Source organism: Deinococcus marmoris, assembly GCF_001949125.1.
Classification (GTDB): Bacteria; Deinococcota; Deinococci; order Deinococcales; family Deinococcaceae; genus Deinococcus; species Deinococcus marmoris_A.
On sequence record NZ_MSTI01000158.1, the window covers coordinates 1 to 55,846 of the forward strand.

Below are 55,846 nucleotides of genomic sequence, written 5' to 3' on the forward strand. Positions count from 1 at the left end.
TTTCGAGCCTCCCAGACCGCCATTCACCCTGAAACTGAATTGGTTGCCGATGCTGGCTATCAGGGCGTTCAACACCAACACCCGCTGTGCCATACACCGCACAAAGCGAGCAAGAAACGCAAGCTCACTCCGGCACAGAAAGCAGAAAATCTTCGACTGGCACGCTTCAGAATCGCTGTTGAGCATGTTATTCGTCGGCTCAAGATTTTTCGAGTGTTGAAGGAAACGTATCGCCATCGGCGAAAGCGGTTCAGCCTCCGAGTCAACCTCATCGCCGCCATCTGCAACGCCACCGCTAAATGTGCCTGACTTTCGCAAGAGGTCTAAGCTTTGCTACGCCTGGCCCATGACGCCAGCCCTCAAGCCGCTGTTAGCTCTCTCATCAGCATTTTCGAAGTTGGGCTGGGGATTAAAGAAGACAGTTTCAACTGCACTGACGTCTTCTACAATCTGGAACATTTTATTCGGTCTTCTTCAGATGACAGGCGGCTTCCGCGCCTCCCACTTGATCACGGGCGTACGGAAGTGATCTTCAAATATTACGGGCTGAAGGGCGGTGATTGGGAAGCCATGCCCATCCGGCCAGCAGAGTCGTGTGGAGCCATCGTTGAACTTCTGCGGGCGTTGGAGATTGAAAGCCATCAGCCGTGAGTCAGGGTGCGTCACAATGTCCCCCATGAGGAACCCAAAATGGTAACGGCCATCGTGATGGTGCAGGCGGACCGCCAGCGCGTGCAGGAGACCGCCGAGGCGCTGGCCGCCATCCCCGCCGTGCGCGAGGTCTACAGCGTGACCGGCGAGTGGGACATCGTGGCGATCCTGAAACTGGCCGAGTATGACCAGCTCGACGACGTGGTGACCGGCCACCTGCGGAAGGTGGAAGGCATCGCCCGCACCCAGACCATGCTGGCCTTCCGCACCTACAACGATGCGCTACTCGATCAGGGCTTTGGGGTGGGGCTGGATGAGGGCCGGGCGAACGGAGGAGGCTAGGCGGCCTGTTCTCTGGTGTTCATCCGGTCAGTCTGAGCCGTCCCACATGAACGAATGGTTGCCGGGCGGGCTGACGGCGACGCTGCCTCCGCGCTAGGCTTGAGCCATGACAGCAACCCAGGAGAGGACGCCAGAACTGCGCGAGCAGCTCGTGGCTTGGCGGCGGCATCTGCACATGAACCCGGAGGTGGGCTTTCACGAGCATGAGACCTCGGCGTACATCGAGGCCGAGCTGAACAAGATGCCGGGCCTGACGGTCACGCGGCCCACCGAAACCAGCGTGCTGGCGGTGCTGAAGGGCGGCAAGCCGGGGCGCACGCTGCTGCTGCGGGCCGATATCGACGCGCTGCCGATCACCGAGGAAAATACCTTCGAGTTCGCCTCCAAGAACAAAGGGGTGATGCACGCCTGCGGTCACGACGGACACACCGCGATTCTGCTGGGCGTGGCCAAACTGCTGTCGGGCAATCCCGGCGAGGTCCCCGGCGAAGTCCGCATGATCTTCCAGCACGCCGAGGAAATCGGTCCTGGCGGTGCGGAAGAACTGGTCATGCAAACCGGGCTGATGGACGGCGTGGATCTGGTGACGGGCCTACACCTGAGCAGCCAGTTGCCCGCCGGAATGGTGGCGGTCAAGCCGGGGCCGTTCATGGCCTCGCCGGACATGCTGGAACTGACCATCCAGGGCCGGGGCGGGCACGGCGCGCACCCGGAAGAGGCCATCGATCCCATCGCAGTGGGCGCGCAGGTGGTCACCAACCTGCAACACATCGTCAGCCGGGGCGTGGCGGCGCTGGAACCGCTGGTGATCAGCATCACCTCGTTCCACAGCGGCACCACCCACAACGTCATCCCGGACCGCGCCACGATGCTGGGCACGGTTCGCACCTTCGATCCCGAATTGCGCAAGCGTGCCCCCGAGCTGATCGAGCGCGTGATCAAGGGCGTCTGCGAGGCCCACGGCGCAACCTATGAGCTGAAGTACGAATTTGGTTACCGCGCCCTGATCAACACCGACTGGGTGGCCGAGCAACTCAAGACAATCGCGCTGGAAACGGTGGGACCAGATCACTTCCGGGACGCCAAGCAGACGATGGGCGGCGAGGATTTCAGCGCCTATCTGGAAAAGGCCCCCGGCGCATACTTCAACGTCGGCTCTGGCAGCGACGGGGAGGACAGCCGCTGGCCGCACCACCACCCGCGTTTCACCATCGACGAGGACAGCCTGGAAACGGGTGTGAAGATGCTGCACGCCGCCGCGCTTCGGCTGACGCTGCCGGAGTAACGTAGTGCTGCCCGACGCCATCTCCCGGCAGATCATCGACGATCACGCGCGGCGGCCCCGGCACGTCGGGGAGTTGCCCGGTATCGTGGGCGTCTCGCGCGACAATCCGGGCTGCGGCGATCAGTTGACCGTCTGGGCCGATGTTCAGGAGGGGCGGATTGTTCAACTGACGTTTCAGGGGCGTGGCTGCGCGATCAGCCAGTCGGCGGCCAGCCTGATGACGGTGATCTTGACTGGCAAAACGCTGGCTGAGGCGCAGCAGGTGGCTGCCGTCTACCGGAGTATGGTCATGGGCGAGGCAGAACCCGGTGCGTCGCTGGGCGACCTGCAAGCCCTGGCTGGGGTCAGCAAGTTGCATGCCCGCCGCAAGTGCGCGCTGCTGGCCTGGGACGCGCTGGCGGAGGCGCTGGACGGGGTCTCCGCTCAGGCGGGCGCTGGTTCGCCGTCCTGAAACAGTTCGGGGGTCAGGAGGGTTTCTTCATTCCGTTCCGCCTTGACCTCCGACAGTTCCACCCGGTTGCGGCCTCTGGCCTTGGCCGCGTACAGCGCGTCGTCGGCGCGAGAAACGCAGGCTTGCAGGCGCTCGCCAGCAATGACGGGGGCCACGCCCACGCTGATGGTCACCTGTTGTTCGGGCGGCGCGTCACGGCTGCCGACAGCCCGGCGCAAGCGTTCGGCCACGGCCACGGCGTCATCCGCTGAAATGCCCACCAGGGCCACCAGAAACTCCTCGCCACCCCAGCGGCCCACGATGTCGTCTTCACGCAGATGCCGGGGTAGGGACCGGGCCACCTCCCGCAGCACCTCGTCCCCGACGTTGTGCCCCAGTCGGTCATTGATGCCCTTGAAATGATCGATATCGATCAGCAGCAACGCCGCCGGGTGGCCGCCCTCCACCCGCTCCAGCAGGGCATCCAGCAAAGGGTACAGCGCGTGGCGGTTATGCAGGCCGGTCAGGGCGTCGGTGTTGGCCATCCGGTGGGTCAACTCGAAGGCGCGGCGTTCCAGCACGAAATGCTCGCGGTACCACGACAGGCTACACAGCGTCGCCAGAGTAATGGCGCACAGCAGTTGCACCTGCCCCAGTCTCGCGGCCTGTGCAAAGGAAACCCCGCTCAGCGCCAGCATGGCCCAGGGCAGCAGCGCGCCCATGCCATAGAACGCGGCGGTCACCACGATGGCCCGGCGGTAATCCAGCATCAGGAAAGAGACGATGGAGACGATCACCAGCAACCAGTACAGGTCCTCCAGGGAAGTCAGCATGGCCGGGCCGCCGATCAGCGGCGTCACCACCGCCCGCGCCAGAATCACCAGTCCGCAGACCACCAGCGCCACCAGATAGACGACCTCAATGGGCCTGCGGGTATACAGCCAGTACAGATTCCACGACGACATGGCGAAAAAGAGCGGGTTGCTGAACAGGGTCACGGGGTCCGGGTGGGGCCTCAGCAGGTTCAGCGTCCAGATAGTTACCTGAACCAGCAGGCCCACGATGACAATGCCCATATAGATGCGGCGGCGCGTCTCGTCCCAGGTCTGGTGACGGCCCGGCAGGCCACCTGCCACAGGCAGGGCAGGCTTCATTCGGCGCTCGGCACGGGTCATGGGTTCGGTGAAGTCTGCCTGGAATGACACCGCAATGCTGGTAATTCTTCACATCAAGGATGGGGTTGAACGGCAGGTTGCCTCACTGGGGTGTTTCCTCAGTGGAGGAAGGCTGGGTGATGCAGCGATCTCTCTCATAAAAGCGATAATGCTGATAAAAACGGCGTTTTTAGCTTCTCTCCCCTTGCGGGGGACTGGTACAGCTCGCACCGCGAGAGGCTGGGAGGGGGGAACCGCAAACGCCGTCCCAGCGCGGCTAGAGAAAAATGACATTTGGCGAAAATCAGCGCAAAGCCAAACATGAGAGACTTGTCTGCATCACCCAGGTGGATGGAGGGGAGCGTCAGTCGTAGCCCTTGCCGCTGTGCTGCCACGCACCACCAGTCGGGTGGGCAGCCGGACATCCGGCGGGGTCTGGCCGCCCAGCAGTTCCAGCATGGCCTCGCCCACCCGTTGCCCCTTCTCGGACGTGGGCTGCCAGACGGTGGTCAGCTTCAGATCGGCGCTGCCCGGCAGATCGTCGTAGCCGATGACGCTCAGGCGGTGTGGCACGCTCAGGCCCAGGGTCTGGGCGGCCCGCAGTGCCCCCTGCGCCAGCACGTCGCTCATGCACAGCAGTGCGGTGATCTCCGGCTCGGATCGCAGCAATTCCAGCGTGCAGGTCTCGCCGTCGCTGGGGGTGTTGCGCTCGGCCTCGGTCAGAAACAGCCGGGTTTCGGATGGCCCGGCGGCCAGCGCTTCACGGTAGCCGCGCAGCCGCTCGGCGGTGGGGTGGTAGGCCACCTGCCGTTCCCGCTCCGGCGTCACCGGGCCGCCGCCCTGCCGGGGACCGAGTTCCAGGCACAGCACCCCGATGTGGGTGTGGCCCAGGTCCATCAGGTGTCGCGCCGCCAGCCTTGCCCCCCCGGCGTCATCGATCTGGACGCCGCTGGTCTGGGCGCGGTGGTCCTGTGCTGGCAGATCAGGCTGGTCCGCCAGTACAGGTTGATTGACAGACCCTGCTTGGTCCACAGGCACAGGCTGATCGACAAGCACCGTGGGCATACTGCGCGCCATCACCGCACGCAGCAGTTCGCTGTCCTGCGCCGCGCTGTAGACGATCAGGCCGTCCACGCTGGCCCCCTGGACCGGGGCCAGCGGATCGGTCTGCGGGTCGCCGGGACTGGCCAGCAGCAGCAGATTCAGGGACGCGGCCTGAAGCGACTGCGCCAGACTGCCCAGGAACAGGGCGGCGGCTGGGTCGGCAAAGGCGTATTCCAGTGGCGCGTCGTACACCACGCCGATCACCCCGGTGCGCCCTCGCCGCAGACTGCGGGCCAGCGGATCGGGACCGCCGTAGCCCAACGTGCGCGCCGTGTCCAGCACCCGCTCCCGCAGCGCCGCCGAGAGCTGATCGGGGCGGTTGTAGGCGTTGCTGACGGTGGCCACGCTGACGCCCAGGGCACGCGCCACCTCCCGCAGAGTGATGCGTCCACTGGACTGCGACGCCCTGGATGGTGACGCGCTGGATGGTGGCGCAGAACTGGAAGACATCGTGCGGATAGAATACCCTACTTTCAAGGGATCTGAATCGTTTCAGATTTCAGGCTTGAGGGGCTGTGTAGGATCGCCCAACCCATTTTTGAGGATATTTCGTTAATTTATTCACGTTCCCTCTCTTTTCCTGCTTCTGTCAAGGAGTCCGTATGACCGTCCTTTCTCTCCAAACTGGCCGCGCCGAATCCGCCCGGCGCGCCGTCAGCCTGATCTTTCTGGTCAACGGCGCATTCTTCGCCACCTGGGCCGTAAACATTCCAGGGGTCCGCGACGCCCTCAGCCTCAGCGAGGCGCAGATCGGCGGGGCCTTGCTGGCGATTGGCCTGGGCGCGCTGATCACCATGCCCCTGACCGGCGGCTGGACGGCGCGCTACGGCAGCGGCCCGGTCACGCGCGTGGCCGTGGTGGCCTGCATGCTGTCGCTGGCCCTGCCGTTTCTGGCCCCTGGTTATCTGGGCGTGGTGCTGGGCCTGACCGTCATGGGGGCCGCCAACGGCAGTTTGGACGTGGCCATGAACGCGCAGGGCGTGACGGTGGAGCAGGCCCTGAAACGCCCGGTCCTGAGCCGCCTGCACGCCTATTTCAGTCTGGGCGGCGTGCTGGGCGCGGCCCTGGGAACCCTGCTGGTGGGCCGCGTGCCGATGCTGACGCATGTGCTGCTGGTGGTGGGCGTGACGACTGTGGCCGGGGTGCTGGCGGGCCGCCTGATGCTGCCGGACCCGCCTGTCACGCAGACGCAGGAAGCGGGGCAGGCTGCTCAGCCTTCGCGCCGCCGCATGGGGATCAGTTCCGCCGCGCTGCTGCTGGGCCTGCTGTGCTTTCTGGGCATGCTCTCGGAGGGGGCCAATTACGACTGGGCCGCGCTGTATTTCCGCGATGTGCTGGGGCAGGCGGGCGGCAACGCGGGCATCGGGTACACCGCCTTTGCCGTCACCATGACGCTGGGCCGCTGGTTCGGTGACCTTGCGCGCACCCGGCTGGGCGACGAGGCCATCGTGCGGGTGGGCGCGGCGGTTGCGGGTCTGGGTCTGGGCATCGCGCTGCTGGCGCAGGGTCCGGTGGTTGCCACAATCGGCTTCGCGCTGTCGGGCCTGGGCCTGAGCAACGTGGTGCCCGTGCTGTACGGCGCGGCGGGGCACGCGCTGGCCGGACGCGGCATCGCGCAGGTGGCCACCCTCGGCTACGGCGGCTTTCTGCTGGGGCCGCCGCTGATCGGCTTCGTGGCGCAGGAGGTGGGGCTGCGTCCGGCGCTGGGCGTGGCGCTGGCCGGGGCCGTGCTGGTGGCCCTGCTGGGCGGCTCAGCCTTCGCGCTGGTGCGGCGGCGCATCGGCGCGGGACCGGGTCAGGTGGTGGGTCAGAACAGTTCTCCCTCATGAGCGCGCGTTAAAGGTGCGAGTCCAGCAAGGATGTCAGTCCCATCAATCCCGGACAGGACGGCCATTTCATTTTTCTTCTGCCAAAGGAAAAACATCGGCTGACAAGGCTACTCTGCGTTCAGAAGGGGCTGGATCGTCCGTGCGACTCCCGTGAGGCTTTACCCAATCTTAAGGCGCGCGTTCATGTTGATCCAACCGGCTCCCGCCCGCTTATAGCTGGCCAGAAGGACAACATGGCGAAGGGGTCAATTTCTGAATGACTGGGCAGATCCACCCTTTTGCGTCCTTACTTTGCCCGCTTGTCCCCTCGCCTCTCACCCTTTGGAGGAAGACCATGAGCAACGAAATCAATGAGAAGACACTGAACCGCCGTAAATTCCTGGGAGCTGCTGGCGCTGTCGGCGCAGGCACGCTGCTGGCAAGCTGCGCGCCCGGCATGACCGGCGGCGCGATGGCGGCGGACAAGAAGCCCAACCTGGACGGCACCATCTTCAACTTCGCGCTGAACCTGGAGTACCTGGAAGCGGCCTTCTATCTGGCCGCCGTGGGCCGTCTGGAAGAGCTGGACGCGGTGGGCGGCGACAGCAGCAAGGTCATCCTGCCCGCAGGCTTTACCGGCAAGGGCGGCAAGGGCATCAAGTTCGAGTCGGCAGACGTGGCAGCCTACGCCAACGAAACCGCCTCCGACGAGCTGAACCACGTCCGCATCATCCGCACGGTGCTGGGCAAGGGCGCTGTGGCCCAGCCGATGATCGATCTCGGCCCGGCCTTCCTGGCGGCGGGCAACGCAGCTTCGGGCGGCGCGATCACCGGCTTTAACCCCTTTGCCAACGATCTGTTCTTCCTGCACGGCGCGTTCATCTTTGAAGACGTGGGCGTCACCGCTTACAAGGGCGCAGCCCGCTTCCTGTCCGATACCTCGGCGGGCGGCAACCTGGAAAATGCCGCTGGCATCCTGGCCGTCGAGGCCTATCACGCCGGTATGATCCGCACCCTGCTCTACCAGCAGCGCAACACCCAGGTCACCCCGGCCCTCAAGGTCAGTGACGTGGTGGCCGCGATCAGCAACCTGCGCGACGCCGTGGACGGAGCCAGCGACGACGATCAGGGCATCCTGGACGCAGCGGGCGGCTCGAACATCGTGCTGGCCGACGCCAACTCCATTGCGTTTAGCCGCACCCCCCGTCAGGTGGGCAACATCGTCTTCCTGAAGGTGGACGCGGTCAAGGGCGGATTCTTCCCCGAAGGCCTGAACGGCGACTTCGCCGCGATTCTGGCCCTGTAAACCTGATTTCCGCGCTCCTGTTCGCTGTCATCCTCCCTTGACCGCGTCCGGGAGAAAAGAGTGCCCTGACCCTGTAATGGGGGCCGGGCGCTCTCTTTTGTCTGTCGGTTTTGCCGGGACAGACCTGCACGCCCCTTGACAGTTGCCAGACTCGCCAGTAAAGTAACTGAGCCTTCCGAAACGCCCCCACGGGCGCGGCTACCAAGCGGGAGGGCAGTATCAGACGAGTAGGTTTGCCGAGGTGGCGGAATTGGTAGACGCACTAGTTTCAGGGACTAGCGCCGCGAGGTGTGTGGGTTCAAATCCCATCTTCGGCACCACAGAGCAGGAAAGGAAAGCCCCCGATCGAGATGTCGGGGGCTTTTTCTATGTGCTGCTCCTATGTGCTGCGAAAGACAGTGCGTGTCAGCGCTTCAGTGCGGGGTCCAGAAAAGCCGCCACGGCGTCGCGCATGCCCTGGCTGGTGTAGTGGCCCACGCCTGCGAAGATTAGTTCCTGGAAGAGGTCCGGCTGCCCTGCCTGCCTGTATGCCGCTCTCAAAGCCCCGGCAGTGGGTTCATGGTTCGCGCCGGGTGGGAAAGTCGGGTCGTGGTCCCCGCTGGCCAGCAGCAGCGGTGTGGGCGCAAAGTCGTCCGCGTGGGTGTTGGGGCGATTGGCCTCCAGAAACGCCCTGATCTCCGGCTCTCCGACTTCTGGCTCGTTCCACACGCCCGAGGTGATCAGCGCCGCCACCTTCTCGATCCGTCTCTCGGTGCGCGCCAGCGTCAGCGCCACGTAGCCGCCCATGCTGGAGCCGACAGCGAAGGTGGGCAGCGGGCCGTGGAGTTCGGTCAGTGCGTCCAGCAGGGCCGGAGCCTCGGCCACCGAGCGGCGCACACTTTCCCAGACATATTCGCGGGCGTTCAGGCCGGGCGGGGTGTCGGCCAGGCGTTCGCCGTGCAGGGGCGCGTCGGGAATGACTACCGCCATGCCGCGCGTCGCCAGTTCGGAATACACGCCCAGCTTGCCCTCCTTGGCGGCCCAGGCCCCGTGGTAGACGAGGCAGACCGCACGTACCGCCTCGCCTTCCGGCGGAAGCTCCAGCAGGCAGGGAATCCCGGCCAGCACCCTACGCTCGACGCGGTAAGGCAGACCGTTCGCTGTGGGTGCGGCGTGTGGATCACTGGGGTTAAAGGGACGGCTCATAGTTTGCCTCCGGCCTGCGCGGACAGACTCATCTCATAGAGCAGAATGGACGTCGCCACCGCCACATTCAGACTCGACGCCGATCCCGCGATGTCGATCCGCAACGTCATGTCACACAGCTCGCGCAGTGCCGCGCTCATGCCGCTCGTCTCGTTCCCAGCCACCAGCACCGTGAATCCAGCAAAGTCGTAGGCCCGCGCCGTTTGCGAGCCGTGTTCATCAGTGCCCACCACGCGCACGCCCTCCACCGTCTGCCGCGCTGTATCTAGCCACTCCCGGACCTCTGACGGGCCGGGAAAATGCACCACGGGCACAGCCAGCAGGGAGCCGGTAGAGGCGCGGATGGCCTCGCGGCTATAGGGATCGACGCCGTGTCCCACCACGCCCACGCCGCCCACCCCGAAGGCGTCGCAGGAGCGCACGATGCTGCCCAGATTGCCCGGATTCCCCGGACGGTCCAGCAGCACCACGCGCCCGTCTGGCGGGATAGGCAGCCGGGCTGGGTCTGAATCGGGCAGGCGCAGCAGGGCCATGATCTCGCTGCCGTCGTTGCGGTCCGTCAGCAATCCGTAGCCCTGCGGGGCGATCAGGAAATGCCGGGCCGCGTCCGCCCGCTCCAGCACGTCATGCCCCCAGCGCGACAGGGAAGTGTCTTCGGGGATCAGCAGCGCGTCGAAGGTCCAGCCGTGTTGCAGGGCCAGATTGATCGGGCGCACCCCCTCCACCACGAACAGGCCGTGTTTGCGCCGTTTCTCGCGGTTGCGGCCCAGCGCCTCCAGAAGCTGGAAGTCGGCGTTCTCGGAACGGATGCGGATGATCTGCGGCGTCAAGGTTCCAGTCTGACGCGTTCGGCCAGCCCCTCCGCATTCCAGCGCCAGACATCCGGGTTTCGCAATTCCGCCCAGCCGCCGTAATCCAGCCCCAGCAGCAGCGCCAGCAGGTTGCCGTGGGTGAAGATGGCGGTCAGGCCCTGCGGGTCTTCGGCGTCCTTCAGAGCGGCGAGGGCGCGTGCTTTGGCTGTTGTGCCAGATTCGCCGCTGTCGATCACCCGTTCGGGATCGAGGAAACTGGCCCTCAGCGCCGTTTGCCAGTGGGGGAGATCATGCCCGCTCAGGACCCGTTCGGTCAGCCGCTCATCGGTTTCAATGCTCAGGCCCAACGCCGTCGCCAGTGGCTGCGCCGTGTCCACCGCCCGCAGCCACGGACTGCTGACCATGCGGGTGATGCCGTGCTGGGCAAGTTGCGAGGCCAGTCGGTGCGCCTGCTCCTGCCCCTCAGCCGTCAGCGGTGCGTCTGGGGCCTGCCCGCTGGCCTTTGCGTGCCGGATGAGCAGAAAGCCGCCGCTCACTCCTTCTTCTTCGGCGCGACGTGTTTCCGCAGAATTCGGATCTGGCCCCGGTGACTGACCTCGTCCTCCATGACGTGAAACCAGGCCCAGTGCTGGTTCATGTCGTCCCAGCCGGACGCGGGCAGACGGGAGGCCAGCCACTCGTCGTCCTTGGTGGCGAACACTTCCAATGTCGCGGCGCGGGAGGCTTCCAATTCGGCCAGCAACGTGTCCAGGCTCTGGCCGATGGGGGGTGGCGTGCCGTTTTTCCCCATCGACAGCCCGCCTCTGATCGCCTCGCTCGCTTCCTCGAAAGGGCGGCCTAGCAAGGCGACATGGTGATACATCCGGTCCACCGCCGCGATATGCGCCAGCAGCATTCCGATGGAGTTGCTAAAGCCTTCCGGCACGGCATCCAACTCCACTGTTGTCAGGTCTTTAACCGCTTGAAGCGTGGTCATGCGGGCGTAATTCATCATCTCCACCAGCGCGCCGATCTGTGGGCTGTACCGGGCGTCCGGCTCGATGCAGCTCCAATTTTTTTCAGACATGGAAAAGAGTGTAAACCTCAGCCGAGTTCTCGCTAGACATTCCCGCCCAGTCTTTTCAACTCAGTTTGCAGCGCATTGATCTCCACATCTCGCACCCTTCCGCCATGCTCCCGCGCGGCCCACGCGGCGGCGATTCCGGCGGCCTCGCCCATGCTGTGGCAGTTCTGCTGAACGCGAATGGCCGACTGTGCCTCAAAGGAACTGCTCGCCGCCCGCCCAGGCACCAGCAGATTTGAGATGCCGACAGGAACGATGGCCCGGAACGGAATCTCGTGATAGGCGTCCTTCGCAAAATACGGTGCGGTGCCGTCGCGCTCGTGCAGCAGCTTTGCGCCGCCCTTGACGCTGTGAATGTCCACCGGGTAATGGTTGCGGCAGATCGAATCGGGGAAGCGGGCGCAGTCCAGAATGTCCGCCAGCGTCAGCGTGTACTCGCCCACGATGCGCCGCGACTCTCGCACGCCCACCATCGGGGCCACCACGCCAATAAAGGCGGTCTCGCAACCGGGCAAATATGCGCGGCAGAAGGCGGTCAGGCGGTCTATCGCCTTCCGCCCGTCCACCTGCGCGGCGCTGAGTTGCCAGGGATCAGCGCCGTCGTGCAGCTCTGCGCGGATGCGCGGGCAGTTGAAGCTGATCTCGCCGGGCCTACCGGGAATGCTGAAGCCCTGGAAATAATCGCCGTCGCGTTCCAGCAGCACGCCCTCCGCCACCGCCCCCCGGAACAGCGGTTCCAACGTGCCGTTCTTGCCCCACACCATCCAGAAGTGCATGAAGTTCTTGCCGGTCTGTCCCTGTCCGTTGCTGTTCAGGAAGGCACACAGCCGCTCCGTGTCCACCCCCGCCAGCGTGAAGCGCAGGCTCATGGCCTGATGAATGCCGTCCTCGTCGCCTGCATGGAAGGGAACGCCCGCGCGGGTGGCGAGGTCTGCGTCCCCGGTGGCGTCAATGAAAACGTCGGCGCTCAGGGCTTGCAGGCCGCCCTTGTTGTGGATGACGAGTGACTCGATCTGCCGTGCCTTCTCGCCATCTGCCAGCAACGGCTGAACTATATGCGTGTGGTACAGCACCTCGCCGCCCGCTTCCAAAAGCATCCCCTCCAGCACAAACTTCATGCCTTCGGGGTTAAACCAGTTGTCGTTGCCGCCGGGGTCAACCGCGCCGTCGCCGCGTGCCAGCATTCGGGCCTTGAGTTCGTCCGTCAGGCCCCGGTTCAGGTTCTCGCCCGCCGAGACATTTCGCATCAGGGGCGTGACCCAGGCGTTGGTTCCGGTGCCGCCCAGACTGCCCAGCGCTTCGATGACCAGCACCCGCGCTCCGGCTCTGGCGGCGGCGATTCCGGCGATTGCGCCAGCGGTCCCGCCCCCGGCGACGATCACATCCCAGGTCTGTGTATGGGTGGAGTAGGAGAGGGTCATAGCAGACCTGTTTTTGAGGTGGCCGCGACGGTTTGACCCCTCAGTCTGCTACGCAGCCAGCTCCCCTTAAAAGGGAGCCAAGAAAAGCGGCTGGCTGGGCAATTCCGAGACTCTTGCCTCCCTTCTAAGGGGAGGTGCCCCGAAGGGCCGGACTCGCAGAGCTGCGAAGCAGAGGGGTTGACTGTGGCAGCCACCCCAGAAACCCGCGAAGCAACCAGCCGATTCACCCCTTCACCGCCCCTTCCAGCCCCTTCATAAAATACTTTTGCCCGAAAGCGAAGACGATCAGGATGGGAATAATCGTGATGACCGCGCCTGCCATCACCGCGCGGCTGTTGGTGGAGAAGGTGCCGCTGAGTTCCAGCAGGCCCGCCGAGAGGGGCAGCATGTTTTTGTCGGGCAGCATGATCCGCGCCCACAGAAAAGAATTCCAGTACGCCACGAATTCCAGAATGGCGAAGGCCGCGATGGTGGGCATCGCCAGCGGCAGCATGATCCGCCGCCAGATGGTCAACTCCGAGCCGCCGTCAATGCGCGCCGCCTCGATCAGTTCCAGCGGAATGGTCAGGTACGCCTGCCGCAGCAAGAACAGACCCACGATGCTTGCCAGCCCCGGCAGCACCACCGCCATGTACTGCCGGACGGCGTCAAGAATCGGATTGGTCTGTTGCAGCAGCCCCAGCTTGATGGTGGTGATGTAATTGACGATCAGCCCCGATTCGTTGGGCAGCACCATCAGGGCCAGAATCGCGTAGAAAATCAGATCGCGCCCCGGAAAGCGCATCTTTGCCAGCGGATAGGCGGCCAGCGTCGCCAGCGTCACGGTCAGCGAGACGCCCAGCGTGCAGATGATGACGCTGTTCAGAATCAGCCGCCAGAACGGCACGGTGGTGCCCTTCCACATCTCGGCGTAGTTGCGGATGCCTACCGCTTTGGGCAGAATCTTGGCCTCGTAGATGTTGCCCGTCGGCTCGATGCTGGTAATGAATGTCCAGTAAAACGGGTACAGCATGATCAGCGCAATCACGATCAGGACGGCGTAGGCCAGCAGATCGGTCAGGCGGCGGCGTTGCTTGCGCCGGGCTTTGAGTTGAGCGGCCAGCACCGCGTGTGGATCGTTCTGTATTGCGGGGTGAGAGGCTTTAAGCATCGACTTTGCCCCCCCGCGTCAGGCGGAAGTTGATCAGCCCGAAGATGATGGAGATGAGGGCGATGATGATGCCCCCCGCCGCCGCCAGCCCATATTTGTAGTCCTGAAAGGCCCGCGAGTACGTGTAAAACAGCGCCGTGTAGGTGCTGCCCGCTGGATAGCCCTGGGTCATCACGTAAATTTCCTCAAACACCTTGATGGCGCTGATGGTGGACAGCAGGCTGCACACCAGAATCGTGGGCCGCAGCCCCGGCAGCGTGATGTTCCAGAACACCTGCACGCGGCTCGCGCCGTCAATGGTGGCGGCTTCCTCCAGCTCCGGGCTGATGCTTTGCAGGCCCGCCAGATACAGCACCATGTAGTAGCCGATGCCCTTCCATAGCGTCACGAACATCACGGCGTACAGCGCGGTGGCGGGGTTATTCAGAAAACTGCCCTTCTGCGGGAGGCCGATAAAACCCAGCACCTTATTCACCGCGCCGTCCTGCTGGTACATCCAGTTCCACATCAGCCCCACCACGGCAAAACTGGTCACGACTGGTACGTAAAAGGCGGTGCGAAAAAAGCCAATGCCCTTCATGGGGCGGTTGACCAGCAGCGCCACCAGAATGGCGATCACCTGAATCACTGGCACGATCAGGATGTATTTGAGGCTGTTCTTCAGCCCGGACCAGAACTGCTCGTCGGCAAACAGCTCCTGGAAGTTCGCCAGCCCCACCCACTCTGGCGGGCTGATGATGTTGTACTTGGTGAACGCCAGATACGTGCCGAAGATGACCGGCCAGGTGTGGTACACGACGAGCAGGATCAGGAATGGCATCAGGAAGGCGTAGGCGATCAGCGTATTGCGCGCGGTCACTTTCGCGCCCGTGCCGCCAACACGGTGCTGTTCTCGGCGCGAGGCCCGCCGGGGAGTTGTGGTCATGGGGGGAAGGATAAACGGTTGATGGGGTGTGGGCGGTGGGTTGTCGGGTGTGGGAAATAGATAGGCGGTGAGCTGGAAGGCGAACCCCTCAGTCTGCTTCGCTGCCAGCTCCCCTTAAAGGGAGCCAAGGAACGTGACTGGTACGGCAATTCCGCAACTCTTGCCTCCCTTCTGAGGGGAGGTGGCGCGCAGCGCCGGAGGGGTTAAACCGTGGCGGCCACCCCGCCAACCCAGCCGAGATCAATTCTTTTCTGCGGTTAGACAGTTTGACCTTTTGATGGTTAGACACCAAAAAAAGCCCCCACCCAAACAGGGCAGAGACCAGGACTACAGAAGCTAGAGATTCAGGACTTAGTGTCCGTCGCCGTCCTTGGCTTCGCGTTTGCCCTCGTTGTAGCTGGCGTTTGCCTCGGCATTGTGGACTTCGGCCTTGGCACGGTCTTCAACGGCTTTCGCCTTGTCGCCCGCGTTTTCCAGGGTGCTGCCGCCTACTTTTGACGCCAGATCGTGTCCGGCGGCGCGGGCGCGGTCAGCCCCCTCGTTGATCTTGGCCTTGGCGGAGTCCAGCATGTTCTCGGCAGTGCTTTTATCGTCACTCACGGTTAAATACCTCCTGAATTTGGATTCCTGTTAAGGTGCCTTAACCATGCGCCCCCCAGGCGAGATTGGGATGAGGCAAGGCTTCAGACACCGTTATCAGAGGGGGGTGCGGCCTGTCCCAGCCCCTCGTTCAAACTTTTGAACCCACCCCAAACCCGGACGGTAACACCCGGAGCCTCTCCCCGGATGGCCGCGAGGCGCTAGATTGAAAGTTATGAGCAGCCATATTCAGCGGCCCGAACAGGGCGAGAAGATCAGCATGCAGGGCGACAAACTGAACGTCCCCAACCATCCCGTCATTCCCTTCGTGGAAGGCGACGGGACGGGCGCAGACATCTGGAAGGCCAGCGTGCGCGTGCTGGACGCCGCCGTCGAGAAGGCGTACGGCAACGAGCGCAAGATCGAGTGGATGGAAGTCTACGCGGGCGAGAAGAGCGTGCAGGTCTACGGTGAGGGCCAGTGGCTGCCGCAGGAAACCATCGACACCTTCGACGAGTACCTGTTCGGCATCAAGGGGCCGCTGACCACGCCCGTCGGCGGCGGCATCCGCAGCATCAACGTGGCGCTGCGCCAGGAGCTGGACCTGTACGCCTGCGTGCGCCCGGTGCAGTACTTCGCGGGCGTGCCTAGCCCCCTCAAGCACCCCGAGTACGTCAACATGACCATCTTCCGCGAGAACACCGAGGACATTTACGCCGGAATCGAGTACATGGCCGGAACCCCCGAGGCCGACAAGATGCGCGATTTCCTGGTGAACGAGATGGGCGTCACCAAGATCCGCTTCCCCGACAGCTCATCCTTCGGCGTCAAGCCCGTTTCCAAGGACGGCACCGAGCGTCTGGTGCGCGCCGCCATCCAGTACGCCATCGACAATGACCGCAAGAGCGTGTCGCTGGTGCATAAGGGCAACATCATGAAGTTCACCGAGGGCGCGTTCCGCGACTGGGGTTATGAACTGGCCAAGAACGAATTCGGCGCGAAGGAAATCGACGGCGGCCCGTGGTGCGAGCTGCCCAACGGCATCATCATCAAGGACGTGATCGCCGACAACTTCCTTCAGCAGATCCTGCTGCGCCCCAAGGAATACGACGTGATCGCCACGCTGAACCTGAACGGCGATTACATCAGTGACGCGCTGGCGGCGCAGGTGGGCGGTATCGGCATCGCGCCCGGTGCGAACATCAACTATGTGACCGGCCACGCCATCTTCGAGGCCACGCACGGCACCGCGCCCAAGTATGCGGGCAAGAACGTGATCAACCCCAGCTCCGTGATCCTGTCCGGCGAGATGATGCTGCGCTACATGGGCTGGACCGAAGCCGCCGATCTGATCCTGAAGGGTCTGGACGCCACGATTGCCCAGAAAGTGGTGACCTACGACTTCGCCCGCAACATGGAAGGCGCGAAGGAAGTCAAGACCAGCGAATTCGCCGACGCGATCATCGGCAATATGGCGTAAAGCCTATGTCGGGGGGAGGGGCCGGGGCAGCTGCTTCCGGCCCTTCTTTTTGCCGCTGGTGAGGTGTCGGTCTGTGCCGATTAATGGAGAGCCGAGGAGCGCGGTGGGCCGAGCAATTCCGCAACTCTTGCCTCCCTTTTGAGGGGAGGTGCCCCGGAGGGGCGGACTGACATAGCTCCGCAGGAGAGGGGTTAAACCGTGGAAGCAACCCCCTAAAACTGCCAGAAAGATCAAGTCACCTCCCCTCCCTGCCCAACTGCCCTATCCTTTCAGCATGGCAAGACTGATTCTCGCTGCTGTCGGCGTCGTGCTGCTGGCCATCGCGGCGCTGGCGCTGGTGTGGCTGCTGGGCCAACTGCTGGTGGGGCTGGGCGCGTTCGTGGTGGGAACGGCGGCGGTGCTGTGGCGCTTGCTGGGCTTTCTGATCCTGGCGGGGGCGCTGGGCGGGCTGGTGTATTTCCTGGCGAGTGCGTGGCGGCCCTCGGCGCGCGTGGCAGCGGCTCCCGAAACGGTGCGGCTGAAGAAGGCAGCGCGGAAGGCCAGAGCGTGACCAACTCAGACCGTTTCCTGGGCCGCGCGGGCGTGTACGCCTCCGCCCGCCCGACGTATCCCCCGGCACTGGGCGAGTGGCTGGCGGGTCTGGGCCTGCTCTCTGGCCGGGTGGCGGATGTCGGGGCGGGAACGGGACTGTTCACGCGGCTGCTGCTGGCGCATGGGAGCGGGCCAGCCTTTGCCGTGGAGGCTGTCGAACCCAACCCGGAAATGCGGGCGCAACTCGAAACGGCGCTGGCTCAGGAAACGTCGGCAGGGCGTCTGCGCGTCTATGACGGCACTTCAGAGGCCACGTCTCTGGCTTCCGCCTCCGTCTCGCTGATCACTGCTGCTCAGGCTGCCCACTGGTTCGATCCGCCGCCCACCGTGCAGGAATTCCGGCGTGTGCTGACTCCCGGCGGTCAGGTGTTGCTGGTCTGGAACGACTGGCGCGGGGTGGACACGCCGTTTAACGCTGTCTACCGCGAAGTCGTCACCCAATTCAGCCGCGAGGACGGCGAACTCATCTCGCGTGTGCCGGAGCAGGAGTTACCCCGACTGATGCCCGGCGGCTTCGATGTCCAGACCTTCGACAATCCAGTCCCCTTTACCCAGGGACGCCTGCGTGCCCTGGCCGGAAGCGTCAGCTATCTGCCGTCGCCCAGCGATCCTGGGTTTGCGGCTGTGGTACAGCAATTGGATGCGGCTTTTGAAACCCATTCGGCTGGCGATCAGGTCACGCTGACCTACCGCACGCACGCCTATCTGGGCCGATTGGAGTGAATCGCTGGCCTCTTTCTTCTGGCAGTGTTACGCTGTAGTCAGAACGAGTTGCTCTGACAGCACAGCTCCAACAGACAGAAAGGAGGACGCCCGCCATGACCATTGCCATCGACGATCCCACACGCACCGGATACGCCGCCGAGGTGGTGGCGAACGCCTTTCTGGAGCTGGCCCGCACGGAGGGCCGCAAACTCACGCAGATGCAGGTGCATAAGCTGGTGTACATCGCGCACGGCTACACGCTGGCGTTGCTGGGTCGCCCGCTGATGTACAACGCGGTGCATGCCTGGCAACGTGGCCCGGTGGTGCGTCAGTTGTGGCAACACTGGGGTGAACGGGGCAGGGTGCCGATTGCCGACCCCCTGCCCGTCGCCCCCGGCGAACCCGAACTGAACGGTGACCGGGAGGCGATGGACGTGATCCGCAGTGTCTGGAACGGGTACGGCGGCATGGACGGCGGCGCACTGTCCGGCCTGACCCACCGCGCGGGGAGTCCGTGGTCCCAGACCTACGGCCTGCAAGACAACCTGATTCCCGATGAGATTACCCGCGAGTACTACACCCGTCTGGCGCGGAGTGCCTGACCAGACGGTGACCGAACCTTCTGAACTGGAGCGAGTCGGCCCTGTCCCGGCACCTCAGCCTCTGGCACCAGCTCCCGCCGCGCACACCGACACTCAGGCGGCCATCGAGCGGGCCGTGCAGCAGGGTCTGGAAAGTGAACGCCGCTCGCCCGCCCAGGGTGCCGATCTGGAGCGCCTGACCCGCCAACTGCGCTACCGCGAGGCGGTGGATCAGCGTCTGCTGCGGCTGGGCGTGGGCGCAATCGTGTTTATTCTCTCCGCAGGCTGGCTGGCCGCCGACGTGACCCTGACGCTGGCAGCGGGCTGGGGCGAACTGGGCGGGCGGCCCTTCCGCCTGGAAAGTAGCGTGCTGGTGGCTTTTCTGACCACCAGCACGGCCACCGTGATCGGGTTGTTTCTGGTCTTCCTGCGCTGGCTGTATCCGCAGACCAACCCTGTCGAAGAACGGGAACCGGAGCGCGACAGACCGTAAAAAGCCCCTCTCCGCAGAAGAGGGGTTGAGGCTGATGGGTCTCTACTTCAGCAGGTTCCGGGCAATCACCACACGCTGAATCTCGTTGGTGCCCTCGTAGATCATGTTCAGCTTCACGTCGCGCAGTAGTTTTTCCACGGGGTACTCGCCCACGTAGCCGTAGCCGCCGTGGACCTGAATCCCCTCGTTGGCGGCGCTGAAGGCCATTTCCGAGCAGTACGCCTTGGCAATCGCGCTCTCGAAGCCGTGCGGCATTCCCTGGTCCACCAGCCACGCGGCTTTCTGGTACATCAGGCGGCCCGTCTCGATGCCCATCGCCATCTCGGCCAGCTTGAACTGGATGGCCTGGAATTCGGTGATGGGCTTGCCGAACGCCTCACGCTCCTTGGCGTACTTGATGCTCTCTTCCATCGCGCGGCGGGCGATGCCCACGGACCCGGCGGCCACCGGAATGCGGGTCTTGTCCAGCGTCTTCATGGCGATCTTGAAGCCGTCGCCCAGGCGGCCCAGTTGGTTTTCCTTGAGGACGCGCACGTCCTCGAACACCAGTTCGCTGGTCAGACTGGCGCGCTGTCCCATCTTGTGCTTGATCTTGTTGTGGCTGAAGCCCTCGGCGTCTTTCGGCACCACCAGGGCCACCGTCGCCTTGTGTCCACCATTCTTGTCGGTGGTGGCGAAGACCACGTTGAACTCGGCCAGCCCGCCGTTGCTGATCCACATCTTCGCGCCGTTCAGAATCCAGGCGTCGCCGTCGTCGCGGGCCATCGTCGCCATCCCCGCCGCGTCCGAGCCGTTGCCGGGTTCGGAGAGGGCAAACGCCGCCAGCCCGGCCTTCTCGGTCAGCGGTCCCAGGAAGCGGGCCTGCTGTTCCTCGGTGCCGCCGATCAGGATGGGTGCGATGCCCAGTTCAGAGGCCATCAGCACGGTGTAGATGCCCATGCAGCCGTAGGCCAGTTCCTCACCGATCAGGCATTCGTCGAACATGCCCAGGCCCAGGCCGCCCGCGTGTTCGGGGATGGTGGGGTTCAGCAGGCCCACCTCGAACGCCTTTTCCACCACCTGCCACGGCAGTTCTTCCCGGCGGTCATACTCGGCGGCAATCGGAATGATTTCCTTGCGGGCAAAGTCGCGGGCGAGTTGCTGGAGCTGGCGCTGTTCGTCGTTCAGGGTGAAATCCATGCTGGACACTCCTTGCAAGAGGCTGGGTAAAAAGCGGTGGGGACTTAACTAGACTGGGTTAAAATTAGACTCGGTTCAATTCTACCATTTCGGGAGGTGGGCGTTGTGTTCTGCCGCCCACTGCACGTCCACCCCTGCCGATCATGGCCCGGTCACGGCCCGCCGGGTACAACCGACTTGCAGCCGGGGGGGAGCCTTCCGAAGCCTGCAAGGAGGCGGCAGGGATGCAGAACAGAATCACGCACGGCGTCAGGATGGACATCACCGACGACGAGACCTTCGGCAGCAACGAACATGCCAGCGTGAGTCGGGGGGGAACGCTGGTCCTGGACGCCTCCCGGCCAGAGCTGACCGAGCTGACCATCGGCAAGTGCGGCGGCGAGGTGCGGGTGGAACTGCGTGTCACGTACCGGCAGGCGGCGGGCGGCGCGGTCAGTGTGTCGGGCCGCGCCCTGCTGTACGAGGGGACCAGCGAGAACACCACCGATCTGGATGGCCGCGCCAGTTTTGACGGCATGGTGGCCAGCGGGGCCTCGCGCCAGTTCAACGTTCGCGTCCGCAACACCGACGAGGGCGGCGATTTCGCGGATATTCGCGTGGACGTGAACAATCTGGCCCTGAGCGAGAACGATCCCTGTCCCAACATCGACGCCAAGGCCGCAGCGCTGGGTGCGAGTTTTACCGGTAACGCCGTCTCCGGCTGCGAGGCGGTGCGCGGGGGCCACCGCCGACGCTTCCAGAACGCCGACATCTCCTACTCGCCGTCCACCGGGGCGCATGAGCTTCACGGCGAAATTCGGCGCAAGTACGACAGCAGGGGGGGGCCGGACAGCGATCTCGCCCTGCCCGTTACCGATGAAACCGCCACCCCGGATGGCGTGGGGCGCTACAACCACTGCTCCGGCAATGGCAGCATCTACTGGCATCCCCGAACCGGGCCGATGGAGGTGCGCGGCGGCATTCGTGCCCGCTGGGCGCAGACCGGCTGGGAGCGCGGCGCGTATGGCTATCCCACATCGGATGAGCTGAACATCGGCCAGAACCCGTGGCAGTGGTACAGCGACTTTCAGAACGGCGTGATCTTCTTCGAGGGGAGCGGCGTGGTGGAACCGGCCACCGCCAGCCTGAGCGGCGCGCAGGTGCTGGCCGCCTTTGCCGCTGCCTTTCGCCGCCGCACTGCCGACGATCCCCGCGTGGAGATCGATTCCGTGGTGGTCATCGGCGTCAGCGACACCGCCTACGACTTCACGCGCAGCGGCAACCGGGTGGTCACCTACCGCGTGGCCGGCGAGATCAGCAGCGGCCACTGGTACATCCCCGATCCCAATTTCGAGGTCACGATTCCGGTGCAGTTCACCGCCTCCCCTCCGCCCGACGCCCGGCGCGAGGTGGCCCTGAGCGCGCGGCAGGCCGGGGTGATCGGCATTCATGTGGACAATTTCGCGGGTCTTGGCATCCACGACGTGGCAAACGCCCTGCATGACAAGCTGGCGGCCATCTTCAACCGCCCGATTGCGCTGGGCAGCGTTCCCGCCATTGCGGGCCTGCTCAGTTTCAAGGTCATGAAGGACGGCGGCCTGACCCTGTACTTCCGCCCCGACGTGGCCGGACGTTTTGCCGCCGGGGCGGCGCAGACCATGCTGAACGACATTCGGATTTGAGGGCAAGCGCTCCGGGCGATTTCCTCCTACACGCTCAGTTGCACGATCAGCCGCTCCAGCGTGACCCCGGCGTCCAGGCCACGTTTCATGGCCAGATCGGCGTCCAGAATGCGGCCCATGTGGGCGCGGATCTTGGCCTCGTTCAGTTTGCGGGCCACGTCCAGCGCTTTCTTGGCCGGATACGGCTTGACGCCCAGGCGCTGGGCCGCCGCCGCCTCGGTCACGCGGCCTTCCTCTTGCAGCAGGGCCACGCAGCGGACCACCAGGCTGTACTGCCAGACCACTGCGCCCATCAGCTTGAAGGGGTCCTCGCCGGATGCCAGCAGACGGCGCAGTTGGCCCACCGCCTCGCCGGGGCGGCCTGCCGTCGCCGCACCCAGCATGGCAAAGCTGTCTCCCGGCGGCTCGCGGCCCACGATGCGCTGCACGGACTGGCGGGTGTGCGGGCCGCCCAGCAGGGCTAGCTTGGTCAGTTCGCTGGCAATCCCGGCCAGATCGGAGCCGAAGACCTCGGCCAGATAGGCGGCGGCGTCCCTGTCCAGCGGCAGCTTCTGCTTTCTGGCGTACTGGACCACCCAGCCGGTGATCTCGCCGGGTTTGCTGGGGGCCGCCGAGACGATCTGCTCGCCGCGCGCCTGATACAGCTTGCTGCGCGTGGCGGGGGCCATCTCGTCCAGCACGGCCACCGTAATTGCCGCGCCAGCCAGCAGTTCCAGCAGCGCCTTGTCGGGCTTGACCCCCTCAAAGTCCACGATCACGCCGCCGTCTCCAAACAGACCGGGGGACAGGTGCGGTCCCAGGGTCTGGGCCGTCACATCGTCACCGCCCAGCCGGGGCAGATCGCGGGGGTTCAGGCCGCGCTTAATCAGGGTTTCGCGCAGGGCTTCCTCGGCCAGAAAGCGGTTGCCGGTAAAGGCCAGCAGGGTCAAAAGCCGCCGTCCTCCGCCGCACAGTCTTCTCGTGTACCGTGGAGGACTTTCACGGCGGCTTCGGGCAAATCGGCATGGGGCAGGGCGGGCAGCCCCAGCGCCAGCCGGGCCTGACACAGCTCGTCGTGCATGCCCACGGCGCTGCCAGGGCGCTGCGCCGGATCGCGCGACAGGGCGGCGCGCAGCAGCGGATGCAGCGCCTCCGGGCCGGGCAATTCGGCCCGCTTGGTGTGAATCCCCGCCAGCCAGCCCAGCGCGTCGGCGTAGGGCGGCTCGCCGGCCAGACAGTCGAACAGCAGCACGCCCACCGAATACAGGTCGCTGCGGGCGTCGCCGCGCATACCGTAGAACTGCTCGGGGGCCATGAAATGCGGCGTGCCCATACGGGTGCCGCTGTGGATGTCCAGCGGCAGGTGCAGGGCGTGGCTCATGCCGAAGTCGATGATCCGCACCGTGTCCCAGCGGGCCAGTCCGTCCTGAAGCAGCACGTTTTCCGGCTTCAGATCCTGATGCGTCACGCCCTGGCCGTGCAGGTAGGCCACGCCGCGCAGCAGGCCCAGCCCGACGGACGTGGCCTCGTCGATATTCAGCGGCCCTTTTTCCAGCCGCTCGCGCAGGGTGCCGCCCGTCACGAAGGGGAAGATCAACTGGGTGGGCGAGGCCGCCAGCAGCGGCACCAGGGCCGGATGATTCAGCGCTGCCGCCACCCGGCCCTCGTGGTGAAAGCGGGCCTGGGCATCGGGGTCATCCACCATCAGGGTTTTGACGAACACCGACAGGCCGCGCCACTGCCCCGCCTCGCTCAGGACGCCGCCCCGTTCGGCCAGCGGCGTCCGCGCGGTCAGCTCCTGTGGTGTGGTCAGTTCCTGCACCTCCTTACTGTAGGTTAAATGCTTCACAAAATCAGTAACCCGGTGTGGGGTCGGCCACAGACCTGCTGCTCAGGCCGCCTGTCCGGGTCATCACGCCACTGCGGTGCAGGGGTACGCCGTTTAGACTGCGGCCCATGCTGCCATCCTCTGCCTCCACTCCTGACGCGCTGCGCGCCGTCGTTTTCGACTTCGACGGCACCATCCTGGACACCGAGACCCGCGAATTCTGGCACTGGCAGCAGCTCTACCAGCAGCATGGGCGCGAGCTGGCGCTGACCGACTGGCAGCGCGGCATCGGCACCTGGGGCGCGTTCGATCCCTGGGCGGGTTTGCCGGAGGAGGTGCAGGCGGCCCGAGAGAGCGTCCATGCCGGGCTGCATGAGCGCATCCTGGCCGACATCGCGGAGCAGGATCTGCGCCCCGGCGTGCGCGGCGTGCTGGAGGGACTACGCGCCGCCGGATGGCCGCTGGCCCTGGCCACCAGCAGTGACCGCCGCTGGGTCACGCGCTGGCTGGAGCAACACGGGTTGCTGAACCTGTTTGAAGTCCTGTGTACCAGTGACGATGTCCGGCGCGTCAAGCCGGACCCGGAACTGTACGTGCTGGCCGCACAGCGCCTGGGCCTGCGCGCACAGGATTGTCTGGCCGTGGAAGACAGCCTGAACGGCGGAATCGCCGCTGTCGCTGCTGGAATGCGGCTGGTGGTGGTTCCCAACGAGGTGACCCGCACCCAGCCCTTTCCCCCCGAGTGGGCCAGATTGAACGACGGCTTTGCACTGGGACTGGTGGGCCTGCTGGAGGCGGCAGGGGTGGACGGGCCGCAGACGACACCCTTCTAGCGTATGTGGAGAGAGGGACAGGGCAGTCAGCGTTTCTCGCTGCTGTGTCCCGGTCTGACCCTCAATTCGGGCCGGACGTGATGCGCGGCGTGGTTGGCGGCGATGGCGGCCTGGGCAAACGCCACCGAGATCAACTTGAAATCGCCGCCCGACTGCGCCAGATCGCCCACCACGTACACGCCCTCCAGCGCAGTGCGTCCGCCGGGAGCGTCTGGAACGTATTCGCCGCGCCAGTCCAGCGGCCACGCCCCAATGGGGGAGAGGTCTGGCAGGTAACCACCCAGAATCAGCACGGTGTCGGCCTCGACGCTGCGGGTTTTGCCGCCCACCTCCACTTCCGCGCCCTGCGGCGTGAGTGTGAGCAGGCGGGCAGGAGCCAGAATTTCGAGACCTCGGCTGGTTCGCGCGGCCTCCAGCTTTTCCAGCGTTCTTGGACTCCCCCGAAACAAGGCCCGGCTGTGGGTCAGCGTGACTTTCGCTCCAGCGTCCAAAAGCTCCAGCGCCGCCCTCGCCGCCTGTGGGACGCCGCCCACGATCAGTACACGCCGCCCGCCCAGTTCAGTGGGATCGGGGAAGTCCGTTCGCACGTCGGGATGATCTTCTGCGCCGGGGATGCGGGTCGCGCGGGGCAACAATGCGCCCAGGCCCGCCGCCAGAATGACCGCGCCCGCCGTGAAAGTGTCCCCGTCTGTGCTGACCCGCCAGCCGTCGTCACTTTTTTCGAGTTCGCGGGCCACCGTATTCACGCGCATATCCACGTCCAGGCCGTCGAGTTGCTCCAGCAGATGTGCCACCACTTCCGCCGCCCGCGCTCCGGGCAGTCCCGGCACGTCGTATACGCGCTTGTCCGGGTACAGGGCGCTCAGTTGGCCGCCCACCTCGCCCCGCGCCTCCAGCACGCGCACACTCAGACCGCGCCACGCCGCATAAAAGGCTGCATGTAGTCCGGCTGGGCCAGCACCGATGACCAGGATGTCGGAATGGTGCGCGTTCACTGGCAAAGTATGGCAAAGCGGGCGGAGACGAATGCCCGCCCGCTCTGTTTGCCTGACGCTCTACTTCTGCCGGTGGCCCAGCATCTCGTGCTTGTGGACCACTTTGGCGCGGGGGCGGCCCTGCGCCTGGCCCTGCGCCTGCTCGTGGGTGTCCAGCGCCTGCCAGTCGGCGAAGGTGTAGACGTCCACGCCGCGCTCTTGCAGCAGGGCATCGATGTCGGCGCGGCTGGCCTTCGCAACGGGTGGCAACGCGTCTGCATCCGCGAGCAGGTGGGCCACGGTGTCGGTGGAATCCTTGCGGTTGGTGCCAATCACGCCGCTGGGACCGCGCTTGATCCAGCCGGAGGTGTACTCGCCTGTGCGTCCCTCCACCCGCCCTTCCACGTTCGGAATAATGCCGAGTTTCTCATCGAATGGCACGCCCGGCAGCGCCACGCCCCGGTAACCCACCGAGCGCAGGACCATCTGCACGGGCAACACCTCTGTTTCCCCAGTGCCTACCGCGTTGCCGGATGCGTCCAGCGTGTTGCGCTCGATTTTCAGACCCGAAACATTGCCATTCTCGTCTCCCAGAATCTCTACCGGAGACACCAGAAAGCGCAGGTGGATGCGGCGCGGCTTGCCTTCCGGGGTGCGGCCCGCGAAGTCGCGGATCACTTCCAGATTCTTCCTGACCACGTTGTCGGTGATGGCGGCCTCGGCAACCTCGTCCACCGCCACCTCTGCGGGCTTGACCACCGGATCGGCGTCCGACAGCTCGCCAAATTCGCGCAACTCCTTGGTGGTGAACTTGGCCTGGGCCGCGCTGCGCCGCCCCAGAATCCAGACGTCTTTCACAGGGCTGTCTTCCAAGACTTCCAGCGCGTGCGGGGCGATGTCCGATGCCTGCAACTCGGCCACCGTCTTCAGCAGAATGCGGCTCACATCCAGCGCCACGTTGCCCACGCCCACCACGGCCACGCCTGTGGCGCTCAGGACCATCTCGCGGGCGGCGGCGTCGGGGTGGCCGTTGTACCAGGCCACAAATTCGGTGGCACTCATGGAGCCGCTCAGGTCCTCGCCGGGAATGCCCAGGCGGCGGTCCCCGCTGGCCCCCACGGTGTACATGATCGCGTCGTAGTGCGCCTTCAGGTCGTCGTGGGTCAGGTCTTTCCCAAATTCCACGTTGCCCAAGAAGCGCACGCGCGGATCGCTTAAGGTTTTCTCGAAGCCCTTGGTCACGCTCTTGATGGTCAGGTGATCCGGGGCGACGCCGTAGCGCACCAGACCGTAAGGGGTGGGCAGACGGTCAAACACATCTACCTCGGTGGGCAGGGCGGTCTGCTTGATCAGGGCTTCGGCGGCATACACGCCGCTGGGGCCGCTGCCGATCACGGCGACGCGCAGGGGTCGCTGTGCAGTAAATGGGGGGGTAAACGAATGGCTCATGGGCGCGAGTTTAGAGTCTGAGGCTGTGGACGTGCGCGGGAGGAGTGGACAGAGAGGAAATGGGCAGGGTGGCTGCCTCACCCTCCATCCTGGGCGTGACGAAGAAGAAGGCCAGCGCCAGCAGCAGATACACGGCGATTAACAGCACGCCCTCGAACCAGGTGGCCTCGCCGTCCTTGGTCACGGTGGTCACGGTCAGGGCCGCCGCCACAATCGCCACCAGTTCCAGCGGGCTGGAAAAGACCAGATTCATCGGTTTGCCGATCAGGTACGAGATGATGACCAGCACGGGCGCGGTGAACAGCGCCACCTGAATCGTGGCCCCCACGGCGATATTGACCGCCAGCCCCAGCTTGCCCTGCCGCGCGAAGTAACTGCCCGCGATGTACTCGGCGAAGTTGCCCACCACCGCCAGCACGATGATCCCCAGGAAGAACGGGCTGAGGCCCAGTTGCGTGCTGGTGGCCTCCAGCGCCCCGGACAGCATCTCGGATTCCACGGCGATCAACACGGTTGCGCCCACCATCACGGCGGCGGCCTTCCAGACGGGCCACAGGGCAAAGCTGTCGTCGTGTTCGCCTTCCTCCTCGCCACGCGCGAACACGTCCTTGTGCGTGACCAGCGTATAGACCAGATTCAGGGCATACACGGCGATCAGCACGCCTGCCACGCCCAGGCTGAGGTACTCGTCCAGATTTCCGCGCGCCGCCGCGCTGCCCGCCAGGAAATCCGGCAGGCGCTCGGTGTAGTCGAACAGTGCCGGAATCAGCAGAGCGATCACTACCAGAAACAGCATGGAATTGAGCTGCCCGGCATTCTCGCGGTTAAATTTCTGCCGCTCTCTCCCAAAACTGCCGATCAGAATCGCCAGCCCCAGCCCCAGCAGTGCGTTGCCGATGATGCTGCCCGTAATCTGCGCCTTGACCACCGTGGTATTGCCGCCCAGCAGGATAAAAATGGCGATGATCAATTCGGCCAGATTGCCGAAGGTCACGTTCAGCAGCCCGCCGATGGTCTGCCCGGCCCGCGCCGCGATCTGCTCTGTGCCCTGACGTAGCAGATCGGCCAGCGGGATGATGGCGATCACGGAAGTGGCGAAAATCCACAGCGGCGGCGCGTGGAAGACCCATTCCAGCAGCAGGCTGATCGGGATAAAGGCCAGCAGCAGTTTCATCCACACGAGTCGCACCACATGGGGCGCAGTTTAGGCGCGTGGGCTGGGGCGGTGGGGGAGAGTTGAGGTTTGGTTGAGAGGCAGGGAGATGACAGATTGGAGTGGTGGGGAGGCTGCCACGGTTTGACCCCTCTGCTCCGCAGCTCTGCGAGTACGCCCCTCCGGGGGACCTCCCCTTAGAAGGGAGGCAAGAGTCGTGGAATTGTCCGACCAGTAACGCACTCTTGGCTCTCTTTAAGGCTGGATGATGCGGACATCCCACTCATAAAAATGATGATGCCGATAAATACGGCTTTTTTGGCTCCTCCCTCCTTGCGGGGGAGGCTGGGAGGGGGGAACCGCAAACGCCGTCCCAGCGCCGATCAGAGAAAAATGACATCTTGCGAAAAGCAGCACAAAGCTAAACATGAGAGACTTGTCTGCATCACCCAGCTCCTTGAGCGAAGCTGACTGGCTGGCACAGCTCCGAAGAGAGGGGTTAGCCTTCCAGCTCCAGCGCCCCCTGCAATTCCGAATGCGTCCGCAAAATCCTTTTCGCTCCCGCCCCCGTCAGATGCGCGGCGTTGTCGGGGTGGACGTGGCCCCCGGCCAGCAGGCCCCAGGCTGTGGCTCCCGCCGCCACGCCCGCGCTCAGGCCAGTCACGCTGTCCTCGATGACCACGCAGCGGGTGATGTACGCGCCCAGTTGCGCGGCGGCGTAAGCGTACAGGTCCGGGGCTGGCTTGCCGCGCCCGCCGACGTGCGCCGGATCGTAGGCGTGTTCACCTACCAACTTTGCAAGGCCCGACGCTTCCAGCTTGCGCTTCAGGCGGCTGCGGAGGCTGTTGCTGGCGACGGCGAAGGGCATCTCCGCCTCGCGCAGCAGCTCCAGCGTCCGGGCCGCGCCCTCGATGGCCTGCGTGCTGCCGAACGCCTCGTGCAGGCGGGCGTCCATCTCTGGGATAAAGCCTTTGGGCCTCGTCCAGCCGTAGTCGCGCCTGAGCCACTCGAACAGAACGACGTGCGTGCCGCCCACCGCGTTGGCCATGAACGTGGGCAGATCGATTTCCAGCCCATGCTCGGCCAGCAACTGCACCCAGACGGTGTTCGCCTGCAACTCGCTGTCCACCAGCACGCCGTCCAGATCGAAGAGAACGGCCTGAAATTCAGAATCGCCCATCAGGTGTCCGAATCCGGGCCGTTTTCCCAGCCTGCCAGGATGTGAATGTGGGTGTGGAACACCACCTGCCCGCCCTTCTCGCCGGAGTTGACCAGCAGACGGTAGTCGGCGGCGTGCTGGCGGGCCACCTTCACGGCGGTCAGCCACAGGCGGCCCATCTCGCCCTCGTCGGTGATCTCGTCCAGGCGGGCGCTGACCGTCTTGGGAATCACCAGCAGGTGGATCGGCGCTTTGGGCGCGATGTCGCGGATGGCGATGTAATTTTCGTCCTCGTACACGATGTCGCTGGGAATCTCGCGGGCGATGATGCGCGTAAACAGGGTGGGGGAGGCGGTCATGCGCCCACTCTAGCGAGGCGGCGGGTCTTCATGCGGCGTTCATGTTCTGGTGGCGGCTGATCCGGTTGCGGGGCCGCCGCATATACCCGGTTGAGTCAGGAGAGACCGACTGTAGTTCCCGGACCCACCCGCCCATCATCCGATCAGGACACGCCTATGCGCGCTGTCTCGCCCCGCCCTCTTGCCACCAAGGAGCTTTCCCCATGACCCACAACGACACCGATCAGACCGCCCCCACCGCCCTCAACCGCCGCGCCGCCCTGGGATTCCTGGGCAAGGCAGGTCTGGGCATGGCTGCACTGGGCCTCGCCGCGCCCGCGCTGGCTGCCCCCGCCAAGGACATCGACGGCGACGTGCTGAACTTTGCCCTGAACCTGGAATACCTGGAAGCGGCGTTCTATCTGGCCGCCGTGGGCCGTCTGGACGAGTTGAAGAAGATCGGCGGCGACGCGGCTATCCGTGTGCCCGCCGGGCTGGACATGGCGCGCGGCATGCAGTTCAAGGACAGCACCGTGCAGGCGATGGCCAACGACATTGCCGAGGACGAGCTGTCGCACGTCAAGTTCCTGTACGGCGCGCTGGGCAAGGGTGCCGTGATGCGTCCGGTGCTGGATCTGAACGGGGCGTTTCTGGCGGCAGGCAGCGCGGCCAGCGGCGGGGCCATCAAGGGCTTTAACCCCTACGCCAATGACCTGTTCTTCCTGCACGGCGCGTTCATCTTCGAGGACGTGGGCGTCACCGCCTACAACGGCGCGGCCACGCTGATCACCAACCCCGCGTACCTTCAGGCCGCCGCCGGAATCCTGGCCGTCGAGGCATACCACGGCGGCGCGATCCGCACCATGCTGTACCAGCAGCGCCAGATCACGGCGGCGGCGGGGCTGTACGTGGGCCAGGTCGTGCAGGCCATCAGCAACCTGCGCGGCAAGGTGGGCGGCGGCAAGGACATGGGCCTGACCGACAACACCGGAAACGCCGTGTTTGCCCCCGCCGACAAGAATGCCATCGCCTATGGCCGCAGCACCCGCGAAGTGCTGAACATCGTCTATCTGGCCCCCGGCGCGAACAAGGGCGGATTCTTCCCCAACGGCCTCAACGGCGCGATCAAGTAAAGCTGTGTGAGAGATGGGCCTTCGTTGCGCCCACCTCCCATCTCCGAAAGCTCGACAGACAGCCTGCGTGTAAAAGTGGGCTGTTTTGCCGTGCCGGACGGCCCTCAGCCTCCGCTTAAAAACCGCAGCGTTTCCGCGTACAGCATCTCCGTCGTTTCCAGGCTGGTGAAGTTGTGCGTGCCGCCGGGAATGGCCGCCGCGTCGCAGCCCAGTGCCCTGGCGTAGCGCACGCCCCATTCGGGCGGACAGACCGTGTCGGCGTCGCCGTGGATGACGTGGGCCACCCCGCCCCAGGCGGCGGCAGCCTCCAGCGGGCGCAGACGCGGCATCTCCTGCAAGAAGGCGCGGCCCAGCGGCCAGCCGTCCACGTCGGTGATGCCAGGGGGCAGCACGCCGCCGCGCAGCAGGGGCAGCCACAGCTCCGGCAGCGCGGGTGCCCACAGCAGCAGCCGGTGGGGGCGCACGGTCCCTGCCGCCAGCGCCGCCACCATGCCGCCCATGCTGTAGCCCAGCAGCATCACGCGCTCGGGATCGATGCCGGGCTGGTCTCGCAGGTACTCGGCGGCGGCAGCCACGTCCTCCACCTCGCGCATCACGGTCATTTCGCTGAAGTCGCCCTGCGAGTCGCCGCTGCCCCGACAATCGAAGCGCAGGCTGGCGATGCCCCGTGCGGCCAGCAGCCGTGACATCAGCACCAGCAGGCGGTGGTGGTCGATCCGGTTGCCGGTGTAGCCGTGAACGAAGACCACCGAGGGCCAGCCCTGGGCCGGTGCGTCGGCATCGGGGGTGTGGAGCATGCCGTACATCCGCTGCCCATCCAATGAAAACTGCGCGAAATGTTCCATGCTGGGATTGTGGCAGAACGCGGCCCGGCGCGCGGCGAACGCAGAGGGGAGCCTACTTCCCGATTTTTGTCAGCACCATGCTGAAGCTGCCGTCTGCCGAGGTGGTCTTGACCATCCCCACCCCCTGGACATACCACGCGCTGGTGGTGGTCTTGCCGCCCATCATCTGGTTCAGGTCCATGCCCGGCGGCAGTTTGGTTCCGGCGGGCAGACTCATTTTCATGCTGGTGGTGCTGTCCACGCGCAGGGCCGTGAAGGTTCCGGCGGGCACCGTGACCTTTTCCTGCTTCACAATCTTGCTGACCGTGGTGCTGGTCATGTTCATAGCGCCCACTCCAGGGGCGTTGACATTGACCTTGTTGCTGCTGTTCCAGCTATAGCCCGCCTTCCAATTGCGGGCATCGGGCAAGAATCCCGCGTCGACATTGACCTGAGCGCCCCCATCTCCGGCGGGAATGCTGGCCTTCATGCCCGAGGCCGTGCATGTCCAGACGACGGGGGTCGTCTTGCCGTTCATGGTGGTCTGCACGTTCATGCGGTCCCCGGACAGCGGCGTGGCCTTGATGGTCATCGTCGATTTGTCCGCGCCGCTGCCCATCTGATAGGTGCGTGTGCCGGCAGGCAGATAGGTCTGCATATCACAGGCCGCCTGCGCCACAGACGCCACCGAAAGTCCACACAACATGCTCAGAACGATCAATCTTGACATGGTCGACCTCCGGGGTCAGAGAAGGAATGTCATACAGGCTCCGATTGAAAGGTGTTGTGAACACCTGGAAATCCGAACGGGAGGAGCAGCGTCCTCATGGGCGTCTGTACGCGACGATGGTGAGTGGGAGAAAAACGGGTTCCGGGCGTGGAGTGCGGGAATCGGCGCTGTCCCGATTCCTGCATGAAACAGACGGAATCCGTATAGGTCAAGTGTAGCGTTCCGTCCGTCCTACAATCGGAAGGTGAGCAATCCCAGTGTCCCGTCTCCCCTGAAAGTCATTCTCGACGGCGATCCCGGTCTGGACGACGCCGTGGCGTGGCTGCTGATGCTGGCCAGCCCGGAAGTGCAGGTGCTGGGCATTACCGCCACGCACGGCAACGTGGGCCTGCCGCTGACGGTCCACAACGCCGGGGTCACGCTGGCCCTGGCGGGCAAGGCAGGCGTGGGCGTGCCGTATTTTGCCGGGGCTGACCGCCCGCTGGTGGCCGATCTGGTCTCGGCGGCGTCGGTCCACGGCGATTCCGGCCTGCCCGCCGCCGATCTGCCCGAACCCGCGCGTGCGCCCGAGGCCGGACACGCCACCGATTTCATCATCCGCACCGTCCAGGCGCACCCGCACGAGGTCACGCTGCTGGCGACGGGGCCGCTGACCAATCTGGCGCTGGCCTTCCGGCTGGCACCAGACATCGTGCCTCTTATAAAAGAGGTGGTCTGGATGGGCGGCAGCACCACGGGCGGCAACCGCACCCCGGCGGCGGAATTCAACGCGCTGGCCGATCCGCACGCGGCCCAGATCGTGTTCGAGTCCGGCGTTCCCCTGCGGATGGTGGGTCTGAACGTGACCATGCAGTGCATCGCGGACCCTGACAGGATCGCGGCCCTGCGTGGCCTGGGCAACCGCGCGGGCGAGGTCTGCGCCGAACTGCTGACCTTCTATGCAGGCGTGTACCGCCAGCGCTACGGCACCAGCGGCGGCGCGCTGCACGATCCGCTGGCGGCGGCGGCGGTGATCCGCCCGGAGCTGCTGGACTGGCAGGCCATGCGTGTGGAGATCGAGATTCAGGAGGGCCTGAACTTTGGCCGTACCGTTTGCGATCTGCATGGCGTGACTGAACAGACCGCGAATGCTCGGGTGGCCGTGGGCGTGCGCGACGAGGCATTTTTCGGCTTGTTGCTGGAGCGGATCACCACGCTGCCTTGAGGGCTGCTCTCCGGTACGGACCCCTGTCGGGGAGGGTTTGACCGCCCCCGCCCCGGCGCGCTAAGATTCCGTGCGCGCTCAAGGGCGCACAAACCCTGCAAAGCAGGCCGATGTGGCGGAATGGTAGACGCACTCGACTCAAAATCGAGCGGGAAACCGTGGGGGTTCGAGTCCCCCCATCGGCACCACACGAGCACAAGCCCATGCGTCAGCATGGGCTTTTTGCTTTAGCTCGGGGCGCGTGCTGGGGCGGAATGTGCCCCCAGCCTCTTCCAGCAATCGAGTGCCGCCCACAAGACGCGCGAATGCGGTAAGCAGGGAGGCTCCATGCTGCTCACAGACCTGCACCAGATGCACGCCCGCCACCTCGCCGCGCTGCGCCGCTCGCCGGCCACCATCGCCTATTATTTCTACTCCCTGGAACCGCTGCTGCAGTTCATGGAGGGCCGGGGGCTGGCCCGGGACGCCGACCTGATCACCCTGCCGCTGCTGCGCGAGTTCCAGCTGTGGCTCCGGGACACGCGCGGGATGAAGCCCGGAGGTGAACACGCCGTCTTGCGGGGCGTGCGGGCCACGCTGCGCTGGGCCGCCGAAGAGGAGGTGCTGGCCAGCGACCCCACCGCAAAGCTGCGGCTGCCCGCCCTGCCCCATGAACGTCCCCCGGCGGTGCAGCCGGATGAGGTGGAGCGCTGCCTGAAAGTGGCGGCGGGCATGACCCAGCCGCTGCGCAACCGGGCCGTCCTGCTGTGCCTGTACGACACCGGGCTGCGCATGGGCGAGGTGCTGCAGCTGCGCGTGGCGGACTTGAACATGACGACCGGCATGATCACGGTGCGCGCGGAGACGGCCAAGGGCGAGAAGGCCCGCGTGGTGCCGTTGGGGCTCAAAACCTCAAAGGCGCTCAGCGCCTATGAGCGCAAGGAGCGGCGCGCCGCCCTCCCGATGGTGCAGCAGCTGTTCCTGGGCCGCACGGGGGAGCCGATGACCCGGGGCGGGCTGACGCACCTGCTGGTCAAGGTCAGCGCCGCAGCCGAGATCCCGAGATCACATACCGCGCCCCACGCCTGGCGCCGCGGCTTTGCGGTGGGCTATCTGCGGGGTGGGGGCGACATTTTCAGCCTGCAGCAGATCCTGGGGCACACCACCCTGGAGATGACGCGGCGGTACTTCAAATTTCTACCCGACGACCTGCAGCGCCGGCACAGCCTCGCCTCGCCTGTGGATAACCTGGGGCGGCGGTGACGGCACAGGGGGAGCCGAGGGTGAGGGCGCCGCCAGCATGGACGGCCTGGCGGCCCTGGTGCTCGCCGGCCTGCAGTGTTCGCCCCAGAGCCTGGCGCTGCTGGGCGAGACCAGGCAGCGCGCGCCCGACTTTTTCACCCTGCTGCTGCCGGTTCTGGCTGACCCGGGCGTCCGCCTCGTCATCCGTGAGTGCCTGCCCACGTCCAGTCAACTGCCGCCCTGCGACGTCAGCCGTACCCTGTTGCTGCTTTGCGGCTGCGCGCACCTGCAGGTCAGTGGGAGCGAGCTGTCGCGGCGCTGGCCCGCGTGCGTGGGTCCTGCGGCAGCGGCACTGCCGTACTGGACCGTTGAGCGGGTGATGGGCGCCCGGCTGATCTCGTGGTGGGCGTTGTGGCGACTGGGAGAGCAGGTGGGGCCAGGGAATGGCGGGCTCAGGACAAACAGGCACGAGCCAGGCGGGTGACGGGACAGTGCTGGACCATGCGGGGTGCGGGCCGAGCAGGATAGACGCGTGGCTGGGATTCCAGGTCACGGACGGCGACCTGTTGGACCAGCGTGCATGACGGGCCATTCCTTGGTCAGGTCATCCATGTGAACCGGCATTTCGAGGGTGCGCTCGAGCCGCCGGCGCTGTGTCACGTCCCTCTGGATCCCCACAAAGTGGGTGGGACGTCCCAGGACGTCGCGGATGGGCGCGAGATTCAGGGCATTCCAGACTGGCGTACCGTCTCAGCGGCGGTCATTCAGGCTGACAACCCTGGTCTCCCCACCAGTCTTCAGCGCCTTCAGGCGCGCGTCTCAATGCTCCTTGTGGAAAGCGGCGATTGCCCCTGAGGACCACGCTGGACATGTACCCGGTCAGCTGCTCAAATGCTGAATTGCAGGTCACGATTGGCCGCCCTCGCTGCTGGTGATGATTCCGTTGGTCGCCGTGTTCACTCCCCAAATCAGCACGTTGGAGAACGTTCCCTGGGCGCCGCGCATGACGACATGCTATCCGGCCTGTGCCGTCAATGTCATCAGGAAGGCGGCCAATTTGGCCGCCTTCCTCTTTGCTTCTGAACCTTTTTCCCGTGGTGTCGAAGGGAAAGAAACCGTTCTATGAACTTGCAGCGCAGGGCTGGGGCTGCATCATGTGGCCACGCTTCCTGGTGTGGAGACAGTGGACGGACAAGGGGCGCTGGTCAATAATGGTCTATTTCTGGCCGGCCACCTCGTGCCAGTCAGCGGAGCCGTACCAGGGCTCCAAGTCATACTCGTCCTCCTCCCTCGTCAGCCACGCATCAGCAGAGATGAACTTCGCCCGAACGTCCAGGGCGTAAGCCTCTTTCTCTTCCTCATCACCGAAATCCGTACCCTCGGTGAATATTTTAATGAGGTCGTCGACGTCAGACGGCATCACGGCGCATATCTCACCCAGCCCATTTGAGTGGGAATCGTTGATCTGTGCGTCTTCAAGAGCACCATGGTTCTTCAGGATTTCCTTCAGGTTAGTCAGGACGAACGGTTCGCGAGCACCGTCGCGGGCTTTGTCCAATCGGCTGAGGCGTCTTTCACAAAATCGACAAGTCATGTTCATTCTCCTATGGTCGAAAGTTGAGGTGCAGCGGCGTTGAGCGGATGCGGCGCCTCTGCATCACTGTTGTAGCCCGGGGAAGTGGGAGCCGACACCCCCGTCCCGACGTGTGGCTCTGTGCCTCACAGCGCTGGGCCTCGGTTCAAGAATCCCAGTGACCGGGAACCGGGCTGCAGGCGGGCACCAGCCCCCAGCGCCCAGAGGGAATGTCAAAGTCCCTGGGGGGGCATCGCACGCGGCGGCTGTGATCCTTCGGTCGAGTCTCAGAGAAGGCGGCCAGGTCAGGCGGCCTGGGGACATGCCGCTGTGGGTGGGATGCTGTGGGATCACTCCAGGTAGGGCCAGAGCGCGGGTCCCCGGCACTGACGCGCGCCCGGGCTGCCTCGCACCTGGGTCTGTCCTTCATCCTGCGCATGCCAACCCGGCGGTGCGGGGTGGTGAACCCTGCCCTGCGGATGTGAAGCTATCCGGATGAATGACACCCGGCGCCGCGTTGCCAGCCACATACTCGCCCAGCCTCCCTCTGACATGCTGCCCCGGATCATTGCGGGGCGCGTTCCCAGCGCTATTCCCATCCTGCACCGACTGGCCTGCATGCTGGAACTGCATCCCAACGCCTGGTGGCTGATCGAGTCCGAGCTCGATGACGGCAATTCGCTTGAGGACGCCCTGGAAATGGTCGTCGATCTTTCCCGCAAGATCAGGGGTGGACGGTAGCGGGTTCTGCCCCTGCCGCTTCGGGAAACGTGGGAGGACGAGGACGTCGACAGCTATATCGCCCGCCATTTTGCGTATCTGCTGTGATCCAGGGTGCCCTGCAGGGCTGAGCCTCCAGATCCAGATGTCCCGCCCCGCACGCGCTGCTGGGGCGGGGGTCGCCTTTCGCTACGCCGGTGGACCGTGGCCCAGAGGGCGGCCCCCGGGCGCATGTCGGCAGTCGCGGGGCGCCTGGCGTGGGTCTGTTGGGCACGATGCTGGCCCGTGCCGAGCCGGCCAGCATCTGGATGGGGGACGCCGCGCGGCCGCCAGGCGCTGAACTGGATGGTGCTGGAGTGCACCGGACCCGCGCTATGCACCGTCGGGATGGTCGCCACGTCCCACACCGGCGGGTCACGATTGATCGGTGCGAGGTGGAATGTTCGGTTGCCGTGTCACCCAGGTGAGCGCTCGGCCACCGGGAGATCGTTTCTACAGAAAACGAAGAAGGCCAGGCCGGACAGACACCTGGCGCAGCCACCCGCCCACGGCTGGTCACAGCTCTCCTGAAATGGCGCGCAGGTGATCTCCAGTGAGATCCGGGCGTGCCGTGGAAAGCGTGTCGACGGCCAGGATGTCTCACCTCGTGTCAGGTACGGCCATCAGAATCAACAGTACAGACCGCGCTGACTGACAAGGTGAGACATTCACCTCGGCGGGGCACGTCAGGTTCCAGCGTCGGTCCTGGCATGTCCTGCAGGCCAGGGACGGGTTCTTGCCCCCTGACTGGCCTGGACGGAGGCCGCAGGTGGATTTTCCATCGCCCCGGCGGTCCAGGGCTGCGGCGTACAGCGGCCGTGCCGGACTGCGGACGCTGCTGGGTGTGCCGCAGCAACCCGTCGGTGCGGGGGTGTGACGTCAGGGGTCGGGCGCATACGATGCGCGGGTCCTTCGGGCTTGTGCTGAGAATGACGCCCTGCAGCGGGAGCCTTAGACCGGCCTGCCGCCTGTCCACGCCACCCAGAGGTTTCCTGTATGACACCGTCCCATGACACTGATCTGAACCTGTCCCAGGTGCTGGGCCTGCTGGCCGACACCTGCGACTCGCTCAAACTGAGCGAGTACGACGCCCTGTGTGTTCCCGAGGTGGTCGGGGCGCCCGACCAGCATCGTCCCGCGGAGACGCCCCGGACCGTTGAGGCGCTGGAAGCCAACTGGCAGGCCGCCGGCGAGGTGGCCTACATGCCCGGCGCGCCGCGTGGAGCCCAGCTGCTGCTGACCCTGGGTGAGGCCATGACCACCCTCGTCACGGGCCGGCCCCCGGGCACGGCTTGCGTCCGCATCTTCAGCACCCAGGGTGCCATCGCCCACGTGCTGGGGTACGAGCGCCGGACGGTGGTGCGGGGCGCGGCCTGGTGGAAGGAAGCCACAGGGACACCGCTCCTGCGTGGGCACGCCCAGACCGTAACGCGCGGGGAACGCCAGGGACAGGCCCTGATGGACGGCAGCACCATGCTGCTGCGCGAGCCGGCGCGGATTGATCCTGAATCGGCGGTGTACATCCTCACTGACGCGCCCCGGCCCGCTTTTGCCGAGGATCTCGGAAACAACAACGCTGCGGTGGCCATGGAGCGGCTGCTTCGGGCGGTGGCGCAGACGGATTTCGGGCGCCGCAGCGCACAGTGGCGGGCGGTGGGGCAGCTCGCGCTGACCCTGCTGCACCTGAGTCCGGCCACCTACTTTGTGCGTTGCCGTGAGTTGACGGCGCGTCTGAAGCCCGTCGCCCGTCCCCTGAGAAAAGAGGGCACGCCCGGGCCCTCACAGGTTGAAGACGCGGCCCAGACCTGCGTCCAGATCGCCTCACCGTGGTCCAGTCCGGTCGCCGGGCCGCCCGTGGAATGGCCCCGGCCCGGCTCCGTTGAGCTTGGTCCTTATCTGTCGGTGCTGAAAGGCAACCAATTTGCTGCATGGATGGAAGAGCGCCCAGGCTGGGAACTGCTGATATCCGCCGCGCAGCGCGCCTTTCTGGACGGGGCGTGGCCAACGGACCTGCCGGCCCCCGAACCCGTGCTTCTGGAGGTGCGTGCCGCAGCGCTGCTGAATGAGCTGCGCGACGTGCCCCCCGGTACCCTGATCCTCGCGGCCCAGGAGATCGGGCAGGAATTGCTGCAGCGTGGCCTGTCCCCGGAAGAGCTGGGGCTCCTGCCCACGTTGCTGGGACGGGAAGAACTGGTCGCATGGCTGTGCGGATACGTCACGACGGACCTTGTTGATGAGGCGCGGTGGCTGGGGCGGGCGGCCAGCTGAGCCCACGACCCGGCAGCGGCAGACTGGCCGGCCCCTGACGGACACGCGTTGTGCCCCGCCGTCGTCACCGGGGCCGGACAGCGCTGAGTCCATTCCAGTCTGCCCCCCACCAGCGTCATTAACCCACGGTGGACCGCGTGTCTGGCCGGGAAGCGGCCTGGACCCGCGTGTCGCTGCGCCCCCTAGGTGCGAGATGTGGACACAGGGGGGGATGAACCGAGACCTGCCCTGGAACCGCAGATGGCGCGGCCCTGGACCGCCGGGGGGCATCGCGCCGGCATCACTGCGCGCGAAAGCTGACCAGGCCGCCCCTGCGCCGGCGCTGCTGGACCCAGGGCGTGGGTGGGGATCTGCGCGCCCTGCGGGTTCTGAAAGCGTGCGTCCAGGGAGGCAATCGGCGCATCTGAACTGGCCGCCCTGGATGGTTCTGCGGCGTCTGGCATGAAGGACCGAGTCTGGACGCGTACGTCGATGCCCAGCGGCGCAGCCTGAGCGGCGCGTGTTCACTCAATGGAAGTTCGCTGCCAGGTGACTGGCGCGCGGGCGCTTCGGATGAGCCTGCGTCTCGGCAGGCCGCCGTTTACAGTCGCGGATGCTGCGGCCGTCCGCACCAGGGGGCAGAGCATCGACCAGGGGGCTGTGTGTACGCCAGGCGCACGGGTGCAGGAAAGAGGGGACGGATCACCGTTCTGAACTGGGTAGGACTGACGGTGAGGCGCGGTTCTGTGCAGGACCGGTCATCATGACGGCCCCCAATGGAGCTGGCGACGCGGTGTTCGCCGGACGTCCGGGGGCCAATGTCGCACCTCGTGTCCAGGTACAGTTGTAGGAAAGCCCCACAGGAATCACGGCAGAACGAGGTGAGACATCGTGCTGTGCCGAACCACCCAGTAGCCGGCCCCGGGCGGTCCTGCTGCGTCCACAGCTTGACCCAGCGCTGGCCAAAGTTCTGTTCAACCCGCTTGAGCGGTCCGTCACTTGAAGGGCACCGAAGCTGCGTCACCACGTCCTGCTGTTGGAACCAGTGACCCACCGGATCAACCCAGTTCAGTCCAGCCAGAACAGTCCACCTCCGGGGTCTACACTGATCTATGGACCACCGGCCGGGGTCACCACCGCGGCGTGCGCTCGTCCCGCTGTACGGCCGCGAGCACGACCTGCACCAGCTGCTGAAGATGCTGCATGCCGGCGTGCGGCTGCTCACCCTGCGCGGCCCAGGAGGGATCGGTAAGACTGCCCTGGCCCTGCACCTGGACCACGCCCTCAGGCAGCCGGGGGGACCTCAGATTGACCACCTGCATTTCATTGATCTCAGCGCCGGGCGCGAACCGGAACAGGTTCTTGGCCTGATCGCTGCAGTTGCACGCCGCCGGCTGGCACGCCCTGAGCCTGTCCCAACGCGGCTGGCGAGGCTCGGCGGGCTGCGACGACTACGGCCTCAGCGGGCCGGCCGATCTGGGCGCGGCGCTGGAGTGGCTGACCGGACAGCCTGGGGTCAAGGGACCGCTGGTGCTGCTGGGCTTCAGCATGGGTGGGCTGAGCGCGCTGCTGAGCGTCTCCGTCCCCGGGGGACAGGTCTCCTGCGCCACGCATGTGGTGGCGGTGAGTGCCCCCACCGACCTGCGTGCAGTCTATGACACGTCCAGTCTCCGCTTTCTGAGGCGCTGCTACGACGCGATTCTGACCCCGGAACAGTGGCGCGAAGGCTCGGTGGTGACCCACGCTGCCAGGCTGAACGTGCCGACCCTGGTGGTGGTCGGCGCGTACGACCGCGAAGCCGCTGGAGTCCAGCCGCTGGAGTACGCCGACATGGCCCACGAACCGGACGAGGCCCAGTGGGCCGTTATTGTTCGCGAGCTGGTGACCTGGACCAGGCGCGGGTCAGTGAGCTGATTCCAGGAGAGCCGGGACCCTCACACCTGATGAGGGTTCCGGAAGAGTGCGGTCAGCAGACCGCGAAGGTCAGGGCGATTCTTAGGGGGAGGTGACTGAGTTCTGGGGATTTGGTCACGCCTCCCTATCAGGCGGAGCGGCCGGTCGGCACGGCCGTGACGCCGTGCGTCCCAGCACCGGCGGCGATGGTCGCCAGGACGCTGAATCGGATGGTGGATGGGGCATGATCTTTTCTGTGACCTCTTCCATGCCCGCGCAGGCCGCCGACCCGTATGCGGCGATCAAGGCTGAATTGATTGCCCAGTTCGCTCTCGGTCCCGGCTCCCTGCAAGGGCCGCAACACTGGCAGCGCGTCGAGGAGACCGCCGTGCGCCTCGCCCAGTTGGGGGGAGGTGACGCCGAGGTGGCCCGCTGGTTCGGCCTGTTCCATGACGCGGCCCGGCACAGCGAGGGCGCAGATCCCCTTCACGGTCACCGGGCAGTCCGACTGGTCGACCATGACCGGACCCGGCTGGGCCTCACCGACACCCAGCTGAAGCTGCTGCAGTGGGCGTGCGAACACCACGCCAGCGGCCAGACCACCGACGAACCCACCGTGGGCGCGTGCTGGGACGCTGACCGTCTCGATCTGCCCCGCGTCGGTCTTCAGCCTCAGGCGAGGTATCTGAGCACGGTGGCGGGCAGAGCGCAGGCGCTGCGGCTGTTCCCCACGGCGGCAGGCGGCCTTGGGAGTCCCGGCTGAGCCAGACTTCGGCTGCGGCCCCCATTCCCGCCGGCGTCAGTGGAGGCCGGCGAGGTCCTCCAAGGTGGCGTGCAGCGCGTCGGTGTGAAAGTCCTGATAGAAGGCCGGGACGGTGCCGGGCCGTTCTCCCAGCCGTGCGAGGGACTGGGCGTAAGACGCCCCAGTGAACTCACCAGCCTCCAGGGGACGGTCCAGCCAGTCAGCAGGTGAGGGGAGACGTCCCAGCTGCGTACGCAGGAACTCGAAATGCTCCAGATTCCGCGTCAGGAGCTCGGGCGTGGTGGTGCCACCGTGACAGGGCAGCACCACCTGCGGGTCAAGTGCCTGAAGACGCTCGAGGGAGGTCCGGGTGACCGCGAGCTGGGCCCCGCCCCGCACCTGGGGAAAAGGATGTTCCGCGGCGTCGCCTGCCAGGACCGTGCCCAGCTCCGGAATCCAGACCGACACGTGATCGGGGGTATGGCCCGGTGTGGGCAGGACTTCGAGGGTGAGGTCGCCGCCGTGCAGGGTCAGGCGCTCGGGGAAGGTCACGTCAGGGCTGACCAGAATGACGTCGGCGAAGCGGGAATCCTGGGCCTGCTGCTGCCGCAGGCGGTCCTGGGCGGGGCCAGAGAGCAGGCGGTCCCGGGTGGCCTCGCTGGCGATCAGCAGGCCCGGCAGGTCTCCCTCTGGGTTGAAGAGGCTGTTGCCGTACACGTGGTCCCAGTCGGCATGGGTGTTGAGTACCAGGACCGTGCGTCCGGCGACGTCCGGGCGAACAGCCTCGGTCACCTGACGCATCAGGGCGGGGGTCGCCATGGTGTCCACGAAGATCAGGAAGCGGGCCGTGACCACGGCGAAGGTGTCCACCTCCTCGCCGGCACGGAACCAGCGAATCCGTGGGTCCACTTCGGCGTGACGCAGTTCCTGCACATGGGTGGGCGGGTGGAGACTGACCATGGGAGAGAGTTTGTCAGAAGATGGTTGTGCCCGTGGACATTCTGGCTGCCCTCCGTGCCCGTCTACTGGCTGCGGTGCCTGACCGCCAGCACGCCGTACAGGGCGGCCAGGACCAGGCAGAGTGGGGTGTACAGATGCGCATCGTTGCGGGCAAACGGACTGTCCCCAGCCTGCCGGGTCAGGCCGATTTTGCGCCCATCCCCGACGGCCCGCAGCAGGAATACGAGGGTGGTCAGGCGCAGGGGCCAGCGCATCCGGGGAGAGTGGGCGTCTAGGGCGGCCGCGCTCATGCCCGCCAGCCCGGCAGCCACACCCAACGTCATCATGGGGGACGGCGTGAACGCAGGCCCTCCGCTGTCCGCTTCGGGGAGCGCCGCCGTCAGACCCACCTTTCCGCCTGCTGCCCAGTACACATGCACCGTCGCGATGGTTCCCGTGAGCAGGGCCGCTCCGATGGAGACGGTACGGTAGGCAAGCGAAGGTTCGGGCATGGTCACATCACACCCTGCCCAGGGCCGCAAAATGTCCCTGGCCGCGCCCCCAGGGCGGAATGGGTACCGGAAGCGTTGTATGGCGCCGACACACGGACGAACGCTGCATCAGTCCCTGGAAGGCGGGTCCACGCCCATTCCTGCACAGGCAGCTTCATCCTCCACGACACATCTCTCGTTCAGCATTGGGTCACTCCGACCTCCAACGCGTCTGGCCAATGCAGCGCGATGAAGCTCTGGTCGGGCGTTCGGCCTTTCAGATCTGGGCAGCCTGCAGAGCAAGCCTTCATGTGCGGGACGAACGTCATGCGCCTGTGACAGCGCGCAGGCCAGGCTCTTTTCAATCAGCAGGACCTGCCCGTGTGCGGCAGGAATACCGCCCCACAGTGCGTGGGGCTTTTTCTTTGGTGTCAAGAGAGAGAGATCAGTGCCAGTGTTCTCCAGCTCAGGTGGTGCCGGAACCTTGAATCCGCCTGAATGTGCTTGTTCAGGACTGACAATTGGCGGTGCGGACCACCACGTTCACGTTGCGGACGGCCTGACCGTCCCGCCGCTCCTGGAGGACGTACGCCACGATCAACCGGCCGGTCTGGTCACGGGAGAGGTCCAGCACTGCCCACTGGTTGTTGAGCTGCCCATCCCGCCGCGTGCCCAGGAACCAGGTGTAGCCCGAGTGGACTCCCAGCGGATCGTCGGCAGAGGTGGTGAAGGCGCGCTGGCCGCTCGCCGTGCCAATGCGGGTGTTGACCCAGTAGATGCCCCCAGAACTGGGCCGGAACGAAACGCCGTTGAGACCGTCAAGGCCGGAACCGCCGCGCAGGTAGACCTGCCCAGGCACTTCCTTGATGGTCAGGAGCGTGATGGTGCTGCACCCGGTTACCGTGACGGTGCGGCGGGCGGTGGCGAGACGCTGAAATTCTGCTTCGCTGATGCCCAGGCGGACGTCATAAGGGATGAGTTCACTCTCGGATGTCCGCGCTAACAGATCCAGGTACCAGGCCGGCCGCCCCCTGATCGCCTCCTGGACACGGGCCTCAAGTGCCAGGACATCGTCTGGAAAGACAACGTTCAGGATCTCAACGGTGACCTTGCCGGGCGTGAGCAGGGTGGGGACGGGCGGCACGGCCGGCGCGGTGGCCTGTCCATACGCGTGGCCGAACAGCAGGGCGGCGGTCAGGAGCCAGCGAGTGCGTAACACCATCCCATGATAGGCAGGCAGGACGCGTGGGCGGACACAATTCTGCTCACCTGGTCTTCCTGACCGGGCAGGACCCACCTACGCCAGACCTACGGCCGTATCGCACGGCCGTCCACTGTGAACCCACCATGCGCTGTGTGCGCCGGCCGCCAGACCCATCAGGGGTTACCCGGCGTGGGCAGTGGCCCATCGGGCGCGACACTGCGGTTGGCTGTGCTCGGTTCCACCCTGTGGCCGGGCTGGGCGCACGTTCCATCAAGCGCCTATGCGAACCATGCCGGCGGGATCTGTCGCCGGCCCCACCATGGGGGGCATCAGGCCGTCTGACCCACCGTGTGAATCACCGTAGGGCGTGGGCACCGATGCGCTTTCAGGCGCTCACGTTGGGGCGGCACGGCCGTGGTGACGGCAGATGAGAGCGCCGGGATGACGATCCTCGACGGCGTGCGGGCATTCTCATGTTCTGACGCTCAATGCCGTCCAGACCACAGCAACGCAATGCGGCAAGACTTGCAATGACCTAACACTTCCCTGCACCAGATCTCTGCTCGTTTTCGTGATGCGGCGCGTCTGCCCGGGCCCAGTCCACCGCGCTCCCCAGCCTGGGAATGACGTCCTGGCCACAACACGCCGCGCTCCATCCGGCCTGGGCACACCCCATTCAGGCTCACCGCCGCACCCACCGTGCGCACAGTCACAGGCCGCCCCCACCGTATGCAGGCCAGGGCTGGCACCGGCCCACCACGGGTCAGTTCACGCCCACCACCAGTCCTTCTGCACCCACCACCGGTCAGTTCACGCCCAACATGGGTCAGTCTGCACCCACCTTGCGCTGCACCGCCAGCCCCGGCTCTCACAAGTTGAGCTGTCGCCAGTTCCACCGTGCAGGGCTGCACCTGAAGTAGGGGAAGAGGGAGAAGCAGGGTCAAGCGGGCGAAGAACAGAAAAACCTGTACTGAACGGGAAAGAATGGATCAAGCCCCTCAGTCACAGGAGCAATGTGCCCGAACACACTACGCATCATGTGGTCCGCGTGGACCGCAACACCTATCCACAACTCCGCCGAGCCGTGGCCAGCGGCCAGTTACAGCCCACACAGGAAAATCTGGACGTGATGGCCCAGGGGCAGGTGTACTGCCCGGCCGACACGCTGCTGAACGCCCAGACGCTGGTGCACGACCGCGAACTCCAGATGGGCAACCTCACGGTCACCGGCGAGCTGTACCGTCTGCCGGAAGGCGAGTACTCCTCAATCATCACGGCGTCGCTGGGGGTCTACCGCCAATACCCGGGAGTTCAGCAGCTGCTGACCGCGCTGCTGACGCCGATGACGTCGACGGCCGAGACGATCTGGTGGCAGGATGTGCGCATGGCGGTGGCGCAGGGCCGCCAGCTGGCAAGCGGCGTGGACCTGACCGACGAGCGCTGGACGCCCACTGCGTGGCGGCGTGATCTGACCCGGCTGATCGAACTGGGCGATCACTGGTTCTTAATTCTGTATTTCGCCCAGCCCCCGCACCACCTGGGACCAAGAGGACGTGCGGTGGTGGGGGTAGACATCGGACTGCGCCCGCTGGCGACGGCGGCCTGGGGCCAGCAGCACGAGGTCACGTGGGGGCTGGCCACGCCGGCTCTGCCCGTCGGCGAGTCGGCCGAGGTGCGCGCGCTCGCACAGATCCTGAACTATGCGGCGGCGCGCGCCGCGCTGGAGGCGTTCACGGTGCTGGTGCTGGCGGATGCCGGCACGCTGGTGCTTGAGCAGCTCGATTACCGGGGGTTCAAAAGCAATTTCTCTGCCGTGTCCCGTCGGCGGGCGGTGGCGGACTGGCACCAGACCTGGGCGCGGCAGCGCGCGCACGCCCGTGGGATCGAGGTGGAGCGGGTTCCAGCCGCTTACACCAGCCAGACCTGTAGCCAGTGTCAGGGGTCTACCCGGGGCACCCGGCAGGGGCGGGAATTCACGTGCCTCCACGGTCACGTCATGGACGCCCACATCAATGCGGCGCGAAATCTGGTGCGCCGGTACTGGGGGCAGCAGTCCCACGTCCAGTGACAGCAAACTCCCGCAGCGCCGGATGTGGTGTGACCGACGTGCCGAACCGGGAGGGCATGGGATTTTGCCCTCCCGGCCTTCACCGGCTCACCCACCTGCAGGCCACGTTGCCGGCTGAAGTGCTGAACCAGGGAACCTGGTTGCCCTGGCTGGCCCTGCCCCGGGGGAATGGAAAGGCCGGCAAGGTGCCGGCATTGCCGAGAGCCGGCGTCCTGCGTCCAATTGATTGCCGGGGGGCGGGGCTACCGCTGGCGGAGGCCTATGGGCTGGCCCGCCAGCACAGAGCGGGGGGAATTGGCATCGTCCTGGGCCCCGATACGGGACTGACCGCGCTGGATCTGGACACGCCACTGACCCGTCCTGCGAAGACCCTGTTGCAGGACATTGCTGGCTATGCAGCGCGCTCGCCGGGCGGTGGAGTCCATGTGTGGCTGACTGGCAACCTCCTGCGCAACCGGCGGCAAGCCGGCATCGAGATCCTCGGTTGCGGATTCGTCACCGTGACCGGCGAGGCGTGGGGGCGGGGCCGCGCGCTGGGCGAGCTGGGGGCCGTGTTGGGACGGCTGGGGGGGTGAAACAGACCTTGCCCGGGGCGGCGGCCCCTACCCTGGCGGACCGCGCAGTGCTGGGGACGCAGCATGGGGACACCGTACTGCTCGCCATGTACAGTAGTGTCACAGGGAAAAATGACCTAGGCTGGAGTGCGTCTACGACGCATTTAAGCAACACTCTGCAGATGGTTGCGTAGCACAATCTGACTTTCCTTAACGCCATTGAGCGTGCCGCTTCTCATCTCCGGGGCACGAGGCGGCGGCGGCGGGTGGTGAACTTTGGCTGGAGCGGCGACACTCCCTACATGTCAAGTCACCGAGACGACGGAGCCGAGCTCCTGCTTCCTGCCACACCTTCCGCGCCCGGTGCGCCCACGCCGGGGGGCCGCCGGGCGCCCCTGGCCACAGGGAGCGGCCCCCACGACCTGGCGGGGAAGGTCGCGGTCGTGACGGGGGCGGGCAATGCCATCGGCGCCGCGACGGCGCTCGCGCTCGCGGCGCAGGGCGTGGACGTGGTGCTCGTCGCGCGGCAGGAGGTGCATGTGCACGCCCTCGCGCAGCAGGTACGGTTGGCCGGGGGACGCGCCGAGGTGGTGGCCGCGGACGTGACGGACGAGGCCCAGGCCCGGCTCGCCGTGGACCGTGCCGCCCACGCGTTCGGCTGGGTCGACATCCTGGTGAACAACGCGGGATTGACCCTGCTCGGTCCGGCCACCGACATGACCGACTGGCGCGGCATGCTCGGCGGCGACGTGCTGGGGATGGTGCGGACCACCCAAGCTGCGCTGCCCTCCATGGGCACCCGGGGCATCGGGCGCATCGTGACCATCTCCTCGGTGACCCGAGAGGCTCTCGAGCTGGCGCTGTCCGCCATACCGGGTGCCGGGAGTTTTGGTGACCAGATGCGCCACCAGGACCGGAGGGACAGCGTCCGCTTCACGACCATGGGGCCGGACACGTCCACGCCAGTCCCCTGTGTGGCCGCCCGGCACCGCATCCAGCCCATGAGCTGCCTGCGCCCCGAGGACATCGCCGAGACCGTGATTTTCGTCGTTCGCCAGTCCGACTTGATCTCCGTGGATAGCCTGCAGGTGCTGTCGCCCGCCCAGGTGGCCTACCTGGACCAGTAAATAGATAACCCTTGCCCAGCTCACTCCATTCCCTTCCACGCATCATGCCGCAGCCCGGCGGCGGCTCGTGCCACACCACCGATGTGCAGCATCCAGCGCCAGGGCGCTGCGGACGGATGACACCAGGCTGACCTGCGTCATTCTGAGCATCAGCCGGCCACCGTGGTGCTCGCCTACACGGCGGCGGGGATCAGTTCACGTCGTCCAGTTGCAGCCGGGCAAGTCGGGTGCCGGCCCTGAACGCGGCATTTCTGAAGCCCTCACGCACTGAATCCGGGGAAGCGCCCGCTAGACTGATGTGCATGCCAGTCCGCATCACAGCAGGCGAGAAACACAACCTGATCCAGACGTCGCTGGAACTCAGCGTCACGCATGACCTTCCGGGCCTCGACATCAGCGTGTTCCTGCTGGACGCCGGGCGCAAGATGTCCGGCGACGACAGCATCGTGTTCTACAACAATCCGTCCTCGCCCGGCGTGCAGGGACGCTTCACCGGCACCCAGGCACACTTCAAGCTGGATCTCACGCAGCTGGGCGAGGTCTCACGCCTGATGGTCACCGCCAGCCACGACGACCTGATCCTCAAGAAGGCCGGCGTGCTCAAGGCCGAGGTCGGGGGATTCGAGTTCAACCCCCTGAGCGGGCTGCAGGGCGAGAAGGCCGCCATGCTGTTCGAGATCTACAACCACAAGGGCAACTGGAAGCTGGCCGCTGTCGGGCAGGGCTTCGCCGGAGGGCTCGGCGAATTGATCGGGTACTTCGGCGGTGAAGTCGAGAGCGGCCCAGCACCGGCAGCCACGCCCACACCGGCACCCAGGCCGGCCATCCCTGCGATGAACACCGCTTCACGGGCGTCCGGCCTGGCCACTGGATCAGCAGGAGCCAGCCCGGCAGGAAGTGGCGGGTCCGTCAACCTGCTCAAGGTGGCCAGCGGCACGTCGACCATCTCGCTGGCCAAGGGCGAGCGGGTCTCGCTGCGCAAGGAGGACGGCGCGCCGGACCTCAGCGGATCGTGCATGGGGCTGGGCTGGGACGCGGCCAGCGGACGAAGCATCGATCTGGACGCCGGCTGCCTGCTGTTCGACAGCAAACACAAGCACCTCGAGACCATCTTCTTCATGAAGCTCGCCGGTGGCGGCGGCGCGGTGCGCCATTCCGGGGACAACCTGACCGGGGACGGCGAGGGCGACGACGAGACCATCAGCGTGGATCTGGACCGGCTCGCGCCGAACGTGCAGCACCTGGTCTTCGTCGTCAACTCCTTTTCCGGGCACAACTTCAGGGACGTGCGGCGGGCCTTTTGCAGGCTGTTCAACGAGCGCACCCAGCACGAACTGGCACGCTTTGACCTCACCGACGGGGAGAGCGCTACCGCCATGCTGATGGCGCGCCTGACCCGGCGTGAGGGCGGCTGGGACATGACGGCGCTGGGCACCAAAGCGGGCGGACAGACCGCGCGCGGCAGCATCAAAGACGCCCAGCAAGAACTGCGGAGCGCTGGCGTCTGAGAAGCCCTCGAATTTGCGGAAAGAGGCGCACCCGCAGAAGAAAAATTCGCCGCCCCCGCAGAACAGCAAGCAGGGATGGGGCGATTTTAGAGGGGGGAGTCAATGTTTTGAGAGTGAAATTGCTGGGGGGCGGGGACCGCGTCACGTCCACGCATCATGCCGCAGCCCGTCTCACTGCGCTGCGGAAAGACGGTGTGCGGCCTGTGGAGCGCCCATCATGTCGGCTCCCGGTCCGGGATGTCCTCAAGGGTCAAGCCGTCCGGGGCCAGCATGGACGCGATCGCGGGCCGCACCTCGTACAGGTCGTGCAGGTCCACCTCAGGGGAATAGGGTGGGGCACCCGGTGCTGTCGCCTGCGTCCAGAGTTTGCCACTCACCCGCCCTGCCGCCTGCTGGTACAGGGGGCCAGCGAAAGGCAGCGCGCGCTGGTACCACCATGCAGGCTGTCCCTCGATCAACTGGATCTCGGCCAGCCCCACGAGGTCATGATCTGGTGATGCGAGCATCCGTTCGATGAACGCGAAGGCCCGGTGCAGCGCTGCGTTCCGGTGTGGGCTGACGGGGAGGGCCACCAGCACTTCCAGAAAGTAACGCAGCAACATGCTCGTGCCGCTGTACTGGCGAGGCACACCGTTCGTGCTGAAGATCTCGTCCTCACAGAGTAGGGCCAGTGGCCGGGCAAGTTCCGGAAAAGCTTCAGCCACAGCTTCGTGAATGTGTTCGAAGGTCAGGGAAGTCATGGACGCATTGGGAGGTCATACACGGTGACCGCTGTCCCCTGATCTGCGAGTTCGCCACGGATGATGCCTTCGAGCACAGCCCAGTCCCCGCCCGCCAGTCCGGCGCCAATGCGGGGCATGTGTACGCTTGCGTGATGTTCCCGGGAAAAGTGGCGAACCTGCGCCAGACCTGTACGGATGGCCTCGTACCGCACTGGGGGCAGGTCCGTGTGGACGCCTTTGCGCTGAATCTCATGCTGACCGATCAGGTTCGCCACCCACAGGTCCGGCTCCACAGCCACGAACTGCACCTGTCCCAGTTCAAACGGCAAGTCACTCTGGTCTCTTGCCCAGGCTCGGTAGGCTCTTTCTGGTTCCGGCCAGCGGCGGGAGAGTGCCACCACGAAGCCGGCGCCCCACGCCCCGATGTCGTTGCACACATGCACAATGACCCTTGTGCCTGTGCCGCTGGGTCTCGTTGCGTCCCCCGTCTGATAGGTCAGCATGATCGTCGGTCATCATGCCATGGACGCACGATCCATGCCGTCCGTCAGGCGGCGGCCTTTGGCGGTCATCCTGATCCGGATTGGCCCAGGTGTCTGTGGCCAGAAGGGCCGTGGTCCTTCTCCAGCAGCAGAGGCAGGCGTACCGTGCGAGTAGCGCCGCGCTCTCCGCCGGCCCGATCAACCCGGTTGTTCAACGATCTTCACCACGGTCTCACCATCCCGTACGCCGCTGGGTGCGGCTGTCCAGGGTCCCCGGTCTGGGGCTGCCGCGCCGTCCCGACTTGATCTTTAGACCTCCTCATGGCGCACCAGGAAGCCGTGCAGAGCAATTGTGCAGCGGCACCTTGCTCACAGGACCTTCGCCGGACTTGCCGGGCAGGCGTCAGTGCGTCTGCGGCTCTTCTGTACGGCAGATTTGAGCGCTGGAGGCTCTGAAAATTTCCACCCCCGTTGGGGGTATGTGACGTTGGCTGTCGTTGCGCAGGCTGGCCACGGCGCTGGGTAAAGTGGTCATCTGAGAGTTGCTGGTGCTGCAATTTAGAGCCGTGCAGAAACGAAGGTCAAGCGATTCTTCGACCTGTGGACCCCCAATTTGAGGCTGCACACAGGTTCCACAAGACGCCTGTATACGTCCAACGTGGTAAATCTCTCCCCCCACCAGCGCGGAACACATTAAAATTCTGAGAGAATATGAAGACACTCCGACTTCCTGCTTTTGTTGCCCTCTCTGCCGTGCTCGCCGCCTGTGGTGGCGGAAATGGTCCTGGACCCGCCGCCGACTACGCCCTCACCGTGAAACTGGTGGGCGTCCCGGCGGCTCCTGTCTCCGTCAAAGCGGGGAATACGGTCCTGTGGAACGACACGGTGACCGGAACCAAGACCTTCACACAACTCGCAGCGGGGACCGTGGTCACGGTCAAGGGCGCCGCCGTGCCCGGGTTCGATGTTCCGGCCGAGCAGACGGTCACGGTCAACGCCACCCAGACCGTGACGTTGACCTACACGGCGCAGCGCGGCGCGGCGATCAGTCCAGCAAAGATCAGCGGCACCGTGGCTGGGGCAACGTTCCCCGCAGGGTACGTGCTGCTCGGCAATACCGATGGCGTCAGTGCCAATTCCAGGGGGACCCTGAGTGCGTCGGGTGAGGTGGATCTGAAGCTCGTGGCTCCGCCGTCCACCGGCAGCTCGTCTACCCTGCTTCCCCCGCCATTCGGTGGATGCACCTTCACGGGGACCAGCACCGCCAACCCTGACATCTTCCGGTTCAGCCGGCTGTACGCGTATTCGGCCCAGGGTGATCCCCTGGGCGAGATTCAAGAGGAACTCGTGGCAGGAGCGACGGTGCCGGGCAGCACGGTGGCCCGCATCTACAGCACGGTCGCCTCGCGGACCAGTGGAACCGTCGACTGCGGAAACAGCGGTTCAGTGGTCTATGACCTTGATCTGAAAGCAGGCTGGAACGCCGTGGAGTACAGCGCGAAGACGGATGTCCCGACGCGCCTCACGCTGAAGTCAATGGACCCGGCGGCGGCCTCGCAGCTCAAAGGCCGGCTGTTCGAGTCATTTGTGAACGTCGACCTGGGAACTGCGCCGCTGACCTTCGCCGCCAATGAAACCGTCAGCGTGCCCGCCAGGTTCCAGCAGGTTGGGGGCGTCTCCGGTCCAGTCACGCTGTCCACTGACGTGCCTGGGTTGACGGTGGAGCCGGCCCGACTGACGCTGCCCACACTGGGAGCCGCCCAGGGGCAGAGCGCCTTCGTGCAAGGTCTGGGCCTGGCTCCGCAACAGCTCGACACCCAGCTCACCTTCCGGTACACGGGGACAGTCCCGGGCACCCTGCCCTTCCGGCTCCTCTTGAACGACAGCGCGGGCCGGTCAGTGGGCGGTGGTTTCGGGACGCTCAGTGTCCAGCGGCCCGGCATCAAGCTGGATCTCGGCACGTCAGTGCCCGAGGAACTTGTCTGTCAGGGAGAAACGGGAGCCGTCCGGGGACAGCTCGTCAGCCTGTTCGGTTACGCAGGGCCAGTCACCCTGAGCCTCAAGGGGCTTCCCGCCGGGGTCAGTGCGGCGCCCGTTCAGGTCACGCTGGGGGCCAACACCAGCACGGCGGTCACGCTGCCGATCACCGTGGACAAAGGTGCGCCCCCCATCCAGCGCGATGTGACCATCGAGATCTCCGGCCCCGGGGTCACCAGTTCGGTGTCGCTGACCCTGGGTGTCTGCCCCCAGCGCACGCTGATCAATAACGGCGGCGTGGCCGAGAGAGGCCTGGCCTCGGTGAGCAGCGGCGTGTGGATCCTGACCGGCATCGCCGAGACCCAGACCAACAACTCCTATGACCAGGTGCTCAAGCGGTTCACGTCCAGCGGCGTGGCCGCCACGGTGACGTTGCCAGAGGTGGGCCAACTGGTCGGCCTGAGCAGCGGTGACGTGGTGGCCCTGCCGTACGCGAATAGTGGCACTCAGGCCAGGCTGGTCAGACCGGACGGCACCTTCACCACCGTGGTCACACCGGAAGGTGTGGGTCAGGCTGTCTCAGACGCCGATGGACGGTTGTGGTATGTCGGCCGCGACGCTGCAGACCAGCGCCTGGTGCTGACCCGCTGGAACCCGGTGACGGGCGAGGTGGCCGTCATGGACCGGACGCGCGTCTATTCCCAGGACAATACGAAATTTCTGGTCAGTCCCGATGGGAAGACGTTGCTTTATCTGGCTGTGAGTACAGATCTTCCGGTGGTGGTGGATACCGTGACGGGCGCGGTGCGTGATCTGGGGACGCGCCTGGAAAGGTATCCATTTTTCACGGCGGCCATCGGCAATGACGGCACCATCTGGTTCACAGACATCAACAACAACCTGAATCGCCGGGATCCGGACGGCCGTGTGTCCACGGTGATCTCCACGGGGACCCTGCCCGGGCCGCAAAACTTCATCGTCATTGGCCTTGACGCGGCGACGCCGGGCGTGTTGTGGCTGCAAAATGGATTCAAGGCCATTCGCCTGGAGACCAGCAGCCTGAAGATGACGCCCACCCCCGTGGGCCGGATCTCCAGCATGATCACCAGCCGCAACGGCGGTGTGGCGGTGGTGACCTACGATGGGTGCGCCACGCAAGCTTGCTCCCACCTGACGCTGCTGAACTGAACATTCAGCCGTGAAAGGACAGTGGCCGGGTGTGGGGGCAGACGCGTCTGCCCCCACACCCGGCCGCGACTTCTAGATGATCCGGAGCGAGTTCTGAGGTCCAGACCTGATGAAGGCCGAGATCCTTTCACTTTCCCGGCTGCGAGCCTTGCGATAACGAAGGTTCAAGCGGTGTTTCGCGGCACATGACAAATTGCAGCTTCCAGCGTTGCGGAGAACTGTTGTCCAACACTGTGAAGGGGCGATGCATTTTTGCAACCTCGTGGGCTGGAATTTTGGCCTCTGTCAGATTCAGTCCATGGGGGGCAAAGAAGAAGGCGACCCGAAGGCCGCCTTTGATGTTGCACAGAATAGCGCGATATGCGCCTGTTGTCCAGCTTATGCGTCGGGCGCGGTCCTCAGGTAGTGGTAGACCGTCTCCTAGCTGATCCCAAAGTCTCTGGCAAGGCTGGCCTTTGACTCGCCTTTCTCGACGCGTCGGCGCAGGTCTTTTGCCTGGACTGCAGTCAAGAGCTTTTTGCGTCCCCTGTACACGCCGGCTTTCTTTGCCGCTTCAATCCCTTCACGCTGCCGCTCGCGGATCAGGGCGCGCTCAAACTCGGCGAAAGCACCCATGACGCTCAAGAGCAGCCTGGACATGGCCGAATCTTCCCCGGTGAAGGTCAGGCCTTCCTTGATGAACTCGACGCGCACGCCCCTCTCCGTCAATCCGTTGACCAGGGCGCGAAGGTCATCGAGGTTGCGCGCCAGTCGGTCCATGCTGTGGACCACCACGGTGTCGCCCTCTCTCACATGACTCAGTAAGGCGGTCAGCCGCGGGCGGTTGGCGTTGCCACCGCTGACCTTGTCAGTGAACATTTTGTCGAAGGTCAGGCCGTCCAGTTGGCGGATACCCCACCCTGACAACTTGATGCATGCCGAAATTTCTGTCCACCATCAATCCATGAATCCCGTCTGGCCCCCGATAGGGTAAAAGTCACCCAGCATCAAGACCTTCATGAAGTTTTTCTCAGTCGCAGTTACGAAATTTGTGACAGCGCGTCGCACAGACTCAACAGGCTTAAAGCGTGTCCCATACGACTGTTCTCAAGGAGTTCCGACATGAAGAACCAATTTGCCGCCCTCAGCCTGTTGACCCTTGGTCTGCTGTCCGCGTGTTCCAGCACTGCCCCCACCGCCGCCTCTCCCTCTCCTCAGGAGCGTTTTGCCCATGTCGCTCTGGTGCCGCTGGAAGCCGGCGACACGCCCCAGAGTCTGGCCCAGGCGGTGGGCGGCGAGATGCTGGCTTGGAACGATGCCGGGTGCGCTGCTGGCGACGACACTGATTGCGTGGCCATGATCGGCATGAACCAGCAACTCGGCTCTCAGAATCTCCATGCTCTGGGCGGACGCATGGTCTACATCGAGCCGAACAAGGACATGTTCAGCGGCGGCGGCACCATGACGGCCACGATGGGCGGCAGGATCAGTATGTGGGCTGGTGGAAGAATCAGCATGTGGGCGGGCGGTAGGATCAGCATGTGGGCCGGTGGACAGTACTCCCAACTTCCTGAAAACACCGCGCTGTGGAAGAAAATCAGACTGGAAGAGGCGCAGCGTCTGGCCCCCAAGCTGGGTGCGGGCGTAACCGTCGCCGTGATTG

At 65.3% G+C, this 55,846-nt stretch carries 57 protein-coding genes, 2 tRNA genes and 1 pseudogene (1 of these 60 cut by a window edge); 31 read left to right on the plus strand and 29 right to left on the minus strand.

Going from position 1 to position 55,846, the window contains the following annotated elements:
• The 5 genes from BOO71_RS22935 to sufU all read left to right on the plus strand — a co-directional run.
• On the plus strand, positions 1–309 hold a 309-nt coding region (locus tag BOO71_RS22935; RefSeq protein WP_139322960.1), incomplete at its 5' end, for a transposase family protein.
• A 21-nt stretch (positions 310–330) separates the two neighbouring features.
• Positions 331–651, plus strand: coding sequence for a hypothetical protein (locus BOO71_RS22940; protein WP_075836465.1), 321 nt, complete (start codon positions 331–333; stop codon positions 649–651).
• 39 nt (positions 652–690) lie between these two features.
• Positions 691–993 carry an Lrp/AsnC family transcriptional regulator gene (locus tag BOO71_RS22945; protein WP_075836467.1) on the plus strand — a complete coding sequence of 101 codons (303 nt, stop codon included), beginning with the start codon at positions 691–693 and terminating at the stop codon, positions 991–993.
• Between the two features lie 106 nt (positions 994–1,099).
• Positions 1,100–2,278: a M20 family metallopeptidase gene (locus BOO71_RS22950; RefSeq protein ID WP_075836469.1), complete on the plus strand. Its 1,179-nt coding sequence runs from the start codon at positions 1,100–1,102 to the stop codon at positions 2,276–2,278.
• 4 nt (positions 2,279–2,282) lie between these two features.
• Entirely contained in the window at positions 2,283–2,729 is a 447-nt protein-coding gene (sufU, locus tag BOO71_RS22955) for a Fe-S cluster assembly sulfur transfer protein SufU (RefSeq protein ID WP_075836470.1), read from the plus strand.
• On the opposite strand, the gene BOO71_RS22960 is transcribed toward sufU, so the two are convergent.
• Entirely contained in the window at positions 2,702–3,883 is a 1,182-nt protein-coding gene (locus BOO71_RS22960) for a GGDEF domain-containing protein (RefSeq protein ID WP_139323137.1), read from the minus strand. The genes sufU and BOO71_RS22960 overlap by 28 nt on opposite strands.
• A 318-nt stretch (positions 3,884–4,201) precedes the next feature.
• Positions 4,202–5,416, minus strand: a complete 1,215-nt coding sequence (locus BOO71_RS22965; protein WP_083653757.1) for a LacI family DNA-binding transcriptional regulator — start codon at positions 5,414–5,416, stop codon at positions 4,202–4,204.
• Between the two features lie 152 nt (positions 5,417–5,568).
• Here BOO71_RS22965 and BOO71_RS22970 point away from each other — a divergent pair, with 152 nt between their 5' ends.
• The 3 genes from BOO71_RS22970 to BOO71_RS22980 all read left to right on the plus strand — a co-directional run bounded on the left by BOO71_RS22970 (position 5,569) and on the right by BOO71_RS22980 (position 8,400).
• The gene (locus BOO71_RS22970) at positions 5,569–6,795 is read left to right on the plus strand and encodes an MFS transporter (protein ID WP_075836476.1); all 1,227 of its coding nucleotides are present in this window, start codon (positions 5,569–5,571) and stop codon (positions 6,793–6,795) included.
• A gap of 334 nt (positions 6,796–7,129) precedes the next feature.
• Positions 7,130–8,080 carry a ferritin-like domain-containing protein gene (locus BOO71_RS22975; RefSeq protein ID WP_075836478.1) on the plus strand — a complete coding sequence of 317 codons (951 nt, stop codon included), beginning with the start codon at positions 7,130–7,132 and terminating at the stop codon, positions 8,078–8,080.
• A 235-nt stretch (positions 8,081–8,315) separates the two neighbouring features.
• A tRNA-Leu gene (locus BOO71_RS22980) sits at positions 8,316–8,400 on the plus strand.
• 85 nt (positions 8,401–8,485) lie between these two features.
• Here the strand turns inward: BOO71_RS22980 and BOO71_RS22985 are convergent.
• The 8 genes from BOO71_RS22985 to BOO71_RS23020 form a co-directional block, all read right to left on the minus strand.
• Complete coding sequence (locus tag BOO71_RS22985; RefSeq protein WP_075836480.1) at positions 8,486–9,265, minus strand: alpha/beta hydrolase family protein; 780 nt, start codon at positions 9,263–9,265, stop codon at positions 8,486–8,488.
• The gene (locus BOO71_RS22990; protein WP_075836482.1) at positions 9,262–10,095 is read right to left on the minus strand and encodes a TrmH family RNA methyltransferase; all 834 of its coding nucleotides are present in this window, start codon (positions 10,093–10,095) and stop codon (positions 9,262–9,264) included. Before BOO71_RS22990 ends, BOO71_RS22985 begins: the two co-directional genes overlap by 4 nt.
• The gene (locus BOO71_RS22995) at positions 10,092–10,613 is read right to left on the minus strand and encodes a histidine phosphatase family protein (protein WP_075836484.1); all 522 of its coding nucleotides are present in this window, start codon (positions 10,611–10,613) and stop codon (positions 10,092–10,094) included. The genes BOO71_RS22990 and BOO71_RS22995 overlap by 4 nt, the downstream gene beginning before the upstream one ends.
• Entirely contained in the window at positions 10,610–11,143 is a 534-nt protein-coding gene (locus BOO71_RS23000; protein ID WP_075836486.1) for a DinB family protein, read from the minus strand. Before BOO71_RS23000 ends, BOO71_RS22995 begins: the two co-directional genes overlap by 4 nt.
• A 32-nt stretch (positions 11,144–11,175) precedes the next feature.
• The gene (locus BOO71_RS23005; RefSeq protein WP_075836488.1) at positions 11,176–12,561 is read right to left on the minus strand and encodes an FAD-dependent oxidoreductase; all 1,386 of its coding nucleotides are present in this window, start codon (positions 12,559–12,561) and stop codon (positions 11,176–11,178) included.
• A gap of 223 nt (positions 12,562–12,784) precedes the next feature.
• The gene (locus BOO71_RS23010) at positions 12,785–13,711 is read right to left on the minus strand and encodes a carbohydrate ABC transporter permease (RefSeq protein ID WP_075836490.1); all 927 of its coding nucleotides are present in this window, start codon (positions 13,709–13,711) and stop codon (positions 12,785–12,787) included.
• A complete protein-coding gene (locus tag BOO71_RS23015; protein WP_075836492.1) occupies positions 13,704–14,636 on the minus strand; it encodes a carbohydrate ABC transporter permease in 933 nt (310 codons plus the stop codon). Before BOO71_RS23015 ends, BOO71_RS23010 begins: the two co-directional genes overlap by 8 nt.
• Positions 14,637–14,987: 351 nt before the next feature.
• A complete protein-coding gene (locus BOO71_RS23020; RefSeq protein WP_083653758.1) occupies positions 14,988–15,236 on the minus strand; it encodes a hypothetical protein in 249 nt (82 codons plus the stop codon).
• 214 nt (positions 15,237–15,450) lie between these two features.
• Between BOO71_RS23020 and icd the strand changes: the two genes are divergently transcribed.
• The 5 genes from icd to BOO71_RS23045 all read left to right on the plus strand — a co-directional run bounded on the left by icd (position 15,451) and on the right by BOO71_RS23045 (position 19,065).
• The gene (icd, locus tag BOO71_RS23025) at positions 15,451–16,695 is read left to right on the plus strand and encodes an NADP-dependent isocitrate dehydrogenase (RefSeq protein WP_075836494.1); all 1,245 of its coding nucleotides are present in this window, start codon (positions 15,451–15,453) and stop codon (positions 16,693–16,695) included.
• Between the two features lie 274 nt (positions 16,696–16,969).
• Positions 16,970–17,245 carry a hypothetical protein gene (locus BOO71_RS23030; protein ID WP_075836496.1) on the plus strand — a complete coding sequence of 92 codons (276 nt, stop codon included), beginning with the start codon at positions 16,970–16,972 and terminating at the stop codon, positions 17,243–17,245.
• Positions 17,242–18,009, plus strand: coding sequence for a class I SAM-dependent methyltransferase (locus tag BOO71_RS23035; protein WP_075836498.1), 768 nt, complete (start codon positions 17,242–17,244; stop codon positions 18,007–18,009). The genes BOO71_RS23030 and BOO71_RS23035 overlap by 4 nt, the downstream gene beginning before the upstream one ends.
• A 95-nt stretch (positions 18,010–18,104) precedes the next feature.
• Complete coding sequence (locus BOO71_RS23040; protein WP_075836500.1) at positions 18,105–18,593, plus strand: Panacea domain-containing protein; 489 nt, start codon at positions 18,105–18,107, stop codon at positions 18,591–18,593.
• A gap of 7 nt (positions 18,594–18,600) precedes the next feature.
• Positions 18,601–19,065 carry a hypothetical protein gene (locus tag BOO71_RS23045; RefSeq protein ID WP_254843272.1) on the plus strand — a complete coding sequence of 155 codons (465 nt, stop codon included), beginning with the start codon at positions 18,601–18,603 and terminating at the stop codon, positions 19,063–19,065.
• A 42-nt stretch (positions 19,066–19,107) separates the two neighbouring features.
• Here BOO71_RS23045 and BOO71_RS23050 read toward each other — a convergent pair whose 3' ends face one another.
• On the minus strand, positions 19,108–20,244 hold the full coding sequence (locus tag BOO71_RS23050; RefSeq protein WP_075836502.1) for an acyl-CoA dehydrogenase family protein: 1,137 nt from the start codon (positions 20,242–20,244) through the stop codon (positions 19,108–19,110).
• Positions 20,245–20,468: 224 nt separating this feature from the next.
• Between BOO71_RS23050 and BOO71_RS23055 the strand changes: the two genes are divergently transcribed.
• Positions 20,469–21,905, plus strand: a complete 1,437-nt coding sequence (locus tag BOO71_RS23055; RefSeq protein ID WP_075836503.1) for an LGFP repeat-containing protein — start codon at positions 20,469–20,471, stop codon at positions 21,903–21,905.
• 26 nt (positions 21,906–21,931) lie between these two features.
• On the opposite strand, the gene holA is transcribed toward BOO71_RS23055, so the two are convergent.
• The gene (holA, locus tag BOO71_RS23060; protein WP_075836505.1) at positions 21,932–22,834 is read right to left on the minus strand and encodes a DNA polymerase III subunit delta; all 903 of its coding nucleotides are present in this window, start codon (positions 22,832–22,834) and stop codon (positions 21,932–21,934) included.
• Positions 22,831–23,706, minus strand: coding sequence for a serine/threonine-protein kinase (locus BOO71_RS23065; RefSeq protein WP_254843273.1), 876 nt, complete (start codon positions 23,704–23,706; stop codon positions 22,831–22,833). Before BOO71_RS23065 ends, holA begins: the two co-directional genes overlap by 4 nt.
• A gap of 134 nt (positions 23,707–23,840) precedes the next feature.
• Here BOO71_RS23065 and BOO71_RS23070 point away from each other — a divergent pair, with 134 nt between their 5' ends.
• Positions 23,841–24,545 carry an HAD family hydrolase gene (locus tag BOO71_RS23070; protein ID WP_075836509.1) on the plus strand — a complete coding sequence of 235 codons (705 nt, stop codon included), beginning with the start codon at positions 23,841–23,843 and terminating at the stop codon, positions 24,543–24,545.
• Between the two features lie 26 nt (positions 24,546–24,571).
• On the opposite strand, the gene BOO71_RS23075 is transcribed toward BOO71_RS23070, so the two are convergent.
• From BOO71_RS23075 to BOO71_RS23095, 5 genes are all read right to left on the minus strand, one after another.
• Positions 24,572–25,540: an NAD(P)/FAD-dependent oxidoreductase gene (locus BOO71_RS23075; protein WP_075836587.1), complete on the minus strand. Its 969-nt coding sequence runs from the start codon at positions 25,538–25,540 to the stop codon at positions 24,572–24,574.
• Positions 25,541–25,600: 60 nt separating this feature from the next.
• Positions 25,601–26,968 carry an FAD-dependent oxidoreductase gene (locus BOO71_RS23080; RefSeq protein WP_075836511.1) on the minus strand — a complete coding sequence of 456 codons (1,368 nt, stop codon included), beginning with the start codon at positions 26,966–26,968 and terminating at the stop codon, positions 25,601–25,603.
• Between the two features lie 10 nt (positions 26,969–26,978).
• Positions 26,979–28,148: a calcium/proton exchanger gene (gene cax / locus BOO71_RS23085; RefSeq protein WP_139323148.1), complete on the minus strand. Its 1,170-nt coding sequence runs from the start codon at positions 28,146–28,148 to the stop codon at positions 26,979–26,981.
• A gap of 472 nt (positions 28,149–28,620) precedes the next feature.
• Complete coding sequence (locus BOO71_RS23090; RefSeq protein ID WP_075836515.1) at positions 28,621–29,301, minus strand: HAD family hydrolase; 681 nt, start codon at positions 29,299–29,301, stop codon at positions 28,621–28,623.
• Positions 29,301–29,639: a histidine triad nucleotide-binding protein gene (locus BOO71_RS23095; protein ID WP_075836517.1), complete on the minus strand. Its 339-nt coding sequence runs from the start codon at positions 29,637–29,639 to the stop codon at positions 29,301–29,303. Before BOO71_RS23095 ends, BOO71_RS23090 begins: the two co-directional genes overlap by 1 nt.
• Before the next feature lie 203 nt (positions 29,640–29,842).
• Here BOO71_RS23095 and BOO71_RS23100 point away from each other — a divergent pair, with 203 nt between their 5' ends.
• Positions 29,843–30,751, plus strand: a complete 909-nt coding sequence (locus tag BOO71_RS23100; RefSeq protein WP_075836527.1) for a ferritin-like domain-containing protein — start codon at positions 29,843–29,845, stop codon at positions 30,749–30,751.
• Positions 30,752–30,855: 104 nt separating this feature from the next.
• On the opposite strand, the gene BOO71_RS23105 is transcribed toward BOO71_RS23100, so the two are convergent.
• Together BOO71_RS23105 and BOO71_RS23110 are read right to left on the minus strand one after the other, a co-directional pair.
• Positions 30,856–31,596, minus strand: a complete 741-nt coding sequence (locus BOO71_RS23105; protein WP_075836529.1) for an alpha/beta hydrolase family protein — start codon at positions 31,594–31,596, stop codon at positions 30,856–30,858.
• A gap of 52 nt (positions 31,597–31,648) precedes the next feature.
• A complete protein-coding gene (locus tag BOO71_RS23110; protein ID WP_139323138.1) occupies positions 31,649–32,305 on the minus strand; it encodes a TapB family protein in 657 nt (218 codons plus the stop codon).
• Between the two features lie 244 nt (positions 32,306–32,549).
• On the opposite strand from BOO71_RS23110, the gene BOO71_RS23115 reads away from it, so the two are divergent.
• The 4 genes from BOO71_RS23115 (at position 32,550) to BOO71_RS23130 (ending at position 35,214) form a co-directional block, all read left to right on the plus strand.
• Complete coding sequence (locus BOO71_RS23115; RefSeq protein ID WP_075836533.1) at positions 32,550–33,509, plus strand: nucleoside hydrolase; 960 nt, start codon at positions 32,550–32,552, stop codon at positions 33,507–33,509.
• Between the two features lie 106 nt (positions 33,510–33,615).
• Positions 33,616–33,697 (plus strand) — tRNA-Leu (locus tag BOO71_RS23120).
• A 139-nt stretch (positions 33,698–33,836) separates the two neighbouring features.
• Complete coding sequence (locus BOO71_RS23125; RefSeq protein WP_075836535.1) at positions 33,837–34,751, plus strand: tyrosine-type recombinase/integrase; 915 nt, start codon at positions 33,837–33,839, stop codon at positions 34,749–34,751.
• 37 nt (positions 34,752–34,788) lie between these two features.
• On the plus strand, positions 34,789–35,214 hold the full coding sequence (locus tag BOO71_RS23130) for a hypothetical protein (RefSeq protein ID WP_075836537.1): 426 nt from the start codon (positions 34,789–34,791) through the stop codon (positions 35,212–35,214).
• A gap of 65 nt (positions 35,215–35,279) precedes the next feature.
• Here the strand turns inward: BOO71_RS23130 and BOO71_RS29230 are convergent.
• Both BOO71_RS29230 and BOO71_RS23140 read right to left on the minus strand, forming a co-directional pair.
• Positions 35,280–35,468 (minus strand): annotated as a pseudogene (locus BOO71_RS29230) (hypothetical protein); the annotation flags it as partial.
• Between the two features lie 478 nt (positions 35,469–35,946).
• The gene (locus BOO71_RS23140; protein WP_139323139.1) at positions 35,947–36,288 is read right to left on the minus strand and encodes a hypothetical protein; all 342 of its coding nucleotides are present in this window, start codon (positions 36,286–36,288) and stop codon (positions 35,947–35,949) included.
• A gap of 567 nt (positions 36,289–36,855) precedes the next feature.
• Between BOO71_RS23140 and BOO71_RS23145 the strand changes: the two genes are divergently transcribed.
• Both BOO71_RS23145 and BOO71_RS23150 read left to right on the plus strand, forming a co-directional pair.
• Positions 36,856–37,044 (plus strand): hypothetical protein, encoded by a 189-nt coding sequence (locus tag BOO71_RS23145; protein ID WP_139323140.1) that lies wholly within the window; start codon positions 36,856–36,858, stop codon positions 37,042–37,044.
• A gap of 1,014 nt (positions 37,045–38,058) precedes the next feature.
• On the plus strand, positions 38,059–39,330 hold the full coding sequence (locus BOO71_RS23150) for a hypothetical protein (protein ID WP_075836545.1): 1,272 nt from the start codon (positions 38,059–38,061) through the stop codon (positions 39,328–39,330).
• 1,109 nt (positions 39,331–40,439) lie between these two features.
• On the opposite strand, the gene BOO71_RS29235 is transcribed toward BOO71_RS23150, so the two are convergent.
• Positions 40,440–40,631, minus strand: a complete 192-nt coding sequence (locus tag BOO71_RS29235) for a hypothetical protein (RefSeq protein WP_083653760.1) — start codon at positions 40,629–40,631, stop codon at positions 40,440–40,442.
• A gap of 58 nt (positions 40,632–40,689) precedes the next feature.
• Here BOO71_RS29235 and BOO71_RS23160 point away from each other — a divergent pair, with 58 nt between their 5' ends.
• Both BOO71_RS23160 and BOO71_RS23165 read left to right on the plus strand, forming a co-directional pair.
• Positions 40,690–41,223: an alpha/beta hydrolase family protein gene (locus BOO71_RS23160; protein WP_075836547.1), complete on the plus strand. Its 534-nt coding sequence runs from the start codon at positions 40,690–40,692 to the stop codon at positions 41,221–41,223.
• A gap of 235 nt (positions 41,224–41,458) precedes the next feature.
• A complete protein-coding gene (locus BOO71_RS23165) occupies positions 41,459–41,965 on the plus strand; it encodes an HD domain-containing protein (RefSeq protein ID WP_139323141.1) in 507 nt (168 codons plus the stop codon).
• 36 nt (positions 41,966–42,001) lie between these two features.
• Here the strand turns inward: BOO71_RS23165 and BOO71_RS23170 are convergent, their stop codons facing one another.
• The 3 genes from BOO71_RS23170 to BOO71_RS23180 all read right to left on the minus strand — a co-directional run bounded on the left by BOO71_RS23170 (position 42,002) and on the right by BOO71_RS23180 (position 44,593).
• On the minus strand, positions 42,002–42,904 hold the full coding sequence (locus BOO71_RS23170) for an MBL fold metallo-hydrolase (protein WP_075836549.1): 903 nt from the start codon (positions 42,902–42,904) through the stop codon (positions 42,002–42,004).
• A gap of 62 nt (positions 42,905–42,966) precedes the next feature.
• Positions 42,967–43,395 carry a DUF3995 domain-containing protein gene (locus BOO71_RS23175; protein WP_083653763.1) on the minus strand — a complete coding sequence of 143 codons (429 nt, stop codon included), beginning with the start codon at positions 43,393–43,395 and terminating at the stop codon, positions 42,967–42,969.
• A gap of 487 nt (positions 43,396–43,882) precedes the next feature.
• Positions 43,883–44,593 carry a hypothetical protein gene (locus BOO71_RS23180; RefSeq protein ID WP_139323142.1) on the minus strand — a complete coding sequence of 237 codons (711 nt, stop codon included), beginning with the start codon at positions 44,591–44,593 and terminating at the stop codon, positions 43,883–43,885.
• Between the two features lie 608 nt (positions 44,594–45,201).
• On the opposite strand from BOO71_RS23180, the gene BOO71_RS28085 reads away from it, so the two are divergent.
• From BOO71_RS28085 to BOO71_RS23200, 5 genes are all read left to right on the plus strand, one after another.
• Complete coding sequence (locus BOO71_RS28085) at positions 45,202–45,498, plus strand: hypothetical protein (RefSeq protein ID WP_175607515.1); 297 nt, start codon at positions 45,202–45,204, stop codon at positions 45,496–45,498.
• 95 nt (positions 45,499–45,593) lie between these two features.
• A complete protein-coding gene (locus tag BOO71_RS23185; RefSeq protein ID WP_175607516.1) occupies positions 45,594–46,646 on the plus strand; it encodes a zinc ribbon domain-containing protein in 1,053 nt (350 codons plus the stop codon).
• A 29-nt stretch (positions 46,647–46,675) separates the two neighbouring features.
• Positions 46,676–47,221 (plus strand): hypothetical protein, encoded by a 546-nt coding sequence (locus tag BOO71_RS23190; RefSeq protein ID WP_075836555.1) that lies wholly within the window; start codon positions 46,676–46,678, stop codon positions 47,219–47,221.
• Positions 47,222–47,643: 422 nt separating this feature from the next.
• On the plus strand, positions 47,644–48,327 hold the full coding sequence (locus BOO71_RS23195) for an SDR family NAD(P)-dependent oxidoreductase (protein WP_254843274.1): 684 nt from the start codon (positions 47,644–47,646) through the stop codon (positions 48,325–48,327).
• A gap of 302 nt (positions 48,328–48,629) precedes the next feature.
• On the plus strand, positions 48,630–49,835 hold the full coding sequence (locus BOO71_RS23200) for a TerD family protein (RefSeq protein ID WP_075836557.1): 1,206 nt from the start codon (positions 48,630–48,632) through the stop codon (positions 49,833–49,835).
• Between the two features lie 215 nt (positions 49,836–50,050).
• Here the strand turns inward: BOO71_RS23200 and BOO71_RS23205 are convergent, their stop codons facing one another.
• Together BOO71_RS23205 and BOO71_RS28910 are read right to left on the minus strand one after the other, a co-directional pair.
• Positions 50,051–50,575: a hypothetical protein gene (locus tag BOO71_RS23205; protein WP_075836559.1), complete on the minus strand. Its 525-nt coding sequence runs from the start codon at positions 50,573–50,575 to the stop codon at positions 50,051–50,053.
• On the minus strand, positions 50,572–50,886 hold the full coding sequence (locus BOO71_RS28910) for a hypothetical protein (RefSeq protein ID WP_254843275.1): 315 nt from the start codon (positions 50,884–50,886) through the stop codon (positions 50,572–50,574). The genes BOO71_RS23205 and BOO71_RS28910 overlap by 4 nt, the downstream gene beginning before the upstream one ends.
• A gap of 864 nt (positions 50,887–51,750) precedes the next feature.
• On the opposite strand from BOO71_RS28910, the gene BOO71_RS23215 reads away from it, so the two are divergent.
• A complete protein-coding gene (locus BOO71_RS23215) occupies positions 51,751–54,204 on the plus strand; it encodes a hypothetical protein (protein WP_139323143.1) in 2,454 nt (817 codons plus the stop codon).
• Between the two features lie 420 nt (positions 54,205–54,624).
• Here the strand turns inward: BOO71_RS23215 and BOO71_RS23220 are convergent, their stop codons facing one another.
• Entirely contained in the window at positions 54,625–55,062 is a 438-nt protein-coding gene (locus tag BOO71_RS23220; protein WP_139323144.1) for a recombinase family protein, read from the minus strand.
• A gap of 243 nt (positions 55,063–55,305) precedes the next feature.
• Between BOO71_RS23220 and BOO71_RS23225 the strand changes: the two genes are divergently transcribed.
• Positions 55,306–55,846: the start of a S8 family serine peptidase gene (locus BOO71_RS23225; RefSeq protein ID WP_075836567.1), read on the plus strand. It continues 782 nt past the right edge of the window; the window shows 541 of its 1,323 coding nt (coding positions 1–541); it begins with the start codon at positions 55,306–55,308; the stop codon falls past the right edge of the window.

What these genes read in the sequence shown, in the direction of transcription:
- BOO71_RS22945 (WP_075836467.1), top strand. Translation starts at nt 691, where the DNA reads ATGGTAACGGCCATCGTGATGGTGCAGGCGGACCGCCAGCGCGTGCAG.
- BOO71_RS22950 (WP_075836469.1), top strand. Translation starts at nt 1,100, where the DNA reads ATGACAGCAACCCAGGAGAGGACGCCAGAACTGCGCGAGCAGCTCGTG.
- BOO71_RS22960 (WP_139323137.1), bottom strand. Translation starts at nt 3,883, where the DNA reads ATGACCCGTGCCGAGCGCCGAATGAAGCCTGCCCTGCCTGTGGCAGGT.
- BOO71_RS22965 (WP_083653757.1), bottom strand. Translation starts at nt 5,416, where the DNA reads ATGTCTTCCAGTTCTGCGCCACCATCCAGCGCGTCACCATCCAGGGCG.
- BOO71_RS22970 (WP_075836476.1), top strand. Translation starts at nt 5,569, where the DNA reads ATGACCGTCCTTTCTCTCCAAACTGGCCGCGCCGAATCCGCCCGGCGC.
- BOO71_RS22975 (WP_075836478.1), top strand. Translation starts at nt 7,130, where the DNA reads ATGAGCAACGAAATCAATGAGAAGACACTGAACCGCCGTAAATTCCTG.
- BOO71_RS22985 (WP_075836480.1), bottom strand. Translation starts at nt 9,265, where the DNA reads ATGAGCCGTCCCTTTAACCCCAGTGATCCACACGCCGCACCCACAGCG.
- BOO71_RS23000 (WP_075836486.1), bottom strand. Translation starts at nt 11,143, where the DNA reads ATGTCTGAAAAAAATTGGAGCTGCATCGAGCCGGACGCCCGGTACAGC.
- BOO71_RS23005 (WP_075836488.1), bottom strand. Translation starts at nt 12,561, where the DNA reads ATGACCCTCTCCTACTCCACCCATACACAGACCTGGGATGTGATCGTC.
- BOO71_RS23010 (WP_075836490.1), bottom strand. Translation starts at nt 13,711, where the DNA reads ATGCTTAAAGCCTCTCACCCCGCAATACAGAACGATCCACACGCGGTG.
- BOO71_RS23015 (WP_075836492.1), bottom strand. Translation starts at nt 14,636, where the DNA reads ATGACCACAACTCCCCGGCGGGCCTCGCGCCGAGAACAGCACCGTGTT.
- icd (WP_075836494.1), top strand. Translation starts at nt 15,451, where the DNA reads ATGAGCAGCCATATTCAGCGGCCCGAACAGGGCGAGAAGATCAGCATG.
- BOO71_RS23030 (WP_075836496.1), top strand. Translation starts at nt 16,970, where the DNA reads ATGGCAAGACTGATTCTCGCTGCTGTCGGCGTCGTGCTGCTGGCCATC.
- BOO71_RS23040 (WP_075836500.1), top strand. Translation starts at nt 18,105, where the DNA reads ATGACCATTGCCATCGACGATCCCACACGCACCGGATACGCCGCCGAG.
- BOO71_RS23050 (WP_075836502.1), bottom strand. Translation starts at nt 20,244, where the DNA reads ATGGATTTCACCCTGAACGACGAACAGCGCCAGCTCCAGCAACTCGCC.
- BOO71_RS23055 (WP_075836503.1), top strand. Translation starts at nt 20,469, where the DNA reads ATGCAGAACAGAATCACGCACGGCGTCAGGATGGACATCACCGACGAC.
- BOO71_RS23070 (WP_075836509.1), top strand. Translation starts at nt 23,841, where the DNA reads ATGCTGCCATCCTCTGCCTCCACTCCTGACGCGCTGCGCGCCGTCGTT.
- BOO71_RS23080 (WP_075836511.1), bottom strand. Translation starts at nt 26,968, where the DNA reads ATGAGCCATTCGTTTACCCCCCCATTTACTGCACAGCGACCCCTGCGC.
- BOO71_RS23090 (WP_075836515.1), bottom strand. Translation starts at nt 29,301, where the DNA reads ATGGGCGATTCTGAATTTCAGGCCGTTCTCTTCGATCTGGACGGCGTG.
- BOO71_RS23095 (WP_075836517.1), bottom strand. Translation starts at nt 29,639, where the DNA reads ATGACCGCCTCCCCCACCCTGTTTACGCGCATCATCGCCCGCGAGATT.
- BOO71_RS23100 (WP_075836527.1), top strand. Translation starts at nt 29,843, where the DNA reads ATGACCCACAACGACACCGATCAGACCGCCCCCACCGCCCTCAACCGC.
- BOO71_RS23105 (WP_075836529.1), bottom strand. Translation starts at nt 31,596, where the DNA reads ATGGAACATTTCGCGCAGTTTTCATTGGATGGGCAGCGGATGTACGGC.
- BOO71_RS23110 (WP_139323138.1), bottom strand. Translation starts at nt 32,305, where the DNA reads ATGTCAAGATTGATCGTTCTGAGCATGTTGTGTGGACTTTCGGTGGCG.
- BOO71_RS23125 (WP_075836535.1), top strand. Translation starts at nt 33,837, where the DNA reads ATGCTGCTCACAGACCTGCACCAGATGCACGCCCGCCACCTCGCCGCG.
- BOO71_RS23130 (WP_075836537.1), top strand. Translation starts at nt 34,789, where the DNA reads ATGGACGGCCTGGCGGCCCTGGTGCTCGCCGGCCTGCAGTGTTCGCCC.
- BOO71_RS23145 (WP_139323140.1), top strand. Translation starts at nt 36,856, where the DNA reads ATGCTGCCCCGGATCATTGCGGGGCGCGTTCCCAGCGCTATTCCCATC.
- BOO71_RS23150 (WP_075836545.1), top strand. Translation starts at nt 38,059, where the DNA reads ATGACACCGTCCCATGACACTGATCTGAACCTGTCCCAGGTGCTGGGC.
- BOO71_RS29235 (WP_083653760.1), bottom strand. Translation starts at nt 40,631, where the DNA reads ATGCAGGTGGTCAATCTGAGGTCCCCCCGGCTGCCTGAGGGCGTGGTC.
- BOO71_RS23170 (WP_075836549.1), bottom strand. Translation starts at nt 42,904, where the DNA reads ATGGTCAGTCTCCACCCGCCCACCCATGTGCAGGAACTGCGTCACGCC.
- BOO71_RS23175 (WP_083653763.1), bottom strand. Translation starts at nt 43,395, where the DNA reads ATGCCCGAACCTTCGCTTGCCTACCGTACCGTCTCCATCGGAGCGGCC.
- BOO71_RS28085 (WP_175607515.1), top strand. Translation starts at nt 45,202, where the DNA reads ATGACGTCCTGGCCACAACACGCCGCGCTCCATCCGGCCTGGGCACAC.
- BOO71_RS23200 (WP_075836557.1), top strand. Translation starts at nt 48,630, where the DNA reads ATGCCAGTCCGCATCACAGCAGGCGAGAAACACAACCTGATCCAGACG.
- BOO71_RS23205 (WP_075836559.1), bottom strand. Translation starts at nt 50,575, where the DNA reads ATGACTTCCCTGACCTTCGAACACATTCACGAAGCTGTGGCTGAAGCT.
- BOO71_RS23215 (WP_139323143.1), top strand. Translation starts at nt 51,751, where the DNA reads ATGAAGACACTCCGACTTCCTGCTTTTGTTGCCCTCTCTGCCGTGCTC.
- BOO71_RS23220 (WP_139323144.1), bottom strand. Translation starts at nt 55,062, where the DNA reads ATGTTCACTGACAAGGTCAGCGGTGGCAACGCCAACCGCCCGCGGCTG.